Source organism: Sphingorhabdus sp. (assembly GCF_023910635.1).
Lineage (GTDB): Bacteria > Pseudomonadota > Alphaproteobacteria > Sphingomonadales > Sphingomonadaceae > Sphingorhabdus_B.
In genome coordinates this window covers 1-57,671 of record NZ_JAAVVZ010000010.1, presented here as the reverse complement: position 1 = coordinate 57,671, position 57,671 = coordinate 1, and the positions used below count along the sequence as shown (strand labels likewise).

Below are 57,671 nucleotides of genomic sequence, written 5' to 3'. Positions count from 1 at the left end.
GTTGTCCCGGCACAAAGATACCGCGCTGGCATCCATAACCTTCAGATTATCTGCCAAGACCCGATCATAACTTAATGTTTCGTAACGTTTTGCTGTTGCCACCTTCTTCGGATCGGCATCGTATACGCCATCGACCGAGGTGCCTTTGAACAGCGCGTCGCATTTCATTTCGGCGGCACGTAACGCAGCGCCGCTATCGGTTGTAAAAAATGGTGCGCCAACGCCGGCCGCGAAAATGACGATGCGCCCCTTCTCCAGATGCCGTTCCGCACGGCGGCGAATGACCGGCTCGCATACCTTGTCCATTTCAATCGCCGACTGCACGCGCGTGGGAACGCCAAGCTGTTCCAACGCATTTTGCATGGCCAAAGCGTTCATGACCGTTGCCAGCATGCCCATATAGTCGGCTTGCGCGCGGTCCATGCCTTTGGCAGCACCGGCCATACCCCGGAAGATATTGCCGCCGCCGATAACGAGGCACAGTTGCAAGCCCGTATCCTGCGCCGCCTTCACTTCTTCAGCCACGCGTGCAACGGTATCTGGGTCAATGCCATAGGCCTGATCCCCCATCAGCACTTCGCCTGAAAGTTTCAGCAATATGCGGCGATAGCCGTGCGCGCTCATATAGTCCCTCGTCCCGATACAATAATGGCGCCCAGCTATAGGAGCCGCGCGCCACATCGCCAAGGCTTTATCCCCGCCAGACGACGGGGAAGCCAAGAATATTTATGCGCCGACCGCAGCGGCCACTTCAGCCGCAAAGTCGGACACTTCCTTTTCGATGCCTTCACCAAGCTGGAAGCGGGCATAGTCCTTCAACAGTATGGGTTTGCCGGCTTCTTTAGCAGCGGCGGCAACAACGTCGGAAATGGGTGTCTTGCCGTCCATGACAAATGGCTGGCTCAACAACGCATTTTCCTTGGCAAACTTCTTTACAGCGCCTTCAACCATCTTTTCGACGATATCGGCAGGCTTGCCGCTTTCGGATGCCTTTTCACGGGCAATGCCACGCTCACGCTCAAGCGTTTCGGCGTCAAGACCGGTTTCGTCCAGCGACAGCGGGAATGCAGCGGCGATATGCATCGCCAATTGCTTACCAAGGCCATCCAGCGTCGTCGCGTCAGCTTCGCTCTCAAGCGCCACCAGAACGCCGATTCCGCCCATGCCAGGCGCCGCAGCGTTGTGGACATAAGAAACAACACGGCCATTGCTGACCGAAAGCGACTTAACGCGACGGATAACCTGGTTTTCACCGATGGTTGCGATGTTGTTGGTCAAACGTTCCTGAACGGTTTCGCCGTCGCCATAAGGCGCAGCCAAAACGGCCTCTGCTTCGTTGGCTGCCAGGCCAAGGGCAACTTGGCTAACGGCGGCAACGAATTCCTGGAACTGTTCGTTCTTTGCAACGAAGTCGGTCTGGCTGTTAACTTCGATTGCCGTACCCTTGGTGCCGTCTACAGCAACGCCGACAAGACCTTCGGCTGCGGTGCGGCTGGATTTCTTGGCAGCGGTTGCAAGGCCCTTGGCGCGCAGCAAGTCAACGGCGGCTTCGATATCACCCTTGGTTTCTTCAAGCGCCTTTTTGGCGTCCATCATGCCAGCACCGGAAAGCTCACGCAGTTCCTTGACGGCTGAAGCAGTAATTGCAGACATAAATTTGTCCTTTCGAATGTGGTTTGCGAGAGGCCAATCGACCTCATTAAAGTTCGTCATCCCTACAAAAGCGGGGATCCAACACCTGCGTTTACGATATATGCAAACGTCAGGGGTTGGGCCCCCGCATACGCGGGGGTGACGACAAATTGATTACGCTTCTGCGGCAGGCGCTTCGGCTGGAGCAACTTCAGCAACAGGCGCAGCTTCTTCGGCAACGGGCGCGGCTTCTTCTGCTACAGGCGCGGCTTCTTCGGCTACTGGCGCGGCTTCTTCAACCAACGCTGGTTCAGCCGCTGGCTCAACTTCCGCACCAAGGTCAATGCCCTTGGCAACCTTAGCGTTTACATTGCCCTTGGTTGCCGCAGTGGCAACGGCGTCGCAATACAAACGAATGGCGCGTGCGGCGTCATCATTTGCAGGGACGGGGAATGCAATGCCGTCAGGCGATACGTTTGAATCGAGGATCGCGATCACTGGAATACCCAAAACATTGGCTTCCTTGATGGCGAGCTCTTCCTTGTTGGCGTCAATGACGAACATGACGTCAGGAATGCCACCCATGTCGCGGATGCCGCCAAGGCTCATTTCAAGCTTGTCGCGCTCGCGGGTCATTTGAAGGATTTCCTTCTTAGTGAAACCGTGCGTGTCGCCCGAAAGCTGCTCTTCAAGCGTCTTAAGCTTCTTGATCGAGTTCGAAATGGTCTTCCAGTTGGTGAGCATGCCGCCCAACCAACGATGGTTGACGAAATGCTGACCCGATGCGCGGGCTGCATCGGCGATTGGGCCTTGTGCCTGACGCTTCGTGCCAACGAACAAAACCTTGCCGCCAGACGAAACGCTTTGAGCGACAAAATCTAACGCACGTGCGAACAATGGCACAGACTGCGATAAATCGAGAATGTGGATGCCGTTGCGCGCGCCGAAGATATACGGCTTCATACGCGGGTTCCAACGGTGTGTTTGGTGGCCGAAATGGGCCCCAGCTTCAAGCAAATGCTGCATGGTAACGACAGGTGCCGCCATGGTACTTCTCCTTCCGGTTGAGCCTCTGGGAAACTAGAACGTCACTATTGCCTGAAAGGCATAGATCAGCACCGGTATGTGCGTTTCCCATGTGGAATGAGCGGGCCGTTATAGTTGCGGCAGGGATTCGTCAAGCACCAATGCTTTTCTCGCGATGCAAAACCCACGGCAGATGCATTAACAGGCGGTTCAGGACCATCTGCATAAAGCGATGGGATGGACGGGAAAGCCACATGAAGATGCAATTAACCGTCATCGCTGCATTTCTGCTGGGGGTAATGCCCAAAGGGGGATGGCGGCGAAATTGTCGTATGCGCAGCGCAACCCGAACATGACCGCTACCCTATTCCCAAACCACTACGCGAAGAGGAGGAAAAAGACGCGGCGGGCGGAAGCTGGACCTCTGCGGTCGAAAGCCTCGACAATTATGCCCGCGCAATATTGCCCAAAAGCTGTTCCGTGAACGGCAGCAATGGTTTCACCGGATGCCTACAACAGGCGCTGCAAACCTGGCACACGGAACGCCGTGGAGCCGCCATCAAACCTTAAACTTCGACTATTGGCACCTTTTGCCTTTTCCAAAGTTATCCACACTTCATCCCCCATTTTATCCAGCGTTGTTCCACTTCACTCATGCCGCTTGACAAACAAGAACAAATAGTGAACAAGAGCGGAAATACGGTGTGAAACCGAATCAACACTGCGCCCGATTTGGGGCGGGGATCACAAAGGATTATTGCCATGACTATCATCGCTTCGCTTCTCTTCCTCACTGCGCTGGGTGCATCCATTGGCGTAATCATGTTGACAATTCGCAACGCCATGCCGCGCATCCAAGAAGTTATTGATATGGAATTTGCGCCAGCGATGCAGCGGGAACGCCGGATCATTTTGGGCGATATGCGGCGCTTGGCGCCTGCTACAATCATTGCCTTTCCGGCTACGCCCCGCCCGCAAAACGGAGGCCGTTTGGCGGCTTAACAACAGTTGGGGGAGCAAATTCCCACTTAGGGTCAGGACCTATTAAATCCGCATAGCTATCAAAATGGACCTAGGTGTTGCGCGGTCCGGCGTTATGGCGCTTCAATAATAAGGAATGTGTCGCCGTCGCGCGGTGATACAAAAAAGGGCGGGTGCTTTCGCCCCGCCCTTTTTACCAATTTCTTGGCGTGTGCCTTAGTTGACAGCGTCCTTGAGCGCCTTGCCAGCTTTGAACTTTGGCTGAGTCGATGCCTTGATGGTCATTGGCTCACCGGTGCGTGGGTTACGTCCGGTCGATGCCTTGCGCTTTGCAACGCCAAAAGTGCCGAAACCAACGAGACGCACTTCGCCGCCGCTTTTCAGTGCGCCAGTGATCGCTTCGAATGTTGCTTCAACAGCTTTGCCAGCATCGGCCTTGGTCAAACCGCTAGCGTCGGCAACTGCACTGACGAGATCTTGCTTGTTCATTTGGGAACCCCCCTTTTAAAAATTATGTGACACTCACTTATTGCTAAATTGAGTCGCGGCTTGGGCCGGTTCGCGGATAATGAGCAGATTGTTGACACTGTCAAAGGAAATATCGGCCTAAAACCGTCATTTTTTGTGAAAAACTGCGCGTCCTGCCTATTAAATACGATTAAAGGCAGAACGCACGGGCTTAATGCGTCACCGCAGCCCCATTTTCCCCACCGATTCCCGCTGGCAAAGCCGCAGCCAGATCATCGGCCTCGGTCCACTCAACAGGTACCAATGGCGCCACAAGCGCACGCGCCAGAACTTGGTCAACATGGCTTACAGGAATGATTTCCAGACCATTTTTTATATTTGCCGGGATATCTGCGAGGTCCTTTTCATTCTCTTGCGGGATCAGAACTGTTTTGATCCCCCCGCGCAATGCCGCCAGCAATTTTTCCTTTAAGCCGCCGATAGGGAGTACCCGGCCGCGCAAGGTTACTTCGCCGGTCATCGCCACATCGCGGTGCACCGCAATACCCGTTAGCGTCGACACGATGCAGGTGACCATGCCGATACCGGCGGAGGGGCCATCCTTTGGTACTGCGCCTTCGGGAAGGTGAATGTGCACATCCTTGCGCGCAAAAAGGCTTGGCTTGATGCCATAGCTCGGCGCACGCGCCTTCACATAGCTCAAGGCAGCCTGAATGGATTCGCTCATGACCTCGCCAAGCTTACCCGTGGTTTTGATCTGCCCCTTACCGGGCACCGTAACCGCTTCGATCGTTAGCAATTCGCCGCCAACTTCTGTCCAGGCGAGGCCCGTAACGGCGCCGATCTGGTTTTCTTCCTCGCCCATGTCATGGCGATATTTGCGGACACCTGAAAAGTCCGCCAGATTTTCCGGCGTGATGACAATGCTTTTGTCTTTGCCTTCCAAGATGCGGCGCAGCGCCTTACGCGCAAGCTTTGCAATTTCGCGCTCCAGAGTCCGCACGCCTGCTTCACGTGTGTAGTAACGAATGACGTCACGCATGGCGTCGTCGCTGATGGAAAACTCATCATGCTTCAAGCCATGGGCTTCGATTTGCTTTTCGATCAAATGCCGCTTGGCGATCTCAAGCTTTTCGTCTTCGGTATAGCCTTCGAGACGGATGATTTCCATCCGGTCCAACAAGGCGCGCGGTAAGTTTAAGCTGTTTGCAGTCGTCACAAACATGACGTCCGACAAATCAAGATCAACTTCCAGATAATGGTCGTTGAACTTGTTGTTCTGTTCCGGGTCAAGCACTTCCAGCAAGGCCGACGCGGGGTCGCCGCGGAAATCCTGTCCAAGCTTGTCGATTTCGTCGAGCAGGAATAACGGGTTCATTGTCCCCGCCTTTTTCAGGTTTGCCGCGACCTTGCCGGGCATTGAACCGATATAGGTCCGACGATGACCGCGAATTTCCGCTTCATCGCGCACGCCGCCCAAGGATTGGCGGATGAATTCACGGCCCGTCGCCTTGGCAATCGATTTACCAAGCGAGGTCTTGCCAACGCCGGGAGGGCCGACGAGGCACAATATTGGCCCCTTCAGCTTGTTCGTGCGGGCTTGCACCGCAAGATATTCAATGATCCGGTCCTTCACCTTTTCCAGCGCGAAATGGTCGGCATCGAGCACGTCCTGCGCCTTAGCGATATCCCGCTTCAGCTTTGACTTCTTGCCCCATGGAATGCCGAGTAACGTATCAAGATAATTACGGATCACGGTCGCCTCTGCTGACATGGGCGCCATGCCGCGCAGCTTTTTCAATTCCGCATTGGCTTTCGCCTTTGCTTCCTTGGACAGCTTCATCGTGTCGATCTTGGATTGAAGCTCGGCAGTCTCGTCGCCGCCTTCGCCATCTTCGTTGCCAAGCTCGCGCTGAATGGCCTTCATCTGCTCATTCAAATAATATTCGCGCTGGGTCTTCTCCATCTGGCGCTTCACGCGGCCACGAATTTTCTTCTCCACCTGCAAAACGCCAAGCTCGCCCTCCATGAAGGCAAAGGCCATCTCCAAGCGGCGCAACGGGTTGGCCTCGACCAACAAGGACTGCTTATCCGACACTTTCAATTGTATGTTCGCCGCCACCGCATCTGCAAGCGCAGATGGTGTTTTAATCTCAGTCAGTTGCACCGCCGTTTCGGCAGGCATTTTCTTATTCAGCTTCGAATAACTCTCAAATTGCTCGGTAACCGACCGCATTAACGCAGTGGCCTGAGGCCCTTCGGCGTTCTTTTCGGTGATCAGGCTAATATTGGCTTCGACATAATCGTTACCGCGCTCCAGCACGTCGCGCAATTCAGCGCGCTGCTTGCCCTCGACCAGCACGCGCACGGTGCCATCGGGCAGTTTCAACAACTGCATGATCGTCGCAGTTACGCCGATATTATACAGATCATCCTTGTCAGGATCATCCTCGGCAGGGTCAAGCTGGGCCACCAGAAAAATTTCTTTGTTGGCGGCCATCGCCTTTTCAAGTGCAACCACCGATTTGTCGCGTCCGACAAACAACGGCACAATCATGCCGGGAAAAACAACGATATCGCGCAACGGCAATAATGGAAGGTTCAGATCCATAGATACTCCAATTGGCGATCACCCAAAATGGTGCCTCGCCGGTTCTCCCCCAATATGAGCGCTTTGCACGCGCTTTCAATGCATGTGCTTCGGTGGTGCGCATTTAATTGGGGAAAAGCCGTATTGGGATACGGCACCAAAGCCGTTCTGTTTATCAGTTCACGGCTTAAAACGGTAATTTGAACCCGGGCGGCAGTGGCAGGCCGCTGGACATTTTGCTCATTTCGGCGTTGCTGGCGGCATCCGCTTTTTCGCGGGCATCGTTGAGGGCTGCTGTGATCAGGTCTTCCAACATGCCCTTGTCCGCGGGCACGATCAGGCTGTCATCCAGCGCCACGTTCAAAATGCGGCCTTTTGCGGTCGCGCGGACCTTAACAAGACCGCCGCCGGAGACGCCCTCAACTTGAATGATGTCAAGCGTCGCCTGCGCTTGCTCCATCTGCTGTTGGATGTTTTGGGCGGCCTCTTGCGCGGCCTTGATCATCTCTTCCATGCTTTTCATGCGCTCTTGCTCCATTTCATGCCATTTTCGTCGCTGTCGAGCAGCTCCGCCTCTGGAAACGCGGCGAAAGCGGCTTTGACCAAAGGTGACTCCAATATAATATGTTTATCCGCTTCGGCTGCTGCTTGCTCTTGCTCCAGCAAGCTTGGCGGCGCTTCGCCGGCGCGCTCTTGTAGTTCCCAGCGGGTCCCGGTGACCTTGGCCAAGGCATCGCGCAATTCGGCCATAAAGGTCGGCGCAACGGGCCCGGCCAACTGGTACGCCAGCAAAGGCGGCGCATAATCCACGAGGCGGACCACATCGCGCATGGTCATCTCAAGGCTGACAAAACCATCCCGCGATAATCTTTCCAGCAGTGCATGGAAATCCGCTGGCATCAATGTCTGCACATTTGCCGTTGGCGGCACATCGCGCGCGGTGGACGCGGAAGCCGACGGTGTAGCCGTGAACGCCCCTTCGCCAATCATCTTGGCCAGCTCCCCGGGATCAGGCAGCGTCGCTGCATGAACCACACGCAGCAGTGCCATATCCGCCGCATCAAGGGGAACAGAAGCGCGGGCGACCTCTTCTTGGCCCTTCAGCAACAACTGCCATAAGCGGTGCAAAACGGGGAAGGATAAACGGTCGGCATGATCTTCGACCACGGCCGCAGCCTCGGCATCCAAAGCTTTATCACGCGGCGCGCCAACCTTTGCGAGCGTGAGCCGATGGACCTCGGACAAAAGCCCGGCAAACATCGCCAGCGGTTCAACGCCCAAAACATACTGGTTCTTCGCCTCCGCCAGCATCGCCTGCGCGTCGCCTATCAGGATAAGCCCGAACAGACGGCGAATTGCGCCACGGTCGGAAAGCCCCAACATGTCGCGAACCTGCGCGGCGGTTACCTTTCCGTCGCCCTCCATATCGGCATGGGCAATGGCTTGATCGAGGATCGAGAGGCCATCGCGCACCGAGCCTTCTGCCGCTTGCGCGATGAGGGTCAGTGCCTCCGCCTCGGCCGCAACGGCTTCCTTGGCCGAGATTTCCGCAAAGTGCGCCGAAAGTTTCTCGGTCGAAATCCGCTTCAAATCAAAACGCTGGCACCGCGACAATACGGTGATCGGAACCTTGTTCACCTCAGTCGTGGCAAACAGGAACTTCACATGGCCCGGCGGCTCTTCAAGCGTCTTCAACAAGGCATTGAACGCGTTTTTCGACAGCATGTGCACTTCGTCGATGATGTAAATTTTATAGCGCGCGGATACGGCGGAATAACGCACCGCCTCAATAATCTCACGCACATCGTCAACGCCGGTGTGGCTTGCGGCATCCATTTCGATGACGTCAATATGCCGCCCTTCGGCAATCGCTACGCAAGGCTCGCACACACCGCACGGGTCGATAGTTGGGCCACCCTGCCCGTCGGTTCCAATGCAGTTCAGCGCCTTAGCAATCAGCCGCGCGGTAGAGGTTTTCCCCACCCCGCGCACGCCAGTCATCAAAAATGCATGCGCCAGCCGGTCCCGCTTAATGGCGTTGCCAAGCGTCTGCACCATGGCATCCTGCCCGATCAGCTCTGCAAAAGTCTGTGGCCGGTATTTGCGTGCCAAAACGCGGTAGGCAGCGCCGCCGGTCGGGACCGGCGCGGTGGACGGTTTAACCGCTGGTGACTGGCCGGCTAGTGGCAAATCCAGCCCCAGTCCCAATGCGTCATCGGGCATATCGGGGTCGCGTGATGCGAAATCTGGGCTGTCGGAGTCGGGCATTATCATCATATTAGAAGCATCACCGACCTTTGTCGAAGTCTTCTCCACCGAAACACGGGGAAAAGTAGGAGCCGAATGACCCGCAGCGAATTCGTTGTGGCTGCTTCCGTCAGGATCTGACCAGGTTGGCGAGTGCCACGTCCATCCGACTCCCACGCCGCATATGGCCGCGACCTTATCGAATTGCAAGACCGGCTGTGGGTTTTGGCAAGTGCCGCAATTAACTGGGCCAGAAAGGCGCTTTTACATGGAAGTTTGCCAAAGACTTTATGCGCAAAATGGCGGAGTTAACTAATCTTTCAGCCTCCATTCAATTTTCCGATGCTATTTCTATCCAATCGGGTAAATCGCAACAAAATCTCAGGACATAAAATTGGCACGTAAATTTCTTTATATCGTCGCAGCGCTTATCGTTCTCGTCATTGCGGGTGGCTTTGTCATTCGTATCTATGAAAGCGAGCTGACGGAGCTTGCCTTTGTCCCGACGGGCAAGTTTGAACAGCAACCGGCCTTTGAACCCAGCAAATATGCAGGCAACGACATGTGGTTTGCGCGTCCCGGCAAAACGGGCAATCCTGCGGACTGGTTACCGACCGGCGCGGCGAAGCCCGAAATACCCGGTTCTGCCGCGATATTTTTTGTGCATCCCACATCCTATATCGGCAGGGATTATTGGAACGCGCCCTTAAATGACGCAGAATCACAGGACCGTGCGCGCATGTTCCTGCGCGGCCTTGCTTCGCCGCTCGCCAGTGCAGGCGAGATGTGGGCACCGCGTTACCGTCAGGCAGCGATTGGCGCATTTCTGACCACCAAGCCGGAGGGCCAGCAAGCGCTGGATGCCGCTTATCAAGATGTGCTCTTGGCCTTTGATGAATTTGCAGCGAAGGTCCAAAAAGACCGCCCGATCATATTGGCCGGGCATAGCCAAGGCGCGCTGCACCTTACAAATTTGCTTAAGGACCGCGTGGCGGGCAAGCCAATCGCGAAACGCATTGTCGCCGTATACGCCGTTGGATGGCCGATATCGATAACCGCTGATATGCCACAAATGGGCTTTCCTGCTTGCGCTGGTCCCGATGACACCGGCTGCATCATGGCGTGGCAAAGCTTTGCCGAGCCTGCCGAATATGACCGGATCGTCAAAGTCTATAACGCCACAACCGGATTTGACGGCACGCCGCGCAAGGACACGCCGATGCTATGTACCAACCCGTTAAATGGCGGTGCGGAGCCTACTGCGTTGATGGAGGCGAATTTGGGCACATTAAAGCCCAATGATAAGTTAGAAACCGGCGAAATGATTGTTGGTGCCGTGCCGGCACGATGCGATGGCAAGGGGTTTCTGCTGATTGGCGATCCGCCAGAGATTGGACCCTATGTCCTGCCCGGCAACAATTACCATGTATATGATTTCCCTTTATTCTGGGCCAATGTGCGGGCGGATGCGACATGGCGCTTGCAGAAATATCTGCAGAAATGATTTTTGAATCGGTTGCCAGCTTCCGCGATCAACTGCCAGACGGCGGCGTTTTAATCGGGCTTGATGTCGGCAGCAAAACCATTGGCACGGCATTTTGTGATGCCGGCTGGACCTTCGCCTCGCCCGCTGACCTCATCAAACGCGCCAAGTTTACGCAGGATAAATTCGAATTAAAGGCCGCTATCGCGACGCGGCCAACGCGCGGCATTGTGATCGGCTTGCCGTTGAATATGGATGGCAGCGAAAGCCCGCGAAGCCAGTCCAGCCGCGCCTTTGCGAAAAATATCGCAGATCTGGGCCTTCCAATTTTGCTGCGTGACGAACGTTGGTCGACCCAAGCCGTTGAACGCGACATGATCGCCGCCGACATGAGCCGCGCCAAACGCGCAGAAAAAATCGACAGCGGCGCAGCAGCGTTCATCCTGCAAGGCGCGATTGATGCGCTGACGCGTGGGTGATGCGTATACGAAACGACGCCCTACTCCCGTCACCCTCGAAACAATCCCGTCACCCTAGAAGCAATGCCGTCACCCTGAACTTGTTTCAGGGTCCATTTATCCATTCTAGGGTCAGGACCTATTAAATCCACCTTCGCGGTTTGAGGCCATACTGTTCAGTGCAAGGCGGCAAAGCGCAGGGCTTAGTGGTTCTAAGTCCAAGCTTGCCAACGCGGCAATGGACAGTATGGGTCAAATCCTCCGGACGCCAAAATGGCTTCGATATCTTTGCCATTTTGACGCCGCGATGGTGGATTTAAGTGGTCCTGACCCTAAGATAGACAGCCACACAGGCATGACGAACGCGTTGCAAAATATTTCAGGAAGAACCTATGCCCAAATTACAGGATAAATCGGCCCTTATCACGGGCGGCGCGCGCGGTATCGGGGCCGCAATCGTGCGATGCTTTGCGGCGGAGGGTGCGCAAATTGTTATCGCCGACATTGACGCCGAAAATGGGACTGAGCTTGCAGCCGAAATCGGCGGCGTATTTATCAAACTCGATGTCTCGTCGGAGAAAGATTGGGAGAGCCTCGCCGCAGAACATCCCCAAATGGATATTGTGGTCAACAATGCCGGCATAACAGGTTTCGAAGAAAACCCCGGCCCGCACGACCCTGAACACGCAACGTTGGGCGAGTGGCGCCGAGTGCACGCTGTCAATCTGGACGGGACATTCTTGGGGTGCCGTTATGCGATTGGGGCAATGCGTCAAAAGCGCGCAGGGTCGATCATCAACATGTCGTCGCGCTCCGGCCTTGTCGGTATACCGGGCGCGGCGGCGTACGCCTCGTCCAAGGCCGCAATCCGCAATCACACAAAATCGGTCGCTTTATACTGCGCTGGCCAAGGACTGAAAATCCGTTGCAACTCGATCCACCCCGCCGCGATCCTCACGCCGATGTGGGAGGCGATGATCGGCAACGGCCCCGACCGCGACGCCCGTATGGCGGCGATGGTGGCAGATACGCCGCTCAAACGTTTCGGCACAGTCGACGAAGTCGCCGCCATCGCCCTTTTGCTAGCGTCAGACGATGCAAGCTATATGACCGGCAGCGAAATACATTTGGACGGCGGATTGCTAGCAGGAAGCGCGGCTTCGCCAGGGGGTTGATTATCCCGAGCGATATAACCGCAAAACTATTTTCCCAAAACCTTCAAACGCGCGAAGAAGAATTGGGGCAATCGCGCATCATTGTATTTAAATATTTAATTACAGAAATTTAATCCACATCCTCAACTGCAACCGCTTCACCTGTTACCCGCTGGGCCAATGCGGCGGCGATGAAATTGTCTAGGTCGCCGTCGAGCACGTCGCCGGGTGTAGGCGACGTGACGCCAGTGCGCAGGTCTTTGACCATTTGATAGGGTTGAAGCACGTAGGAGCGGATCTGGTGGCCCCAACCGATTTCGGTCTTGGCCGCATATTCGCCGCTCGCGACCTCTTCGCGCTTGCGCAGTTCGGCTTCGTATAGTCGTGCCTTCAACATGCCCATCGCGGTTGCGCGGTTTTTGTGCTGGCTGCGGTCGTTCTGGCTGGCAACGACGATGCCCGATGGTTTGTGCGTGATACGAACGGCTGAGTCCGTCGTGTTAACGTGCTGCCCGCCTGCGCCGGACGCGCGGTAAGTATCGATCTTTAAATCGCCTTCGTTGATTTCAATGTCGATATTGTCGTCGATGACCGGATACACCCAGACGCTTGAAAAGCTCGTATGCCGCTTTGCCGCGCTGTCATAAGGTGAAATACGGACCAAACGGTGGACGCCGCTTTCGGTCTTGGCATAGCCATAGGCATTTTCGCCTTTCACCAGCAGGGTGGCGGATTTGATGCCTGCCTGATCACCTGCCTGATAATCGACCATTTCGACCTTATACCCGCGTTGTTCGGCCCAGCGATAATACATGCGCTGAAGCATTTCGGCCCAATCCTGGCTCTCGGTGCCACCCGCGCCCGCATGAATTTCAATGAAGGTGTCGTTGCTGTCTGCTTCGCCCGACAGCAATGCAGAGACCTTGTCGCGGTCGGCACGGTCTGCCAATGCTTTCAATGCGGCGGCGCCTTCATCGCCCAACTCGGCGTCGCCTTCCATCTCGGCAAGCTCGATTAACTCAACCGTGCCCGCCTTATCGGCGTCGATTTCGCGCACAGTCCCAATGGCCGCATCCAACCGGCGGCGTTCGCGCATAACTTCTTCGGCGGCCTTGGGATTATCCCACAAGGTCGGGTCCTCAACCTTGGCATTCAGTTCATCCAAGCGACGTAAAGCGCGATCCCAGTCAAGCGACATCTTGACGAGGTTGAGGGCGGCATCAATGCGGGCAACATAGCCTTCTGCGTCGGCGCGCATAAGAAACTCCAAGGGAATGAATAGGTCAGCCGCGGCCTTTAGCTGATTGGACGCTCAAGTCAAAGGCAGCGATGACCAGAGTTATCCGCCGCAGCACAAAATCTATTAGGGTCAGGACCACTTAAATCCACCTTCGCGGTTTGAGGCCATACTGTTCAGTGCCAGGCGGTAAGCGCAGGACTTAGTGGTTCTAAGTCTAGCTTTGCCAACGTGGCAATGGACAATATGGGTCAAATCCGAAGGACGTCAAAATGGCTTCGATCTCGAAACAAAATGACCTTGCAGGCAGAATGACTGCCTGCGGCGGACATTTTCCTTCGATATCTTTGCCATTTTGACGCCGCGAAGGTGGATTTAAGTGGTCCTGACCCCAGGGTCCTGACCTAATAAATTCCGCCCTCTTGCTGGATAAACTCCTGGTCGCGCTTTGTCCCGACGCTTGCGCTTGGGGCGTTGGCCGCGCCGGCAGCACCATCAGACTGCGTTTCAGTTGCTTTCTTTGGCTTGTCGCCCCGCGCGGCGAGTTCTTCCTGACGGATAGAGCGCTTTGGCTCCGTTTCGGCCTTGAACGCCTCCCATATCACCGCGCTTAGCGGGTCATCACTCGGCCAGGCTCCATAGACGCGCTTGCCACTCCTGCGATCCACGCGGACAAGCCGCGTTCCGGCCGGCGCGATGAACGGTGTCTTAGGCATATCGGCCATCGCTGTGCGTGCGAACTGTTTGAAAATGGGCGCAGCAAGTGAGCTTCCCTGCGCATAGCCACCCATGTTGCGCGGTTGGTCAAAGCCCAAATAGAGACCAGCTACTAAATTGGGTGATCCGCCGATGAACCAGACATTTGTCGGGCCAGTGGTTGTTCCGGTTTTGCCGAACAATGGTCGGTCGAGCTCGCGCAATGTAACGGCGGTGCCGCGTTGTACCACGCCTTCCAACATATGCACGACTTGATACGCCGTGATGGGGTCCATGACTTGCTTGCCCGCAGGTGTGAAGCGCGGCATTGGCCTGCCATTCCAATCGGGCGCGCGGCAACCCGTGCAGGGTTTCCACTTGGCCGGCCAAATAACCTTGCCTTTGCGATTTTGCGCAAAATCAATGAATGTCGGCTTTAATTCACGTCCGTGATTGACCAGCATCGAATAGGCGTTGACCATCTTCAACACTGTCGTGTCGCCTGCACCTAACGCGTAGGAAAGATAATCAGGATAATCGCCAATCGACATGTCACGTAAGGTGTCGGTCACATTGTCCATGCCCGATTCAGCGGCCGCTCGGACCGTCATCAGGTTGCGTGATTGTTCGAGGCCCCACCGCATGGTTTGCGGCCCTGCCCCGCCACCTGTGAAATTGCGAAAGCATTTTTGGCCTAAGTTCGCACCTTGCCAGACGCAATAGGGACCATCGACGATAATCGACGTCGGCGTCATTCCATTGTCGAGCGCGGTTGCGTAGACAAAGGGTTTAATGGTTGATCCGGGCTGCCGCTGTGCCTGTGTTGCGCGATTGAAGCTGGAAATACGATTGTCAAAGCCGCCTTGCACCGCGAGCACACGTCCGTTGAAAGGGTCTTGGACGACCATGCCGCCGCCGACCTCTGGCACGCTGCGGACGACAAAGCTGTTCGTGCCATTGGGCGCAACAGCGATCACGTCACCTGCCTTCATCGCGGCGGGGCCACCATCGAGGCGCGCGGTCGAACCATCCGCAAATCCAACGCGCCCTTTGCCAAGCGCAACGCCAGCACGCCAATTCGCATAATCAATGCCAATATTGGTCGATGCAAAGCGGGATGGCCATTTGTCATCGGTGACGTCAATTGTGCCCAAATTGGCTTTCCACGCCTTGCCAGCATTGTAGCGCAGCAAGCCGTCACGCAACGCCTTGGTCGCTGCAAGTTGATGTTGGGGGTGCATTGATGACCGGACCCAAAGTCCGCCTGAATATACGCTGTAGGGGCCCGCTTCGTCGGTTTCGCCAAATTTTTCTATAAGCTGGCGACGCACTTCTTCTGCAAAATAACCGCCAATATTTTTATAGCCGGTGCCACGTTGCGTCACAAGGCCAAGCGGTTGGGCACGAGCGGTCGCAAGCTGCGTATCGGTGATCCATCCGTTTGCGCGCATTTCGCCCAGCACCCAATTACGCCGGGACATGGCAAGGTCAGCATTTTTGGCACGCCCATAACGTTCCGGCGCCTTTGGCAAGATGGCCAGAAAGGCCATCTCATGCAGTAAAAGCTGATCAACGCTTTTTCCGAAATAGGCTTGCGCTGCAGCCTCGACGCCGAATGATTGGCGCCCAAGCGCGATTTCATTGAGATAGAGCGACAAAATCTGAGGCTTGGTCAGCGCGCTTTCAATGCGCTTGGCCAAGATCGCCTCCTTGACCTTGCGGGTGTAACTATATTCGTTGGTCAACAGCAGGTTTTTCGCAACCTGTTGTGTGATGGTCGATGCGCCACGCGACCGCTTGTCGCTAAAAATATTGTCGAAAATGGCTGACGCGATACCGGGATAGTCAATCCCGCCATGGCTGAAAAAGGTTTTGTCTTCGGCCGCGAGATAGGCATGTACCAATGTTTTCGGGAAATCCGCATATTCCAATTGAACGCGACGTTCCCGGGCGTAACTGTGGAACGGCTCTCCGTTGACATCGCGCACCACCGTTGGCAGCGGCGATTCATATTCGATCAGCGCCTCTGCATCGGGAAGATTGCGGGCGAACAGCGCCCAGAATATCAAAAGTAGAACGAACAGCGCACCCACGGCGTAAGTGGCCAAACGAAAACGCTTGCTTTGCCAATATCCCTGCCAGCGGGTCACAAAACTTTCGGCGTCACGTTTCAGCCGGTAACTGATCGTTGTCGGCACTTCGGCAGGTGGGGGCTGGATATCCATTGCGGGCCCTATCTAGCCGATTTGCCGGACAGGTCCAGAATGTAAATCAGCAAATGGACGCGAATTTGGCCATACGCCCATTTAACGTGGTTCAATCCGCCGTGCGAAATGGACTTGAACGGCTTGGGACAACGTCCGCGCGACCTTGCGCTGTCCTTTGGCCGACGACAGGAAGCGTACATCCGCTGCATTGCTTAGATACCCTATTTCAAACAAAACAGAGGGCGTGTCTGGAGCCTTTAGAACAATGAATGCCGCGAAACGATGCGAGTTGCTGCGGACCCGCATATTTGGTGTCGCCTCTCGCAACAGCAGCTTTGCAAATTCGGCGGAGACATTCATTGTTTCACGCTGCATTAGGTCAATAAGGATCGACGACACATTAGCATCAGCCCCACCCAAATTTACGCCGTTGATGATGTTCGCCCTGTTTTCACGCGCCGCAAGTCGCTGTGTTTCCCGATCTGAGGCGACCTCGGACAAAGTGTAAACCGTGCCGCCAGAAGCTTGCGGGTTTTCCGCGCTGTCAGCATGAATAGAGATAAACAGATCGGCATTCATCTTGCGTGCCAATTGATAACGATCCTGTAACACGATAAATCTGTCCGTATCCCGCGTTAACGCGACCCGCACCCGACCACCTTTAAGTATCTCGTCACGCGCCAGCTTAGCAATTGTGAGCGTCACGTCCTTTTCGCGCTGCCCACTATGCGGGCTGATTGCGCCGGGGTCATGTCCGCCATGCCCCGCGTCAATGACCACAAGCGGCAGGCTGGCATCGGAAGGACCGCTTATAGTGGGCAGTCCTTCTCCGATGTTCTTCCGAATGGGTGCCGTAACTTCATAACGACGCTTCGGCGGTTTATTACGAAATGCGGTCGGCGGCGCGATTTGCGGCTTGCCAGGGGCGAGCCCGGCGATGACTGCTCCAGCATCTGCCGATGCCCTGTGCATGCTCGCGCCCATTTGGGGCAAGCCCCATATAGGCAGGGCCACAAAGAAAAAAGCCAAGATCATGGATCGCTTATGTGTCTTAGCCCTGTTATTCGTCCAGAATTATATTTGGTCCAATGCCAAATCAGCCTACAGATTTGTCATAATGTTCACCAACAGACGGCAAACCATTGTTTGCAAACACCCGTCCCGGCCAATCAACATTATAAATATAACGGTCTATGAGCCGTTATGGCAAGTCAGGCCGTGAACGCAGAAATATCACCTTCACGGCCTAAATCGCGGGATTCTCTTGCCGACAACATGCGGGAGTGCTAGCGATTAACTACAGGGAGTTCTCACGAATGCCCCAATAGTCCGCCGTTCGGTGTTTACGCTCGGCAATTTAACAGGTTGACGCTACATGAGGCATGATATTTCCACCAACGCCGCCCGGTCAGGGCATGGCGCATGGGTTGGAAATCAAGCGCGCGCGATACACGCCCGCCATGCACAAGCAGCAGACGCATTTTTAACATTCCCACCATATCGCTTTGCCGACAGGAACGCTTTGCGTCCGGCTCGGCAACGTACCAACAATGAAGCGAGCGGCCTTCGGCTAACAATCGGCTGCCGTGCTCGCTGGAGTAAATTACATGACAACGCGTATGCTTATCGACGCGCGTCACCGGGAAGAAACCCGGGTCGCAGTCGTAACAGGAAACCAAATTGAGGAATTCGATTTTGAGTCGGCCGAGCACAAGCAGCTCAAAGGCAATATCTACCTCGCAAAAGTAACCAGGGTCGAACCATCGCTTCAGGCGGCTTTCGTCGATTATGGCGGCAACCGCCACGGATTTTTGGCGTTTGCCGAAATTCACCCCGATTATTACCAGATCCCGCGGGAAGACCGCGACCGGTTGCTGGCCGAAGAAGCTGAGGCTGCTGCTGAAGAGGCCGCACTGCGCGAGCAGGAAGAAGAAGAAAGCGACGAGCCTTCGGATATCATGCAAGGTTCGTCGGAACGTGAAGACGACGTCACTGACCTTATCGAAGTCGATAGCGATGATAGCATCGACACCATCGACATGACGGAGGGTGAAGAACCCGACCTTGGCGGCAATGGCGACGATTCGGACGAGAACGAACGTGGCGACCAGCAAGGCGATAACGGTCGCAACAACCGTCGCCGTCGTGGACGGGGTGGCCGAAGTGGCGAAGGCCGCGCGCCAAAGGCAAGCGACGAAGTCCGCGCAAAGCGCATGAACTTGCGCCGCCGGTACAAGATCCAGGACGTCATTCATCGTCGTCAGGTTTTGCTCGTTCAAGTCGTTAAGGAAGAACGCGGCAACAAGGGTGCGGCGCTCACGACGTATCTTAGCCTTGCAGGCCGTTATTGCGTCTTGATGCCAAACACGTCGCATGGCGGTGGCATCAGCCGTAAAATCCACAGCGCAGCCGACCGTAAACGTTTGAAGACCATTATTTCCGATCTTACGTTGCCATCAACAATGGGCTGTATCATCCGGACCGCCGGGCTTGCCCGGACAAAGCCTGAAATCAAGCGTGATTTTGATTATCTGGCGCGGCTGTGGGACGAAATACGTGAGCGTACGCTGCGCGGTGCGGCGCCCATGCTGATCCACACCGACAGCGACCTTATCAAACGTGCCATCCGCGATATCTACAATAAAGATATTGATGAGGTGTTCGTTGAAGGGCCCGACGGGTATAAGGCTGCCAAAGACTTTATGAAGCTGCTAATGCCAAGCCACGCAAAGCGTGTGCAGCATTATGCCGACCCAGTTCCCTTGTTCCAGCGTTATCATGTCGAAGATCAGTTGAACGCGATGTATCAACCGGTGGTCCAGTTAAAATCCGGCGGCTATATTGTTATCAACCCGACCGAAGCATTGGTCTCGATCGACATTAACTCAGGCCGTTCGACCAAAGAACATGGTATTGAACAAACCGCGCTCTCAACCAATTTGGAAGCTGCGCGCGAGATTGCCCGTCAGTTGCGCTTGCGCGATATGGCCGGCCTTGTCGTCATCGACTTCATCGATATGGAGCATCATTCGAACGCCCGCAAGGTCGAGCGTGCAATGAAAGAAGCGTTGAAGCATGATCGCGCCCGCATTCAGGTCGGTCGTATTTCCAGCTTTGGACTGATGGAAATGAGCCGTCAGCGTCTGCGCACTGGCGTGCTGGAGGCATCGACCCGCGAATGTCCGCATTGTGAAGGCACTGGCCTTGTCCGCACCGCGTCGTCGGCCGCATTGTCCGCACTGCGCCTTATCGAAGACGAAGCGGCAAAGGGTCAAGGCAACCAGATCGTGTTGCAAGCAAGCCAAGAGGCGACCATCTATTGCCTCAACAACAAGCGTGCTGAATTGGCGGCGATCGAAGATCGCTATCATGTCCGCGTGCTGATAGTGCCCAATGGGGAGACCGAAGGCGCAAAGCTTGCTGTTTCCAGTTCTGGCCCGCGTCCAGAGCGTCCGGTCGAACTACCGCCGATTATAGATCTCGACGATGATGACATTGAAGACGACATCGAAGATTTCGACGACGAAGTTGAAGAAGCTGAGGAAACCGCTCGTGAGCCACGTCGTGCCCGAGAAGAGAGTCCACGCGAAGAAGGCGAAGGCGGCGAAGGTCGTAAACGCAAGCGTCGCCGTGGTCGCCGAGGTGGCAAGGGTCGCGACCGTGATGGCCGTCCTGACGTGGAGAATGCGGTTGCGGGCGAAAATGAAGGTGCTGCGGAACGTTCCGAAGGCAATGACATCGCGCAAGCCCCCGAAGCTGATGCAGAAGCCAAGCCAAAAGCACGTCGCGGACGTCGTGTTGGCAGAGGTCGTGACCGTCAGGAAACGGGCGTTGATGCACGTGTTGAAACGTCAGCACCTGCCGAAGCCGAAGCGTCTGCGGTCCCAGAAGTTGTGCAGGACGCCGATGCCAAGCCAAAGCGCCGTAGCCGCGCCAAGGCCGATGCCGTCAAGGTTGAAGCTACAGCCGACGCGCCAGCCATAAAGGCTCCTGTAGCGGCTGAGGAAGTCGTTGCTGCAAAGGTAAAGGCCCCAGCCAAGCCACGCGCGAAGGTAAAGGCAACGCCGCCTGCTGCGGAAACCTTAGCGGAAGAAGCAGTCGAGGCACCCAAGGCCAAAGCCAAGGCCCCACGCAAGAAAGCCGCCGCAAAAGATGCAGCAAAAGATGTAGCATCAACCCAAGCGGACGATGCGCCTGATGACGGCACGCCCCGCACTGGTTGGTGGCAACGCACCTTTGGTTAAGAAGCTATCTGGTTAAAACAACATAGCCCCGCTGGTCGATGACTGGCGGGGCTTCGTTTTGTCTCATTTCTTCATTGCGCGTTCATACAGTTCGGGCCATTCATCAGATATGGGTAATTTCACGTTTCGTGCCGTCCGGACAGCATTCATCCTGTTCCTTGCAGTTCTAGTATCTGTGCGCCCCGCCATGGCGCAGTCTATTTTGCGCGATGCAGAGACCGAGGCTTTTCTCGATGAGATTTCCGCGCCTTTGATTGAGGCAGCGGGGCTTGACCCCAAAAATGTCGACATCATCCTGATCAACGACAAATCCATCAACGCCTTTGTTGCCGGCGGCCAGGCGGTGTATCTCCATAGCGGCTTGATCGATGCCGCAACTACCGCAAATGAAGTCCAAGGCGTGATCGCGCATGAGCTTGGCCATGTCGTTGGCGGGCATGCTGTGCGGTTTAACGAAGGCCTCTCTGTAGCGAGCGGTATCAGCATCGCCAGCCTCATTCTGGCGGCAGCGGCCATCGCCGCAGGTGCAGGCGAAGCAGGCATGGGCATTTTGTCGGCGGGGCAACAGGCCGCGATGGGCAAATTCTTGGCCTATAGCCGCGGACAAGAGGGCACAGCCGATGCGTCGGGTGCACAATATCTGTCCACAGCAGGGATATCAGGCCGCGGTTCGATCAACTTTTTCAAAAAGCTGCAAAATTTTGAATTCCGCCTCGGTATCCCGCAAGAGGACAGCTACGGCCGCACGCACCCATTATCCGGTGAGCGTATTTCGGTGCTGGAGGACACATATTCAGCCGACCCTGCGTGGAACGCGCCGCTAAACCCCAAATGGGAAAGTGATTTCAAACGCGTTAAAGCAAAATTGACCGGCTATCTCGCCGACCCCACAGCCACGATGCGTGATTATCCTGAGTCCGACACATCGGTGCCCGCCCGCTATGCGCGGGCTTATGCTTGGCACAAGTCCGCTTATCCACAAAAGGCGCTGGATGAATCATCCGCGCTTGTCGCCTCAGCACCCGAAGACCCCTATTTCCTCGAACTACATGGGCAGATATTGCTGGAATCTGGACGTCCTGCCGATGCGATTGCGCCGTTGCGCAAAGCGGTAAACCTGACCGGCAACCAACCATTAATCGCCGCAATATTCGGACATGCATTGATCGCAACGGAAGATAAAACGCAGCTTGATGAAGCTGCGCAGGTGTTGAAAGCCGCAGTGGCCAAAGACAACCAAAACCCGTTTGCATGGTATCAACTTGGCGTCGTCTATGCACAAAAAGGGGATACGGCGCGCGCCGCACTCGCCAGCGCGGAACGCTATATGATGGAGGGCGCGCCGCAATTTGCTTTGTCCAATGCGCAGACCGCAATGGCTGGGTTGCCGGAATACTCACCCGATTGGATCCGTGCGCAGGATATCAATATGGTGGCCGAAGCAAAGCTTGCGCAGTTAAAGAAAAGCCGCCGCTAGGGTCAGGACCACCTAAATTGCTGGCACAATCTATGCGGCGCGGCTAATCAGCGTCCATGAACGAACACGCGCCAACTCGCCGGATTATCATCGCAACCGTTGTTATGGGATTAGCCATCTTGCTTGCTTTGGCGGCCTATATTTTCTGGCCAAGCGCCGTAACGGTTCGCCCTTCTGATGCTACACCTGTCGCCCAAGACGCAGCTAAATCTGCCGAAGATGCTGTTGCTGCTGCTGGCATGTCGCCCGCTGACCGCAAGGCGACCGAGGCATTGGTGAGGGCCTATATCCTTGAAAATCCGGAAATCATCACCGACGCCGTCGCCATTTTGCAGCAGCGCGAAGTCACAGAACGTTTATCCGCAGTGGGAAGTGACATCGCCAAGCCCTTCCCCGGAGCCGAGGCCGGAAACCCCAAGGGCGACGTAACGATCGTCGAATTTACCGACTATAATTGCGGTTTCTGCCGCGCAAGCGTGCCCGATGTCCAACGCCTGTTAAAAAGCGATGGCAATATCCGCTTGGTCTATCGCGAATTGCCGATCCTCAGCCAATCCAGCCGGGACGCTGCCTTATGGGCGCTTGCGGCCGCGCGCCAAGGCAAGCACAAGGCGTTTCATGATGCATTGTTCGCAGGTGGCCGCGCTGATGAAGCAAATATAGCTGCCGCGGCGCGCAAGGCAGGGCTTGATATGGCCGCGGCCCGCGCCTTCGCCGCCTCACCGCAAGCAAGCCAGGAGATCGAACGCAACTTGGCGCTTATGCAGCAAATCGGATTCAACGGCACGCCCACATTCATTATCGGTGACCAGATATTGGAGGGTGCCTTGGGCTATGATGCCCTAAAACGCGCGGTTGAAAAGGCCCGGCAAAAGGGCTGATTAGGGTCAGGACCACTTAAATCCACCTTCGCGGTTTGAGGCCATTTTGACGCCGCGAAGGTGGATTTAAGTGGTCCTGACCTTAGCCTTTCTTACCTTGCGCAATCACATACCATTCTACTGATCCCTTGCGGCTTGCTGGCGGCTTTGCGTGTTTGACCGTATTAAAGTTCGTTTTAAGAATGCTCAGCATCGCTGGATCGGTGCCGCCTGCAAACACCTTCGCAACAAAATCACCACCAGGCATCAGGACCTTGACCGCAAAATCCACCGCTGCCTCAACCAGGCCCATGGTGCGCAAATGGTCGGTCTGTTTATGCCCGACCGTGTTGGCCGCCATGTCGGACAAGATCAGGTCCGGCGCACTTCCAAGTTCGGCGATCAACCGGTCTGGCGCGCTATCATGCATGAAGTCCATCTCAAGCAGGATAACGCCCTCAATCGGGTCAACTGGCAATAGATCAATGCCGACAATTGCCGCCTTTGGTTGCTGGCGGCGCACCACTTGGGCCCATCCGCCGGGTGCGACGCCCAAATCGACGACCGCCTTTTTGCCGCGCAAAATATGAAATTTTTCGTCGAGCTCAACCAGCTTATAGGCCGCACGGCTGCGATAGCCTTCGCCATGCGCGCGCTTCACATAAGGGTCATTCAACTGCCGCTCAAGCCAACGGGTCGACCCGGCCGTCCGCCGCTTTGCGGTCTTGACTTTCTGCTTGCCAGCCAGCGTCCGACCCGAATCCTTACCACCGAAAAGATTATCTGCCATATCTCAATTCTGCCGATTGCGGCGCTTTGCGTCGCTGGCCATCAGCGCACGCAATATACCTTCGCGAATGCCGCGATCTGCCACACCCAGCCGTTCGCCAGGCCATATGTCGAAAATGGACTCCAATATCGCACAACCGGCCACCACCAAATCGGCCCGATCATGGCCAATGGTCGGAAACTCTGCGCGTCCGGCAATGTTGCGATGTGCCAGCTCGCGGCTGATATCGCGCATGGCAGACGTCTGGAGATGCAAACCGTCTACGGCCCGCCGGTCATAGCTGTTAAGCTTCAAATAGACGCTGGCGAGCGTAGTGACAGTCCCTGATGTCCCCAACAGGCGGCGGTTGCCACCTTCTTCGGGCAAGCGGGCTGCAAAGTCGGCAAAGCTGACCCTGACTTTGTCGCGCATGGATTGGTAGCTTGCCCTTAATTGTTCAGGACTATCGCCCACACTGCGTTCGCTTTCGGTAAGCGAGACGACGCCCCAAGGCACGCTCACCCAATCGAGAATTTCAGGAATCACATTGCTTGTCGACACAAGCACCAGTTCGGTTGACCCACCGCCAATATCAAAAATCAGCGCTGGTCCGTCGCCATCTTCCAAAAGAGCGTAGCAGCCCATCACCGCCAGCCGCGCTTCTTCCTTTGGACTGATGATGTCGAGGTGGATGCCGGTTTCTCGCTTCACCCGTTCGATAAACTGAACCCCGTTCTCCGCTTGACGGCAGGCCTCTGTCGCAACAGAGCGGGCAAGCACCACGTTGCGTTTTTTCAGCTTTTCCGCACAAACGGTTAGCGCTTCAACCGCACGGTCCATGGCCTCCTCGCTCATGCGACCAGTGGCGGTCATCCCCTCGCCCAGTCTGACAACACGCGAAAACGCGTCCACGACCGTAAAATCGTCGCCACCTGCCCGCGCGATCAGCAACCGGCAATTGTTGGTGCCAAGGTCAAGCGCCGCATAGGCTGTGCGTTCAAGCCAATTTCGGCGCAACGCAACCTTGTCACCCTGCGGCCCGCCGTTGCTGGCCGAAGTCGAAATCTTCGGGGTGTCGGGACGCGCTGCGCCATGGGCCGAAGCCTGCTGCAGCGTTGCAGCCTTGGGTGCCGCATTTTTGTGACGGGACGGTTTCTTACGTTTTCGTCCGCGTCCTTTTTGCGGCGATGGCGCGACATTTTCGCCCATGGCCGATAACTCACTTCTTATTTTCTATCCGGGCGGATGTGCCGCCGGTACCTGAAAACAATGCTACGCGCACAGAGACAAAGATTCAAGATTTTTGAACGCCCCCCGCAACCGCCCGATTCAGCGGGTTGACCGGACATGACCACGGGCATATACGCCCACCCCCTGCTCCCCGGTCGTCTAACGGTAAGACTACGGACTCTGACTCCGTCTATTGAGGTTCGAATCCTTACCGGGGAACCACGTTAAAGCATTTATATATGCGTGTTAGCGTGCGGCTCCCGCTTAGCGACACCGGAGGAAAAGGGAATCACAGCGTCAGGCGCGTTATTCCAGCCCACACAGGTACCTACCGTTCGACCGCTAGAAGCCCCTTGTCAGTCGGTGTAATAATATTACATCGGTCGTTGGGGGGGCATTGTGGGAAGCGGACTTTATGCGCGCAGAAGCTGTAAACGCTACAGGTAACAGTAAATTTCTGGGCTGGATCGAACGGGGCGACCACAACATCACCGTAATTCATGAGCCTACAGCAATCTTCATTTGCCGAGCACGCGGGTAAGGTCTGCCAGATACACATCAAGATGGTGGCCAGGCGGGCTTACCAGTTTGCCTATCGCCCGATTGAAGGGACTGGCAATGGTCACTTCCTCCACAAACTGCGCGCGTGTTCCGGCGGCGGCGGGTGCGAGAGTGACGCGCCACGTCCCTTCGAAACCGCGTGACGATATATAGCCAATAGCGAACAGCTCGCCCGGCCGGCTATCAAGTCGCCTAAAGCTAATTGTGCTGCCGTCATGGGCAAATTCGGTCCATCTGGAACTATCGGCGCTGACCTCGACCTTGCCGATGTCGCTGCGCCAATCGGCCTGTGCGTTGATATCGCTGATTCGGGCATGCACCTCGGCAGGTGGGACGGGAAAGACAGCGTCGCGCTGCGCGCGTGTCGTGCCCGGAAGTGAAAGGCCCCAGCCATAGAGACCGCCTGCTGCCAAAGCGGCAGTCACTAACAGCGCAAGCAGCACCTTGCGAATCATGGCCGCGTTTCCAGCGGATCGTTTGGCGTACGCTCGGCAAAGTCGAATACCGCAGGCTGGCGGCGCAAGGGAGACACCCGTACGCCTTCCGCCTCGAGCAGTGAAGTCTGGTAGTCGGTTCCACCGGGATATTTTGGATTAAGAAAACCACCTTTCTTCAGTACCCGCCACCACGGGGTCAGTTCGGCGTCGGGCACGCCCATCTCGCGCAGCTCCTCGGCGGCACGGGCGCACATATTAAGAAAGATCGCGGTCGAAACCGGGCAAGCCACCGCGACGGCGTGGCGGCGGGCGATGGCCGTGCGCAGTTCATCCAGAGTCACCACCTCTCCTCTCCTTAGGCTGCGCACCATAGCGTTGATCTCGGTGGGCGAGGACACCACCATAGCGCCACCATTCGCCTCGCGGTGGCCGGGAGCACCTGGAGGGATGAAATGGACGATGTGCGGCTCGCGTCCGCTGCTAAGGTGGTCGAGGGCAGTCTTCCGCTTCGCCATGGGCATATTGTCTCCTTGTTTGACAATTAATTATCACGGCAAACAATGGGGCACAATAAGCTGACTTTGTTCACCTTTTGAACTGCCGCTGGCGTATCTTCGGCAGGCACAACAATGATGATGAGAGCGACCTGTCAGCTCCTCAAAAAACACTCGCCGTTCACTGCAGATTTACGGCAACAGGAATTACCTTGGCAGATGGAGAATCCGCCCGCAAAGGTAACCGTTATGCGCACGGCGGGATGATGGGATACTAAGCCGACTATTCGCTTCTCAACGCCTCAATCGGTGAGAGCCGCGACGCCCGGATGGCGGGATAGCCGCCGAAAACTAGGCCGATAATGGCGGAAAACGCGACCGCCATTATTGCCGTATCAAGGCCAATTGGCGCGGGGAATTCGGCGATGCGCTCGAAAATTGAGGCGGCCAATATCGCCAGCGACAGCCCAATTGCGCCGCCGATCACGCACAACACAGCCGCCTCCACCAGAAACTGGTTGCGAATATCGCTGCGCTTTGCGCCCAATGCCATGCGCAGCCCGATTTCACGCGTGCGTTCTGTGACACTGACCAGCATGATGTTCATGATACCAATCCCCCCGACCAACAACGAAATCGATGCAATGGCGACAAGCACGGCCTGAAATATCTGCGTTACTTCGCCCGTGGTTTCGGCAATTTCGGTTGTCGTGCGGACGGTAAACGGGTTGATCTTGCCTTTGGCGACGCGGTACCGGTCGCGCAACAAACGCTGTATTTCCTTTTGCCCCGAAAGCAGCGAATCTTCATCCTCAAACCCGACGAAGATCAACGTCACATCGTCGGGGCCCTGTGAAGCGGTGGTCAATAAACGTTGGCGCAACGTCGTTATCGGCACGACGATTTGGTCGTCATTATCATTACCCAAATTGCTGCCCTTGCTTTCGAGAAGACCGATGACCGTAAAGGGCACCCGGTTAACCCGAACAGTTTCGCCGACCGGACTTGTTTCGGGGAACAGCTTGTTCGCCACGGTTTCGCCGATAACGGCAACGCGCGCCGCCGAACCAATGTCGCTTTGCGTCAGAAACCGGCCTTCGGATGCCGTGATGTTGGACACGACGCCATATTGTGGGGTCGCGCCGGTCGCTTGCGTCGTTGCGCTGCGTCCCGGCGCAACAATCTGCACACTGTTGCGGATTTGTGGGGCCACCGTGCTGACGCCCGATACCTCGCGCAGGATGGCCTGACCATCCCGCTCGGTCAATCTGCCGCGATCACTTGGTCGTGGGGGGCCACTGCCGCTATCGGGTTGTGGCACCACGATCGCCATGTTCGACCCCAGGGTCGCAATTTGCTGCGACACCGAAACCTGCGCGCCGTTCCCGACTGCAACGGCCAATATGACCGAGAATACGCCAATCATCACGCCCAAGGTGGTCAAAATTGAACGCATCAAATTGGTGCGTAGCGCCGTCAGCGCAATCGCGACATTCACGCCCCAACCGGCAAGCGACCCGATCAAGTCCCTCATGCTGCGCTGGCCCGGCGTCGCGACTTAACCGCCGCGTCGTCAATCACCTGTCCGTCGCGAAAGACAATCCGACGCGCGGCATATTCGGCAATATCGGGTTCGTGCGTGACAACCACGACGGTAATGCCGTCATCATTCAATTTCTGGAAAATACCCATAATGTCCAAGGATGTTTGGGTATCCAATGCGCCCGTCGGCTCGTCGGCCAGCAGCATCAGCGGGTCTGTGACCAATGCCCGCGCGATGGCCACACGCTGTTGCTGCCCACCCGAAAGCTTCGCAGGCGTGTTTTGTAGGCGGTTGGCAAGGCCCATGGCCTCCAACCTGTCCTGCGCGCGCGCGCGCCGCTCGGCATAGCCAACCCCCGCATAGATCAGCGGCACCGCGACATTGTCGAGCGCGCTGGTCCGCGCGAGCAGATTGAACTGCTGAAACACGAAGCCGATCTTGCGGTTGCGTATTTCGGCCAGCGCGTCGCTATCCAGCGTTTTGGTGTCGATCCCGTCCAACAACAACGTGCCTGATGTCGGAATAACCCGTCGTCCTCTAAAGTTATTTCGGCGATGACGCACCCGTCACCGTAATTCTTGCGGCAAAAGCGAGAGAGCGCCTGAGATCAACGGGTTCGCACGGATGACGTCGCGGCGCCACGTTTATTTAGGGAATTATTCACCTGTCACCGCAATTCGAAATTAAGCCCCTCCCCTTTAGGCGAGGAGGGACCAGTCCCCCGGACTGGTCCGAGAGGCTCCACGGGGTTGGGGTGGGGTATATAGGTTTGCGCAACGCCGATGGACCCCACCCCCTTCCCCTCCCCTGAAGGGGAGGGGTGATTTAGGGAATTCCGGTGGCAGCAATTCCCAATTCCAGTGACAAATGCGTCATTCCCAAAATAGCTTTCACTTGCAATGTAGGATTTGCTCTGAGATTCTGTAAGCTACTCACGCATCTGTTGCGCGACCGGCTCTTTGAACGTGTTGAACCCCAGCCCAGCTTTCGTACCCCGTAAGCCAACCTCGCAAAGTCGAGGTAAGTTTACAGAAATACCGCGTTTTGCGTATATGTTTGTAAACTTAGAACTCCGGTGACAGGTGCGTCATCCCCGAAATAATCTTGCTGCGTTGCATATTACGAAATTAAGCCCCTCCCCTTCAGGCGTGGTGCGAGGTTAAGCCCCTCCCCTTTAGGGGAGGGGTTGGGGTGGGGTATATAGGTTTACGCAACGCCGATGGACCCCACCCCCTTCCCCTCCCCTGAAGGGGAGGGGTGATTTAGGGAATTGCGGTGGCAGCAATTCCCAATTCCATCAAAAAACACCGTCGCACCAGCGCAGGCTGCTGCCCATGACGTGTGTATGGCTAGATCGACAGGCGAGATAGGCCCCAGCCTGCGCTGGGGCGACGGGCGGTGGTTGCAAATCCTCCCCAGAATAAGGAGGGGGACCATGCGAAGCATGGGGGAGGGGCACGCTCTGGTTATCCTGACCTTCTGGCGCGGTGATACCCTGAACGTGCCCCTCCACCGTCTGCGACGGTCCCCCTCCCCCGGTGGGGGAGGAATTAATACAGGCAGGCCCGATAGGCCCCAGCCTGCGCTGGGGCGACAATCGCTCCCTTGTAATGTAGGACTTTACCTGTCAGCGTCGCCCCCATCACATCGCGAACCGCCCAATGGCCGCAGGGGTATGCAATCGGCCCGTAATGCATCTCCCACCCGCGCTTGATACCATATGCGTTTAGGTGAGACCTTTGTGTGACTTTTCAACTTCAATGATCAACCATATTTTGCCTTCATTGGGAAACCATGCCCAAAAAGAAGGCAGGCTTTTGACGATAAAAGAAATGACCCTATTGTAAATTGCTCCATTGCCGTCAAAGAACGCCCTGAATCATGGAGTGAATAATGGCATTTTCGACTGTTACGGTTTTGACCACGCATCATTGGAACGAGGGACTGTTTACCTTTTCGGTGTCACGGCCCGCCTCATTTCGCTTTGTCAGCGGTCAATTTGTCATGCTTGGCCTCATGGTCAATGATAAGCCGTTGATGCGTGCTTATTCCATGGCCTCGCCATTTTGGGATGAATCGCTTGAATTTTTAAGCATCATTGTTCCAGATGGTCCGCTGACCAGCCTATTGTGCAAAATCCAACCCGGCGACGAAATCCTGTTGGGTGCAAAGCCAACGGGTACGCTGACGCTGGACGCGTTGTTGCCGGGCAAGCGGCTGCATTTGATTGGAACCGGAACGGGCCTTGCCCCATGGATGTCGATCATTCGCGATCCCGAAGTATATGAGCGTTATGAAAAAATAACCGTGCAGCACACCGTGCGGCAGGTTGAGGATCTGGCCTATCGGGAGATACTGGAATCGCAACTGGCGGATGACCCTCTGGTTGCGGCCGAGGCAAAGTTGCAGCTCATTTATGACGCGTCAGTTACCAAATGTCCGGCGTGGACGGGCGAAAATCGCCGCATCACGAAGAGAATTGAAATCGGGGATTATCCGCTCGACCCGGAATTTGACCGAGTCATGCTGTGTGGCAGCATGGCCATGATTAAGGAGACAGGGGCGTTGCTGGAAAGCCTTGGTTTCATCGAAGGCGCGCAATCGCACCCCGGCAGTTATGTGCTGGAACGCGCCTTTGTTGGTTGACGCTTGGCAGGGGTGCTTACGTAACCGCCGCTTCAGCTAAGGGCAGTTCAATTGTGAAACGCGCGCCGTTGCGGCTCGATCTCGCGCGGATGACGCCGCCCAAATCGGACACGATGCCGTAACTGATCGATAGGCCAAGACCCGTTCCGTCTTTCGGAGCCTTTGTGGTGTAGAACGGATCAAATATTTTTCGAAGGACACCGGAAGGAATTCCTGCGCCATTATCCTCTACGGTGATGACTGCAAGCTGGTTGCGGCGTGTGACTGTGATTTTAATCCTGCCTTCGGCAGCACTGCTGGTTCCATAGCGTGTCCTGATCGCGTCATTCGCGTTGAGAAGCAGGTTCAGCAACACTTGCTCCAACAATACCGGCAGTGCTTGCACATGGACTGGCCCGCCCTTTTCGGCGACCTCAACTTGCGTGCCGTCGAGTTCAAACTGGGGGGCCACCATCACAACGACCGCATCAACAGTTGCCTTAACATTTATGGGGTAAGGCGATTCTTTGGGTATGCGTCCAAATATCCGCATTTGCAGCAAAATCGCCGATGCCCGCTCCACCTGTGCCAATATGTTTTCAAGCTTCGGCAGAAAACGCTCGGCCTCCGTTCGGCCGCGCACCGCATTTTCGCGCAAATTGGACGCCGCCATTTTGATGAAATTCAATGGTTGGTTCAATTCATGCGCCGTGCCCGAAATCATCCGTCCCAGGCTTGCCATTTTATCGGTCTGCAAAAGCTGCTCTGCAGCAGCCTTGCGTTCGGATATGTCCACGATAACTCCAACCGCTTCAAGCGCGTCTGAATGTGGATTTGCATCGACAGACAGGGTATCATAAATCCAGACATAATGACCGTCCTTGTGCCGCAACCGATATTCCGTACGTACGACTTGGCCGGCCTCAAGTCCAGCAAACACCTCGGCGCACCTTGGATAGTCCTCCGGATGGATCGCATGGCTCAACCAGCCAGGCTCCATTGCATCCGTGGACGTGTACCCTAGAATTTTTTCCAGCGACCCGCTGATATATCCAAATGATACTTTCCCGCCATCCACATCGTCCAGCGCGTAAAATATGACGGGCGCATGCTGTGCAATGCTGTCTAAGCGACGCTGATAGCTGGCGAGCGCACCACGCTCTCGACCGAATGTCGTACCAGCAGAAGCAATCGTCCCTGAAATGTCGTTCACTTCCTGGATGACCAGACCAACCATGGGCGCTTGCGGCACACCAGCAGCGGCAAGATCAGCAGCGGATTGCGAGAGCCGACCCAGCGTCTGCGACATTTTTTTGCTGAGCACAGAGGCGATGAGGGTTATCAAAAATACAAAATATATCAGGGCAGTTAACTGCTGCAGTTGCGCGCTGCGCGCTTTGGAAACGGCAGGTGCCAATGGGGCCACGGCAAACACTTGCCATTCAGGTAGCTCGGCCACCATAGCTGACCGCGCGATATGGGCATTGCGCCAATCCTGCATAAAGGAACTGCCATATCCGGTGCCACTTAAAAGAACAGGCGATTGCAAAGAGGTCACACGTTGCACCTGCGACAGCGATTTGACCTGCTTGCTCAGCGCATCTGTGACTTGCGTTAGTGGAAATGTCCCCTGCAGTGGACTGACCAGAAAAATACCATAGTCCGATTGCTCCCGGCGCGTGGCCACCAGCTTGTACAATAAATTGTTACGCAATTGGGCAACAATAATCCCGGCCTTGCCATCGGCGCTGAATGGCACAATTATTGCGAATTGCGGGCTCTGCTTTGTCCGTTGCGGCGACAATGTTACAAGGCGCACACCGTATCTGGCCAATATGGTGCTTTGGCTTGAACTCTTCGCAACCAAGCGCATCTTTTCGCCGCTCGATTCGGCAGACCATTGAATTTTGCGGCCATTACCAATGATCGTGATGTGATCGAATTCGGGCGAAAGCTCATCCAACAATGCCTGCTCCGGCACGCGCCCCTTATAAAATTGTTCTTCCGCATGCATCCGCAGAATCAGACTGCGCGACTGCACCCAGCTATTCAGCGCAACACCGCTGACCAGCAGCCGGTTATCGAGGGTCCGGCCAACATTTTGGCGCGCCGCCTGTTCGCGGTCGGGGGCCTCGAGTGCCAAGTAAAAAGCTGCAGGGATCAAAATAATGGCCATTAGCAGGGTGATAACTGCGCCTTCCGTCTTCACCCTTGGCCAATTTACAAATTTCCGCATCGGATTAATTGCGATGAGAGCTACGTAAATAAGTTCGCCGATAACAACATTTAATATGCCATTTGCGGCCTGTTTAAGCGCCTCCAGCCAGAGCGAGAGCTCGTCCATCTTGATCACGCCGCCGTAGGTCAGAAAAAGCAATGGCGCACCAAGAACGACCCAGAAAATCACATCGCTTCGAACCGGTGCGTTTCGCCGACCAACGACCGCGATGAAAATGGCCTCGAAGGTCCAGACGAGCCATGCCCAGGGATGATTCCACAGAAATAGGGTCCAAAGGCTCGAAATGGATATAGCCAGCACCAACGATTGCGGCGCAAGTACGCGTATAAATGCAAAGACAATCGCGTTACCAAACACGAATTGCATGCCCCAGCCGAGCTGCAACTCAAGGGTATTACAAAGAAAACCAGTCAGCCCTAGCAGAATAACCGCAAGCAACTCGTGCCGACGCATTTGTGGCAACGCCAGCTTCTTGAGCGCCAATTTCACGGACGTGACAGCGCAACACGGATGGCCGCAATAAGCGCATCGGTATCGGCTGGCTTCAGGAACACAGGTACATCCGCAATGTCGGATCCTAATTGTGTACTTGCGTCACCCGTCAGGATTATAAACGCGACATGGCGTCCGGCAGGAAGCGCAGCGCGCAAGTTCCGTATCATGCTTGCGCCATCAACCTGCGCCATACGCAGATCGGTAATAACGACGCCGATCTCCGGCGTGTTTAAGACGAGTTCGTGCGCTTCGACGGGGTCAGCCGATGTGAAGGCTTTAAATCCGGCAAACTCGAGAAACTCCTGATACTCAGGGAGAACATCCTGTTCATCATCAATTAAAAGGATATGTGACCCAGGCATCTTAGGAGATGTTCCTTCACTGTCACTCGTTAAGTCCATGCGTTGACCTGTAAGGAGTTTCTAATTTAATTTACTGTCATATAACCGACTTGATACGACTTTACACTACAAACCTTTTACCCCCGTGACTGCCATGCCTAATGAGCGATCGGGGTAATGAACCATTGCTCACGGCAATGTCTGAGTCCGCGGCCTAGACGGCACTCAACAAAAAATGGTGTCGCATGCGTGCTATTGGGGCGCGTGCTCATCTGCATTACCCGCAGTCACACCGAACTGCCAAATGATGATATTTTCATAAGTCTGGTCAGGATGCAACGCGACCGACGCAAAGGAAGCTTGGTTAGGTGCATCTGGAAACATCTGCGGTTCCAAGGCGATGGCGTCGCCCATATGATAGCGTTTGCCAGCCTTACCTGCGGTAGAACCATCGAAAAAATTGCCGGCGTAGAATTGCAAGCCAGGTTGATTAGACAGCAACCGCATTGTCCGTCCCGAATGTGGATCTTTCAATACAGCGTGCAAGCGAGGCGCACGCGCCACCACCTCATCAATGACCCAATTATGGTCGTAACCGCGCCCATGCCGTAATTGTTCATCGGAAACATCGCGGACATGCGCACGGATTGTTTTAGCTATGCGGAAATCGAACGCGGTGCCCGCCACATGGCGGCGCTCGCCGGTCGGGATGAGGGTGGCATCGACTGGCAAATAATGCGCAGCATTGATAGTTAACAGATGGTCCATGGCGTCGTGGGGCGCACCTTCGCCGGCTAAATTCCAATACGCATGGTTAGACAGGTTGACGATAGTTGGTGCATCCGTCGTCGCTTGGTATCGCACCGACAGAGCGTTGTCCGCATGCAGTTGGTAGGTTGCAGTTACGGATAAGTTTCCGGGATAGCCTTGGTCACCATCGGGACTGACATGCGAAAGCGTCACGGACATCGCCTTTTCATCGCAGGCGGTAACGGTCCAGTTGACCTTGTCAAACCCCAGTTCGCCACCATGCAGGGAGTTGGCGGCATCATTGGCAGGAACCAGATATTCTTTGCCCTCCAACGTAAAGCGTGCGCCTGCAATGCGGTTGGCGACGCGCCCTACGGTTGAACCGAAATATTGCGGCTGAGCCACATATGCGTCCAGCCTATCATACCCAGTCGTAACATCGGCAAATCGCCCTTGCGCATCGGGCACGTAGACCGAATGTATCGCGGCACCATAGCCGATGATACGCACCCGCATGCCGTTTGCGTTGGTGAGGGTAATCGCTTCAACCGCTTCTCCGTTGGGCAGCGTCCCGAAAAATTCTCTGCTCAGCTTCGCGCGCGTCAAAACGCATTCCTTTTCATCCAGGCGCCTTTATGCGCCGCGAAAGCCCCTGATTTTGTAAGGCACGCCACGTCTTTGGCTATTTGAAACCCGTTAGACGGCCTAGCCCGGTGCATCGCTGTTGTCGTAGCGCATTTCAAGGTAACGCCCACGCACTGCCAGCTTATCCAGCTCCCCGCGTGAGATTTGCCCGGTCATGGTTTCAATCTCGCGATCAATAGTTTTCAACCCGTCAACAAGCTGCTGCGCAGGCGTTTTCCCTGCATGTTCTTTATGTTTCAGGCTGTCCGGGATTTTCTTATAGCCGTTAATAAGTTCGGGCAGATGTTCACCCACCAGCTTGCGCACTTCGCGCGCCGCCGGGTCGTTTTCATCCAATGTCTGCAATTGCGGCGCAAGCTGGTCCAGCCGCAAGCCGATATCCTGCATCAACGTGACTGCTGGCGCTGGCAGAGCCGGACGTTGCGCCTCCAACCAGATTTCGGTTTTTCCAGCCAAAGTCGCGAGATCAGTGACACGAAGGCTTTCGGTCGTAGGCATGGGCATTTCGGGGTAGCGCATCAACACATAGGCCGCCGCCGCGCCAACTATGCCGGTGATCATAACGCCCCAAAAGCCGATGCCGTCGATAATCGCGCCAACTATGCCCGCGCCGATCAACACCACCCCTACCGCGACCACAGCCTTACTCAGCTTGCCCCAAAAATGCGCACTGCGCAGCGCCTGTGACTTGGAGCCAATCGGTTTCATCCGCACATTGCGCAACGACCGCGCAGCCGCGTTCAGGGTCTCGTTTGAGTTGGATGCTGGGCTATTCACTGGCTTCCCTAAACTTTGTCATTCCCGCGAAAGCGGGAATCCATGGCCGGAGATATAAATGTGTACAACGCTGGTCGCTCAATGCCGCAAGTTCCGGCCATAAATTCCCGCTTTCGCGGGAATGATGAAGATATGTTGGTCAACACTTACCCCTCCAACGCCGCGAGCAAACCGCTGTCCTGGGTAGCCTTCACCGCCTGCGCCTGACCTTCGGCGCGGGCGATATAGCCCTTGGACTTTTCGACCTCTTTCTCAAGCGCGTCCGACGTCTGCTTCATGCTGTCGAGCGCCTTCAGCTTAAAGGTGTCGATGGCATCCATCGTATCGTAAATATTCTGAAACGCGCGGCTTAACGTTTCCAGCGGAATAGTCGCACCCGCAGCTTGTTCATGAATACGCGCGGTATTGTCGCGTAGCAATTTGCCAGTGCTGTCGATGATATTCGCCGTTGTGGTGTTCAACGATGTGATTTGGTCCAATACCAGTTTCTGGTTCGTCATTGCCTGCGCCACCGTGACCGCCGTACGCAGCGCGCCCACGGTGGTTGTCGATGCGCGGTCAACGCCCTTTACCAACTCGACATTGTTCTTTTTCACCAGATCAAGCGCAAGATAGCCCTGCACCGTCACGGCCATTTGCGTTAGCAAGTCCTGCGTCCGCTGGCGCACATAGAATAACGCACTTTCCTTAATCGCGCGTGACTTGGCTGGGTCGGACAATTCCAACTCCGCAGATTTTTCCTCAAGCTTGGCATCAAGCTGCTTTGACATGACGATCATCTGCTCAAGCTTGCCCATGGCAACCCACAGATTTTGACGTTCTACATCAATGGCGGCATTGTCCATCAATAGCTCGTCCTTGCCGTTGCCAAGCCGCCCGAGGATCGAGCTGATATGCGTTTGCGAACTTTGATAGCTGTCGAAATAATTGCGTAATTTACTGCCAAAGGGGATGATTCCAAACAGCTTCTGCTTGGTCATCAGATTGCCCTTTTTGGAAGGGTCTAAATCTTCAACAACGCGGCGCAATTCGGCCAAATCCGCCCCAACGCCAGACTCGGCGTCCATGCGGCGGATGGGTTTATCAAGAAAGCGGTTCGACTGCGCCGATGCCTCCATGATTTCCTTGCGGCCCATATTGGTAAGCTGGTCAACCCGCTTGCCGAATTCAGGGCTGTTAACGTCCTGCGCAATCAGGTCAGCGACATAGGCCTCAACCCGCTGTGCCAGCTTGCTTTGCTGCTCATCGGTTACCGGGACCAGCCCCATCGCCTGTTGCGGGGTCACGGTCGGCACAGGGTCCGGCGGTGTAAGCTTCAGATCTTGCACGGTCTGGGTTGCGGTTTCAGTCGACATGGCCAAAAATCCCTCTGTCATTGGATATGACATCAAATGGAACGAGTGCGCGACCATTTCAAGCACTTCCGTCCCTAGCTGTATTATTTTTCTAATACAGCTTCGTCTTGCCGCTTCAAGGCGGCTTCGATCAGCGGGGATAATCCTTCGACAACCCGCGACACGCCCTTGGCATTGGGATGGATGTTATCCGGCAGCATTAAGGCCGAATCCGTCACTACGCCATCGAGGAAAAAAGGGTAAAGCGAAGCACCATATGTATTGGCCAGATCCGGGAAAATCCCGTTGAAAGAATTTACATAATCTGCACCTAGATTGGGCGCGGCCAACATGCCCGTCAGCACCACTGGAATGTCTCGGCGTTTCAACTCGTCCATCATCGCGCTCATGTTCGCTTTGGTTTCTGCAGGTTTGATGCCGCGCAACATATCATTGCCGCCAAGGCCAAGCACCACCAGGTCAGGCTTTCGGTCAAGATTATCGAGCACGAAGGCCAGCCGCGTTTTACCTGCTGCTGTGGTGTCCCCCGACACCCCGGCATTATGAACCCGCGCGTTAATGCCTCCCGCTTGCAACGCCGCCTGCAATACCGGAGCCAGCCCTTCCTTTGGCGCAAGGCGGTACCCGGCATAGAGGCTGTCGCCGAACGCAACGACCAATTGGTCATACTGCGCGACCTTAGCCGTTTCCTGAACGTCAGTCTTATTTTCGGCTACAGGATTTGACCCGCATCCCGACAACCCTTGGATTGTGACGCATAACGCCCCATATAGCCAAAAACTTCTCATAAGGATTTTCCTTGCACGCTCCTATCACTCACCAAACGGATATGGCAATCCGCGCGGCAAATGTCACCCTCAGCCTTGGCAGCAACGACGCATCCGTGTCGATTTTACGCGGCGTAGACCTTGAAGTGCCCTATGACAGCAGCGTCGCGTTGCTTGGGCCGTCAGGATCAGGCAAATCTTCTTTGATGGCGGTGCTGGCCGGGTTGGAGCAAGCCAGCGGTGGCACTGTGCTTGTCGATGGCCTGGATTTTACTAAGCTGGATGAAGACGAACTCGCGCGTGCGCGGCGTGGACGCATCGGCATTGTGTTGCAGGCGTTTCACCTGTTGCCGACCATGACCGCACTTGAGAATGTCGCTATCCCGTTGGAGCTGGCTGGTCTGAAGGACCCGTTTGGCCGCGCGCAAAGCGAGCTTGAAGCCGTCGGCCTTGGTCATCGGCTCACCCATTATCCATCCCAATTGTCCGGCGGCGAACAGCAACGTGTTGCCATCGCCCGCGCCATGGCCGCAGGGCCAAAGATCATCTTTGCCGATGAACCAACAGGCAATTTGGATGGGTCCACAGGCACGGCCATTATCGACCTCTTGTTCGACCGCCGCGCCGCATTGGGCGCGACTTTGTTAATTATCACCCACGACCCCGAACTTGCCCGCAAATGTGACCGGGTGATTTCCATGCAGGATGGCCACGTGGTGGAGAGCGCGGCTTGATTGGCGAACAACAGATCCTCCCCGTTTCGGGGAGGTGGCAGTGCGGAGCACTGACTGAGGGGGGCCTGCGCCCCGCGCTGAGCCAATTGCCCCCTCCACCCCGCTTCGCGCGGCCCCCCTCCTTGTTCCGAGGAGGATTTAGATGAGCCTCTCCCTCGCCGCCATTTGGCGCATTTCGCGCCGTGACCTGTCTGCGCGTATCCGCGGGCTCCGGTTGTTGGCGATTTGCCTATTCCTGGGCGTCGCGACGCTCGCGGCTATTGGCAGCTTGACCGCTGGCATAGCCGATGAACTATCACGGCGTGGTCAGACGATCCTTGGCGGCGATGTCGAAATCGGAATCGCGCAACGCGCCGCAACGCAGGCGGAAATGGCAGCCATGCGCAAAGCCGGCATAGTTTCCGAAACCATCCGTTTGCGGGCAATGGCCATAGGCGCACAAGTTGGCAGCGACAGCCTGCTTGCCGAGTTGAAAGCAGTCGACAATATCTACCCGCATTATGGCGCGTTGACCCTGCGCGATGGCGGCAATGTTAAGGCACCGGCCGAGGGCGAAATCTACATTGGGCAAACCTTGTCCGAACGGCTCGACATTCAAACAGGTGGAACCGTCCGCTTTGGGGAGGCGCGGTTTAAGGTCGCAGGTGTCATCGCCGAAGAACCCGACCGCTTGGGCGAGGGCTTCACGCTTGGTCCAGTAGCCATCATCAACATGAAATCTTTGCCAGATACGGGCCTAATCCAGCCGGGCAGCATGTATGAGGCAAAATACCGCATCAAACTATCCGCGAACGAAGACGCCCCCGCCGTAGCAAAGGCACTTGAGGCGCAGTTCCCGTCGGCGGGTTGGGACATTACGGATCGTTCCAACGGTGCACCCGGCACAAGGCGCTTCATTGAGCGTATGGGGCAGTTCCTGACGCTTGTCGGCCTTGCCGCCTTGGTTATTGCGGGCATTGGCGTCGGCAACGGCGTCAGCAGCTATCTGGCCAGCAAGCGCGCCAGCATTGCGACATTGAAGGTTACGGGCGCAGACAGTGGCACAATATTCCGCATCTATATGCTTCAAATCCTGACCGTTGCCGCAGGTGCGGTTATCGCCGGACTTGCGGTGGGTAGCGTTATGCCTATGGTCATTGGCTGGGTGGCTGGCGACATATTGCCGGTCGCACCGGGCTTTAACCTGCATCCCTTGCCGTTGCTCGTCAGCGCAATCTATGGCCTGTTGATCGCCATTGCCTTTGCCCTGCCGCCCTTGGCCCGTGCGCGCACGGTGCCCGCCGCTGGCCTATTCCGCGCGATTGTGGAAGGCAACGCCCGCATCGACCGGCGCAGCGCGGTGTGGGTGGTCTCGGCTATCCTCGCAATCATCGCGCTTGCGGTGGTGACGGCACGAGAGCCTTTGTTCTCGCTCGCCTTTATCGGCGCGGCCTTTGGCCTGCTGTTGCTGCTCACGGGCATTGCGTGGTTGCTGCGTTTCATCGCCTTACGCGTCCCGCGGCCAAAGGCTCCCTTGCCGCGCCTCGCGCTTGCCAACCTGCATCGCCCCGGTGCGCAGACGCAGGCATTGGTCGTGGCGCTTGGCCTTGGCCTTACCTTGTTCGTGACGCTCGCGGCCATTCAAACCAGCATCAACAATGAAATCAAAAACAGCGTCCCCGACCGCGCGCCAAGCTTCTTTGCATTGGATATCCCGCGTGAGGGCGCAGCGATATTCACGCAAATGGTGAAGGACGCCGACCCCAAAGCTACCATCAATATGATCCCCGCCTTGCGCGGCACTATCGTTGAATTTGGCGGCCAGCGTGTGGATCAATTGGAAGAACTGCCCGAAGGCGCATGGATCCTTAACGGAGATCGCGGACTGACCTACAGCAGCGTCCTGCCGAGGGGTAGTGAGATTGTCGCGGGCACATTTTGGCCAGCGGATTATGATGGTCCCGCCTTGGTCAGCCTTGAGGCAGAAGCCGCCGAAAGCTTGGGCGTTGGGGTGGGTGATACCCTGACCATCAGCTTGCTCGGCGTTGAGGTTCCCGCCAAGATCGCATCCTTACGCACCGTCAAATGGGATAATTTCGGCCTGAATTATGTGATGGTGTTTTCGCCGGGAAGCTTGGACGCCGCGCCACACAATATGGTTGCGACTTTGACCGTGTCGAAGCCCGCCGAGCGCATATTGGCAAAATCTATCCCGCCCGCATTCCCGTCCTCGTCGCTGATTGAGGTCGGCGAAGTGACGTCGCAGATCACAATATTGCTCACGCAAATGGCGCAGGCCATTGCCGCTGCGGCATCCATCGCCATCTTGGCCGGAATCGCCGTGCTCGTTGGCGCGATTGCCGCTGCCCGCCAGTCGCGCATTTACGACAGCGTCATCATGAAAATGCTGGGCAGCACAAGGCGGCAGATATTGGGCGCGCAGGCGTTAGAATATGGGATATTGGCGGTGCTGCTCGGGTTGGTATCGCTGCTGCTTGGCATGTCGGCGGCATATTATGTCGTGGTCGAAATATTCGATTTCAGCTTTACGCCGGATTATTCGATACTGGCGTTGACGCTCATTGGCGGCGCAGGTGTGACCTTTGTGCTGGGTATCGTCGGATCACTCCCGATCTTAGCGGCGCGGCCATCGGAAGCGCTGCGGAGCCTTTGAAATTTCACCTTAGTGCTGATCCTGTCGAAGCACGCCTGACGGATAAACGCCCTTCGACAGGCTCAGGGCTACGGTTCGACATTCTTCGACAAATGCTCAGCCTTTAATCTCCCCATCGACTTGCGATGGGGAGGTGGATTGACCGGGCGTCAGCACGGGCAAGACGGAGGGGCACTCAACGCTGCTGCCCCTCCGTCATCCGAAGCTATCGCTTCGGCTGCCACCTCCCCATCGCAAGTCGATGGGGAGACACGTTACGCATCTTTCGCCAAATGCGTGGCCAATGGCGCAGACAATATCAACTGCGCCATATGATAAATCAGCGTCGGCAACAGGACCATTCCCGCGATTGCGGGCGGGAATATCGTCGCAGCCAACGGCGCGCCAATGGCGATGCTTTTCTGCCCACCCGAAAACAGCATGGTAATCCGGTCGCCGCGCGGTAGCTTCATAGCCCCGCTTATGGCCCAAGCCCCGCCAAAGCCAACCAGCAGCATGACCGACAAAGCCAATGCCAACCACGCAAGCTCATCACCGCGCACGATGCTCCATATCCCCGCCACAACCGCGCCTGAAAACGCCACATAGACCGCGATGGCAATCGAGATGCGGTCCATCCAAGTCGCCACATCCTTGTTGCGGTCTACCCATGGTTTGCACCAACGCTGCGCCATCTGGCCGAGCGCAAAGGGCAGGAGCAGAATGAGCGTTATGCGGCCAATCGCTGCGCCTGAAATATCCGCCTCCCCCACATGCGCCAACACCGCCAGGAGCAAAGGTGACAACAGTACACCGATCAGATTGACCAAAGCTGCCGCGACAACCGATGCCGCCACATTGCCTTTGGCCAAGGCGCAATAGGCCGCAGCCGACTGCACAGTGGAAGGCAGGATGCCTGTAAACAGCAACCCCAAGGCAAGTGTCGGCGGTAAGATATTGTCGAAAACATGCGACAGAGCCAATCCGGTGGCCGACATCACGCCAAATACGAAAAAGAAAATCGCCCCCTGCAACCGCCAATTGCGCACGCCATTCATCACTTCGTGTCGGGGCAAGCGCACGCCGTTCAGGAAAAACAGCAGAAATATCGCCGCCAATGAAATCAATGACGCGACCTGCGCTGCTTGGCCCCGCACGGGAAGCAGGCTCGCCAACAATATCGTGGCGAGCAGGAGCATGACAAAGCGATCAGCGAAGATACGAGCGAACATCCAAGCGCTTTGACGCTTGCAATCGCGTATTGCAACACCAGCGATGTTGCGCTGCAGCGCATATTGCGTTAATGGCCCGCGAGAATCTGGTGGCATGTGGCCGCTATGAAGACCTTCCAAAAGGCCCATTTCCAAATGTCATTGCGTAACATCGCCATCATCGCGCACGTCGATCACGGCAAAACCACTCTTGTTGACCAACTGTTTCGGCAGTCGGGCACCTTCCGCGACAATCAGCGTATCGAAGAGCGCGCGATGGATTCGAACGATCTCGAAAAAGAACGCGGCATCACCATTCTTGCCAAGTGCACCTCGGTTGAGTGGGACGACCACAAGGGCGAAAAAACCCGCATCAACATCGTCGATACACCGGGCCATGCCGACTTTGGCGGCGAAGTTGAACGCATCTTGTCGATGGTTGACGGCGTCATCCTGTTGGTTGACTCATCCGAAGGCGCGATGCCCCAGACGAAGTTCGTAACGGGCAAGGCGCTGGCTTTGGGCCTTCGCCCCATCGTCGTCGTTAACAAGGTCGACCGTCCTGACGAACGTATTCAGGAAGTGTTGGACGAAGTATTCGATCTGTTCGTATCGCTCGATGCAACGGACGAGCAACTCGATTTCCCTGTGCTTTATGCCTCGGGTCGTAATGGCTATGCCTCAATTGACCCGAGCGCGCGTGAAGGCACGCTCACGCCGATGTTTGAAACCATCGTCAGCCATGTTCCAGAGCCAAAGGCAGATGTTGACGGCGAATTCAAAATGCTTGTCACCTTGCTTGACCGCGACAACTTCCTTGGCCGTATCCTGACCGGCCTCGTGCTGTCGGGTACCGTCAAGGTGAACCAACAGATCCACGCGTTGAACCCGGACGGCAAGATTGTCGAAACCGGCCGTGCATCCAAGATCATGTCGTTCCGAGGGCTGGAGCGCGTTCCTGTGGACGAAGCCAAGGCTGGCGACATTATCTCCATCGCCGGCATGACCACCGCGACCGTGGCAGACACGATTGCAGAGCCGACAGTGACCGAGCCATTGCAGGCGCAGCCAATCGATCCGCCAACATTGTCGATGCGTTTTTCGGTGAACGATAGCCCCATGGCTGGCCGTGAAGGCACGAAGGTTACGAGCCGCATGATCCGCGACCGCCTGATGCGCGAAGCCGAAAGCAACGTCGCCGTCCGTATCACTGAGGCCGAAGACAAGGACAGCTTTGAAGTCGCTGGTCGTGGCGAGCTTCAATTGGGCGTTCTTATCGAAACCATGCGCCGCGAAGGCTTTGAGCTTGGTATCAGCCGCCCACGCGTGCTGTTCCGCGAAGACGAACGGGGTCAGCGGACTGAGCCGTATGAAACCGTCGTCATCGACGTGGATGATGAATATTCGGGCACTGTCGTCGAAAAAATGGCTGTGCGTAAGGGCGACATGACCGATATGCGTCCATCGGGCGGCGGCAAGACCCGCATCACCTTCAGCGCGCCATCACGCGGTCTGATTGGTTATCATGGCGAATTCCTGTCCGACACGCGCGGTACGGGCATCATGAACCGCCTGTTTGAAAAATATGGCCCGCATCGTGGTCATATTGAAGGCCGCAAAAACGGCGTGCTGATTTCCAACGGCGCTGGCGAAGCAGTTGCTTACGCCCTTGGCCCATTGGAAGAGCGCGGTATCCTGATGGTCTCGCCAGGCGAAGCCTTGTATGAAGGCATGATCATCGGCGAAAATGCCAAGCCAGATGACCTCGAAGTAAACCCAATGAAGTCGAAGCAGCTGACGAACTTTCGTTCGACTGGCAAGGACGACGCCATCCGCCTCACACCGCCCAAGCGCCTGACGCTTGAGCAAGCCATTGCCTATATTGATGACGATGAAATGGTTGAGGTCACGCCGAAGAATATCCGCCTGCGCAAGCGTTTGTTGGACCCCAATGAGCGGAAAAAAGCATCGCGCGCCAAACAGGCGGCATAATGAAAAGGGCGTCGATTTCGGCGCCCTTTTTCTTTGGGCAACGGCCCTCGGTTATGGCCCTAAATGGCCTCCCCTGCCGCGACGCCGCTGGCCCACGCCCATTGAAAATTATAGCCGCCGAGCCAACCCGTGACGTCCACCGCCTCGCCTATACAATATAATCCTGGCATTTTCTTCGCCTCCATCGTCTTTTGCGACAGGCCATCGGTGCTGATCCCGCCCAATGTCACCTCTGCCTTGGCATAGCCCTCACTGCCATTGGGGACGAATGGCCAGTTGCCGAGTAGCGTCCCCGCACCCACCAATTTCCGGTCGTTTTGGTCGGCGAGGTTGCCGAGTAGCCCAATTTTGGCGGCGAGCGCTTCGGCCAAGCGCGCAGGCAAGACGCGGTCCAATGTTGACCGCAAAGTCGCACGTGGCCGTGCGCGTTTTTCGGATAATAATAATTCGGTGGCATCCAGTGATGGCAGAAAATCAATCTCGACTTGGTCGCCGGGGCGCCAATAGCTGCTGATTTGAAGCACTGCGGGGCCGCTGAGCCCCCGATGGGTGAACAATGCGGCCTCGCGGAATGCAGCTTTTCCATGCTTTGCAACCACTTCAGACGATACCCCCGACAATTCACGGAACAACACATCATCACCACCCAGCGTTAGCGGGACCAAGGCGGGTCGTGGCTCAACAATTTTCAATCCGAACTGTCGCGCAAGATCATAGGCAAAGGCGGTAGCACCCATTTTCGGAATGCTTGGGCCGCCGGTCGCAATCACCAATGCCGCGCCTTGCGCGTGCACATTGTTGTAGGTGACATGATAGTTGCTGCCATCATGGGTCACTTCACCCAAGGGTGCATCGAACACGAAATCGACCCGGCCACCAAAGCCCGCCGATTTGTCACATTCCGCCATCAGCATGGCGACAATCTGCCGCGCGGAACCGTCGCAGAATAATTGCCCCAGCGTCTTTTCATGGAAAGCGATATTGTGCGCGTTCACCAGATCGATAAAATCCTGCGGCGTATATCGGCCCAAAGCTGACTTCGCGAAATGCGGGTTGGCCGATAGATAGCGTTCTTGCGCGTGTGTGGTGGTCGCATTCACATTGGTGAAATTACATCGTCCGCCGCCGGAAATAAGGATTTTCTTGCCCGGTCCCGTGGCGTGATCAATCACCAGCACGCGCTTTGCGCGTTGCCCGGCGGTCAAAGCGCACATCAGACCTGCGCCACCGGCACCAAGGATAATCGCGTCATAATTGTTTGAATGTGCCATTTCGTTCCCCTGCACTGCCCGCGCTATATTGCCAAGTGCTATGCTTTGCGGCACAGCGCGCATCATGACTGAAGAAACGAAATCCGCGGGCCCCAACACCCCGCCCGATCACCTGTCGATTAACCCGATGAGCCCGCATTTCGACGGCGACTTGCTGTCGCGTGGTATTGGCATTCGCTTCAAAGGCGAAGTCCGCACCACCGTTGAGGAATATTGCATTTCCGAAGGCTGGATCAAGGTTCAGGCTGGAAAGGCACGCGACCGAAAAGGCAATCCGTTGCTGATCAAGCTCACCGGCCCGGTCGAAGCATGGTTTGAAGACCTTGGCGACGACGCGCCCGTGGCGAAGCTTTAGGACTTCGGAAAAGCCGAAATCAGCTTGGCCAGTTGGTCGTTGACAGGATCAAGCTGATCATCCGGGGTGTTGCCGAGCCGCACAATCGTGAGGCGGTGCTGCGGTGACACCACCACAAATTGTCCCAAATGTCCCAATGCGGCGAAGACATCCGATGGCGCCTTGCCGGGAAACAGCACTTGATCGCGACCTTCCTTGCGTGTCCGGTTCAACCATATATGCGCGCCATAGCTTGCATCGGTTTTGCTTGGCGTCTTCATAAAGCGCATCCAGCTTGTGGGCATCAATTGTGCGGAGCGCACCGAGCCATTGTTCCGCAAAAATTCGCCAAATTTTGCCCAATCACGCGCGGTGGCGTGGATAATGCTTCCGCCGAGCATTGTGCCGTTGCGGTCAAATTCAGGTAGGGCGCTTGTCATGCCCAAAGGTTCAAACAAACGGCCACGCGCATATTCCAACATCGCATCCCGGCGCACAACGGGATCTTTGCTGTCCGTCAACGACCGCGTCATTATGTCGGCAAGAATATGGCTGGTGGCCGTGCTATATTCGTACTTCTCGCCCGGAACGGCCTCCAAGGGACGCGTTTCAGCATAGCGTGCAACATCTTCGCGGCCATCGAGAAACAGCATGCGCGGCGTGTCCGCATCAAAAATCTCGACACTGCCTTCCGCCATTTCAGTATGGTCCAGACCCGACGACATATGAAGCAAATGGCGCAATGTTATCGCCGCACGACCATCGCGGGGCGCTTGCCATTCGGGCACGATTGCGGGTTCATCTAAGGCCAGCCGACCGTCCGCCACCATCATGCCAACCAAGACGCCAGTCACGCTTTTGGCCATGGACCAGCTGATAAGCCTGGAGTCCGGTCCATATCCCGGCGCGTAGCGTTCGGCGACAACACGCCCGCCATGCATAACGACCAACGCGCGAGTTTCACCAACCAGTGGATCTTCAAAAAAGGGGGCTATAGCAGCGGTAAGCTTTGCTTGGCTAATCACCGCGTCATCGACGGCCATGCTAAAGCCCGGTTCAGCAGGCTTTGCGGGTGGCTCAGCGGCGCATCCAGATAGGCTGAGCGCAGCGATGGCGCAAAAAGCGGTTGCGGCGAGGTGGATTTTGTTTCTAGGCATAGGATGCTTCGATTTACCAAATGGAGAGCTTATGGCAACCGCAACTTCGACCCAAAGACCAAAAGCGCCGCATCCGCGGTTTAAGACGTTGAAAATTGTCGGTGCCGTCATCGTTCTGTGTGCGGCGCTGTGGCTGTTATGGAACTGGAGCAGCATCAAGGGACAGGCGCAGGTTGGCGCAGCTTATGGTGCACATGTCACCTGCTCGTGCCGCTATATGCAAGGTCGCGATATGGCATCGTGTGAAACCGACAAGGAAAAAGGCATGGAGATGGTGCGCTTGAGCGACGATCCCGAAAACAAACGCGTCTATGCATCAGTGCCATTTCTGGCCGAGGCTGTGGCGGAACAGCGCGGTGCCTTTGGTTGTATCCAATTGAACGCGGCGGAAATCGAGGCGCTTTGAGCTAACGTTTCGCCGGAACAAGAATGAACGCCGAACATAGCAACTCGGTCGCGCCCCCAGCGAGGGCGACAAATGCCGGCGTGATGCCGAACCATAAAGCGACGGCGGCGATGATAATCAAAACCAGGCCAAGCATCAAAAACAGACGCATTCCATATACCGTCTGGAACACCAGATAGCGTGCCCCCACGGCCAAGAGGGCAATGGCGAAGAACCAATCACCATAAGTCCCGCTGACCAGATAGGCGATGGCAAGGCCAATGATGAGGAACGCGGTAGATTGCAGCGCGAGCATCTCCATGGGGTTCGGCGCGCGCGCCCGGCCGCGATAAAATACCCGCCGGGCAAGTAACAGCGACAAAGGATGGATTAACATGCCGCCGAAAAACAACGCGGCCATGCCGGAAAACAGGTCGACATATAAAGTGACCGCCCCTGCGATCACCCATACCAGCCCGGATACGAAAATACCGACCCCACCGTTGACATAAGCCCGGCGCATGTCGCGTTGTGCTTCCCTCAAATGCATCCTGAACATCCCTTTCAGTGAAGCGCATATTGTTAAGCGGCAGAGGCCATCTCCACCGCCAGTGTCTCTTCGATCCAGCCGCCGCCAAGCACGCGGTCGCCGTCATATAATGCGGCCGCCTGTCCCGGCGCAACGCCATATTCGGGCACGTCAAAACGAAGCCATTCGCCATCCAGACGCGCAGGCACAGGGCGGGACATAGACCGCACCTTTGCCATTACCGGCCGGTTGCCGATATCGGAAAGCCAGTTGGCATCAATGATACGCGCGGCTTGGACGGCAAGCGCCGCACGCGGCCCGACAATCACACGCTGCGTCGCGGCATCAAGGCGGATGACATATAAAGGCACAGCCTGCCCGCCAACCTCAAGCCCTTTACGCTGCCCAACGGTGTAATGGATGAGGCCCTTGTGCTGGCCCAGAATGCGGCCATCCAGATGGACAATGTCCCCGCCGACTTCGGCATCAGGCCGAATTTTTCTGACAACGCTGGCATAATCCCCATCGGGTACAAAACAGATGTCCTGACTATCGGGCTTCATCGCCACGATTAATCCCATTTCCTGCGCAATGGCCCGAACGTGCGGTTTAGGCATGCCGCCCAAGGGAAAGCGGAGATAATCCAATTGGTCTTGCGTGGTCGCAAACAGAAAATAGCTTTGGTCGCGTGCCGGGTCAGCGGCGCGGTGCAGTTCGGCTCCATTTGGCCCTTCGACGCGGCGGACATAATGGCCGGTACTAAGGCAATCTGCTCCCAATTCCCGCGCGAGGCGGAAAAGATCGGTGAATTTCACGCCCATATTGCATCGCACGCAAGGGATAGGCGTCCGGCCAGCCATATATTCATCGGCGAAATGGTCGATCACCGATTCGCGAAAGCGGCTTTCATGGTCAAAAACATAATGCGCAATGCCAAGCTTATCGGCGACGGCGCGTGCGTCGCGTATGTCCTGTCCGGCGCAGCATGCCCCTGCCCGTTTTACGGCGCTACCATGATCATAAAGTTGTAATGTGACGCCAATAGTTTCCGCGCCCGTGCGCGCCGCGAGCGCCGCCACAACCGAGGAATCAACGCCGCCCGACATGGCAACGACGATCCGCTTACCTGTAAGGTCGGGGCCAAGTTGGAAATCAGAATGATATATGTCATCGGTCATGGGATTGCCTCCCTAGAAGCTTCGTCGGCGAATTGCCAGTTTTCTGAAGGGTTTCCAAGGACCATTCCATTGTCGCTCCGGATCAAATGCTGAAGGGCGTTAATCTGTCTTAACAACGATTGAACGGCGCCTTTACCACCTGTTAGACTTTATGCGGGTAAGCCCGTCGCATGAAAATGAATTTTCCCCATCACGCGCTGCGTAAATATGCGCAGACGCCTGAGGACAAGGCCAAAGGCGTGCTCGACGCGGCGCGTGCGCGGCAGGCGAAAAGTCCGACCGTGCGTAGTTTGCGTCGTGCAGAACATGGCAACATTGCCGATGGCGACAATCTGGCCGCGCGCATTCACTGTTTCGCCGCAGAACCAGACACGGGAATAGCAGTACGGGGTTCTTTTTGGCAAAAAGCGGAGCAACAAAAATGAATGAACAACCTGTTTACCAATCCGCTTCATTCAATATCAAAAATCGAATGCTATTTCCTGCCAGAACAGGAAAAACATCAAACCTTGTCGGGCACGGAGCAGAAAAAAAGTCATGATTGAAAATCAAAAATTCCGTCCGTCGCAAGTCATTGGCCCCTTGGGTGAACCACTCACCCTCGACAGCCTGCCGCCTCCGGGCACGACCCGTTGGGTTGTCCGCCGCAAGGCGGAGGTCGTGGCTGCTGTCAATGGTGGGTTGTTGTCCATCAACGACGTTTGTGAACGCTATTACCTAACGCTTGAGGAATTCGCATCGTGGCAGCGTGCGGTCGACCGGTCGGGCATGCCCGGTCTGCGGGTAACCCGCATTCAACATTATCGTTGCCTATATGAACGGCAGCAAAAATACTGAACTGAAACGTCGCATGGGTAAAATCGGCCATTACTACGGCCATTTAACGCTGCCTTATGCGGTAAACTATTCTCCTTAGACATGCGTATAACGCCACGCAGTCGGCTCTGCGTGGTTCTTCTTGATGTTGTTTGTCGAAACTTAGGGTCAGGACCTATTGTTACGCATGGGTATTTGCGATATTCTATGCGCTATTAAAGCGTTTATCCTGTGGCGTTCTGCGGCTTGCGGACAGTGACTTATTGGGGTAATACAGCCATAATATGAACAAATTGGGGGCGTATGCTTTCCCCGCATTTATTATTTGGAACCCCGGTATGAATTACGAAACGACGATGAGCGCTACGCTAAATGGTGAGATTCTGCAGGACAACCGCGATCGGAACCAGCGTCGGGTCCGCATTGCAGCCATCATCGTGGCGATACTGATTATAGCGGGGGCCGCTTATTATTTCTTCGGTAGCGGCTCCACTGCGCCCGTTGATGCCGATAAGGCTGGCCAAGCGCAGACCGTGACCGTGGTAGCTCCGGGTCGCGATAGCGTGGTGCGCGCGATTAACGCGACCGGCACATTGGCCGCACGCCGCGAAATTCCCGTCGGCGTCGTTGGTGAAGGTGGACGCGTGCTACAGGTGTATGTCGATGCAGGCGACTGGGTGACACAAGGCGAAGTCTTAGTGAGCGTTGACCGTTCGGTACAAACGCAACAGGCCGCCGCGCTTGAGGCGCAGATCGGCGTCGCCCGCGCAGACCTGCAGCTTGCCCAAAACGAACTCGACCGTGCGATGCAGTTGGTTGAGCGTGGTTTTGTTTCCAAGGCAGATGTTGATCGCAAGACCGCCAATCGCGACGCCGCCCGCGCGCGGGTGAGTGTCGCCAACGCGCAACTGGCCGAAACCCGCGCCCGCAATGCGCGGCTTGATGTCCGTGCCCCTGTTTCGGGCTATGTGCTGGAACGCAATGTGGAGACCGGACAGACGGTGTCCGCAGGCAGCGGCATATTGTTCCGCATCGCCAAGGATGGCCAGTTGGAGCTTCAGGCAAAGCTGAGCGAAGATGATCTGGCGCAGATCGCCGTCGGCATTCCTGCTTCGGTGACGCCTGTTGGCGTTGATCGGGTGTTTGAAGGCAATATCTGGCAGATTTCGCCGATGATTGACCCGCAGAGCCGTCAGGGCATGGCGCGTGTTGCCTTGCCATTTGACAAGGCATTGCGCCCCGGTGGATTTGCGTCGGTAGAAATCAAATCGGGCGCAATGACGGCACCAGTTCTGCCTGAATCCGCCGTTCAAACCGGCCGCGAAGGCAGCTTTGTGTATATTGTCGGCAAGAATAACAAGGTGCAGCAGCGCCTGGTGAAGCTTGGCCCAGTGACCGCCAATGGCTTGATTATTGAAGAAGGCTTGGACGGCACCGAACGCGTCGTTCTTTACGCGGGCGGCTTCCTCAACCCGGACGAAACGATCAATCCCAAACTGTTGAAGAAACAGTAAGTCGTTGGGCCATTCGGGATATATATCATGAATTTAAATAACATTTCTGCATGGTCCATCCGCAATCCGGTGGTGCCGATCGTCTTGTTCCTCGCACTCACCCTTGCCGGAATCATGTCGTTCCGGAATATGGAAGTGCAGAATGAACCTGATATTGAATTCCCGGTTGTTGTTGTCTCGATTTCGCAACCCGGCGCTGCGCCAACCGAAATCACCACACAGATAACGCAAAAGGTCGAATCCGCGATCCGCAGTGTGCAGGGCGTTCGCAACATTGATGCCAGCTCAAGCGAAGGTAACACGACGGTCAGCGCCGAATTCGAAATTGGCGACGACATCAATGCCGCAGTCAGCGAAGTCAAAAACGCCGTCGACCAAATCCGCAGCGACCTGCCCGATGGCATATTGGAGCCGCAGATTTTCAAGGTTGCTACATCCAGCGAACCAATCGCCTATTTCGCGGTCGAAGCCAGCGACATGACGCTGGAGCAACTCAGTTGGTTCGTGGACGATAGCGTTGCACGCCGCTTGCTCGCTGTCGAAGGCATGGCCTCGGTCAGCCGCAATGGCGGCGTAAACCGTGAAATCCGCGTCGTCCTTGACCCTGCGAAAATGCAATCATTGGGCGTAAGCGCGAGCGCGATTAACGCGGTCCTGCGCCAACAAAATATCAACGCATCGGGTGGTCAGTCGCAAATTGCCGGATCACGCCAATCGGTCCGCGTGCTTGGCAACGCCACCGACGCCTTCGCGCTGAGCCAGACGCAGATTAGCCTTGGCGGCGGCCGCTCCATCAAATTGGCCGATGTCGCCGAAGTTACTGACGGCTTCAGCGAACAGAAAGCCATGGCCTTTGCGGGCGGCAAACAAGTCGTCACCTTCAGCATGTCGCGCGCCAAGGGCGCGTCCGACGTCACCGTCTTCGATGATGCGATGGTCAAAATCGCGGAAATCGAAAAAGAAAATCCCGGCATCAAATTCGTTACTTTGTTCAACAGCGTAGATTACACCAAGGGCCAGTATAAAAGCTCCATGGCCGCGATGATCGAAGGCGCGTTGCTTGCCATCGTCGTCGTTTTCCTGTTCCTGCGCGATTGGCGGGCAACGATTATTTCGGCGATTGCCATTCCGTTGTCGGCCATTCCAACTTTCTGGTTTTTGGACCTTTTGGGCTTCACGCTGAACACCATGTCGCTCTTGGCGCTTGGTCTTGTGGCCGGGGTATTGGTCGATGACGCCATTGTCGAGATTGAAAACATCGTCCGGCATATGCGGATGGGCAAATCGGCCTATCAGGCGTCGATTGATGCCGCCGACGAAATCGGCCTTGCGGTGGTTGCGACGACATTTTCGATTGTCGCGGTGTTCCTGCCCGTTGGCCTCATGCCCGGCGTTGCTGGACAATTCTTCAAGAATTTCGGTCTGACGGTGGTCGCTTCGGTTCTGATGAGCCTTGCCGTGGCGCGGATGATTACGCCAATGATCGCGGCCTATTTCCTGAAAGCCGACGGTATGGCCGAACATGGCGAGGCCGGCTGGATCAACAAATATATGAAAATTTTGCGCTGGTCGCTGGGTCACCGCCGTTGGATGATGGGCATTGGTGCGCTGGCGCTCGCGCTGACGGTCGTCTTGCTTGTCGTCCTGCCAAAGCAGTTCTTCCCCGATGGTAATACCGATTTCAGCCGTATTCGCATCGAAATGGTTCCCGGAACCACGTTGGAGCGCACGCGTGAGATCAGCAGCGAAGCCGCGGCAATCGTCGAGCGGCAGCCTGAAGTCAAAACGGCATTGCAAAGCGTGCGCGAAGGCGGCGCCAGCATTTTCATCACCTTGCATGAGGACCGGGCCCGGACCAGTCAGGAATTCGAAGAAGATCTAACGCCTTTGCTCACCAAAATCGCGGACGCACGTGTTACGTTTCTGGCTAACGGCCCGGACGGTGGTGGTGGTGGTTCTGGCCGCGACGTTTCGGTCATGTTGTCAGGATCAGACCCCAGTATACTTGACCGGACAGCGGCAACTTTGGTCGAGCAGATGAAGACGCTGCCCGAATTGCGTGCGCCGCGTATCTCCGCTGATTTGCAGCGTCCCGAATTGATCATAACGCCGCGCAACGACCTTGCGTCGCAGCTTGGCGTATCGACCGTGGCGCTCAGCCAGACAATCCGCGTTGCTACGCTGGGCGATATTGATCAGAATAGCGCAAAATTCTCACTGTCGGATCGTCAAATCCCGATCCGCGTCATGCTCGCCAAGGAATCGCGTCAGGACTTGGATGTCATCCGCAACCTGCCCGTGCCATTAGCGAGCGGCGGGTCTGTGCCCCTGTCCCGCGTGGCGGACATCAGCTTTGGCGCTGGCCCAACCTCAGTTCAACGTCGAAATCAGAATTTCCGTATCTTCATTGGCGCGGATTTTGCGCCCGGTATCGTTTCGTCGGAGGCGGACAAGAAAATTAACAAGCTTCCCATCATGGAAAATCTGCCCACCGGCGTGTCCCGCGCACCTTTCGGGTCTCAGGAATGGGAGGCGGAAATGCAAAAAGACTTCATGGTCGCCTTGGTGTCCGGAACATTGTTGGTTTTTGCGGTGCTGGTGCTTTTATACCATCGTTTCATGTCGCCTTTGGTCAACATGGGTTCGTTGTTGCTCGCACCATTGGGCGGCTTGCTGGCGCTTGCCTTGGTTGGCCAGCCAATATCTATGCCGGTGTTCATCGGCGTTTTGATGCTCTTTGGTATCGTCGCGAAAAACTCCATATTGTTGATCGATTTTGCGATTGAGGAAATGGCCCGCGGCGTGCCCAAATTCCAAGCGATTATGGAGGCTGGGCATAAACGCGCGCAGCCAATCGTTATGACCACCGTTGCCATGACCGCCGGCATGGTCCCCACCGCGCTTTCATTGGGCGGTGACGGCCAATGGCGCTCGCCCATGGGCACGGTCGTGATCGGCGGCTTGATCGTGTCGACCTTGCTGACCTTGCTGATCGTCCCTGCGGGTTTCAGCCTGGCCGACGGGTTTGAAAAGCGCGTTGGGCCATGGCTGCGCACGCGATTGCTGACCTATGATCCTGCAAAGCATAAAGAGAATGTTACAGAGCCAGCTAAGCCGACGGACAACGCCCCGAGCAAAGGCGACCTGGGCGGACTTCAGCCAGCCGAGTGAAATGGTGGCCGCGCCGCCACTTATCGTCGTCATCCTGAACGCGTTTCAGGATGACGATGGGTGGCGTTTTTTACACACTCCTTTAAGGTCGGCCGTGTGAAAGCTATAAACCAACTCGGCCTGTCGGAAAAAGCGCGCTATGCGGAGCGCGATGCCGAACTGCGCCAGATGCGGATTATCGCAACGGCCTTGTTGCTGTGTATGGCCGCTTTGTTCGTATTCGGCAGATATATGGAAACGCGTTACGACGGCTATTGGGGCTTTTTAAGGGCCTTTGCCGAGGCTGGGATGGTTGGTGGCCTGGCCGACTGGTTTGCCGTCACAGCGCTCTTCAGACACCCTTTAGGCATACCCATTCCGCACACCGCGATCATTCCGAATAACAAGGAACGGCTTGGCCGCACTTTGGCCAGTTTCCTGCGCACCAATTTCCTGACAACCAAGGTCGTGGCCCGCCGCGTGCAGCGCATGGATGTCGCAGGCGCAATGGGCAAGTTCCTAAGCGCGCCATCGGGCGGCGAAGGCCGGATGCGCATGGGGGCATCGCGCTTGATGGGGGATATCATCGCCGCGCTCGACGATGAACGATTGGGCGGCATCGCCAAGGGTGCCATTCGCAAGCAACTCGACAAACTCGACATCGCGCCTTTGCTGGGCCAGTTGCTGACCGCGATGATCCGCGAGAGGCGGCATATCCCTGTGCTCGACAGCATCATCAAATGGGCGTCGGCAACATTGGAGGCCAATGAACATCTGATCCGCGAAATGGTGGAGGAACGCGCCAATACGATCATGCGCTGGACCGGCCTTGATGACAAATTGGCCAATGCCATCGTCAACGGCCTCAACAAATTGCTCCACGACATGGCCGAGGACCCCGACCATCCTTTACGCGAAAAGGGCGAAGAGGGGCTCGCCAAGCTGGCCCATGACCTACGTCATGATAAAGAACTGCAAGCCAAGGTCGCGCATTGGAAGGGGCAATTGTTGGAAAACCCCGCAATGGGCAAATGGATCAACAGCCTGTGGGAGCAAGGTCGCGATGGCCTGTTAAAGGCGGCGCGTAACCCCGATGCCGCATTGGCCGGTAGCTTTGGCGATGCGCTCATCAAGCTTGGCGGCAATTTACAAGAAGACGCCCGGCTGAAACACCAAATCAACCGCTTCGCCCGCCGCGCCATTGTCGGCACGACCGAAAATTACGGCGATAACATCGTCCGTTTGGTGTCCGACACCGTCGCCCGCTGGGACGCATCCACCATCACCGACCGCGTCGAAAATGCCGTCGGCAGCGACTTGCAATTCATCCGCATCAACGGCACCTTAGTCGGCGGCCTGGCGGGGATTATCATCCACGCCATCGGCTTGTTGATTTAACCGCGCGGCAATTCCTCTATCATCCGCTCGGTGGCCTCTGCGGCCAAGCGGGCGGCGCGTTTTAGATTGGCCTGAAAATCGCCAGCGCTGTCGCCATTGGCATCATCGCTGGTCGCCTTAATCGCGGCCCATGGCACGTCCATACGCGCGGCGGCTTGTGCGACGGCGGCGGTTTCCATGTCGACGATATCGCCGTTGAGCGCCTGATGCAGCCTTTGGCCATGTTCAGCGCTTTCGACAAAACAATCGCTGGTGATGATGCGCACCTTGGGCAGGCCAGTGTCGGGCATGATGGCGGCACGGAAGGGTTCGGCATGCGCCTCCCCAATGGGCCAGGCCCCTGCCCGATAATGGACAAAGCCACCGGCGCGCGATGCGCCATAGTCGCCCTGCACGGCTTCGACGATCTGGAAGCAATGCCCGTCCCTGCCATTCAGCTTTCCAGCCGTGCCGACAACCAGCAGCAAGTCGGCACGATAATGTTCGACCAACATCATTGCCGCCATCGCTGCGTTCACTTTGCCAATGCCGCTGCAGGTAATTACGATGTTACGGCCTGCAAAAGGCACCTGCCGCACCATGAAGCCATGCAGCGCCTCGCTATTGGCGCTCTGGCCGGGAAATAACGCTGCTGCCTCGGCATCTACGCCGGTGATGATCCCAACAGTTTTGAACATACGCACTCAACCTCTTTATGCGGACACAAAAGAGCGTCTAACGCATAAATAGCGTAATTATGATGACAGTCATTGCCGGTTGGCAGAAAAACCAGGCGTTATGTGTAACAACCAGAGGGTCAGGCGGCCTTTCGTGCCCCGTCCGCATCGCGATCCAGAAACGCACGGATCTTCGCGATGCTCTCCTCAACATGGCTTAACAGGAACAAATGCCCGCCATTTTTGACCACGAACAATTCGCTGTTCGGAATGAGGAAATTCAAAAATTTGCCATTGGCCAGCGGAACAATCTGGTCATCATCACCCATCATGATGAGCGTTTCGGTTTTCATAAACGGCAGGAACGGCGCGCTCGTCCATCCCATCATCGCCATCAATTGATAGAAATATCCGGTTTTCGACGGCGGCGTAATGCGGCCAATATGCTCCGACTTGTTGCCCACCATACCGCCGTACAGCGTCTTGAAATGCTTCGCCATGAATTCGGGGTCGATATAGCGGCGCGGGTCGGCCATTTTGACGAGCGAAGCCGGGTTACCCGGGACCATCAACATGCCGGCGCTGGTCGCGACCAAGATAAGCTTGTTGGTGCGCGCAGTGTTCTGCAACGCAAATTGCTGCGCCATCGCTCCGCCCCAGCTTACGCCCATGACGTCGACAAGGGGCATGTCAAACCGGTCAAGCAACAATGCCGCAATCCGAGCCATCAGGATCGCATTATAAGGCACAACGGGGTCGGGCGACCCACCAATGCCGGGCATATCAAAGGTAATAAAGTCGCGATCATCGAGCAATTCCGCCATCGGCGCCATAGCCTCAATATTCGCGCCAATGCCGTTGAAGAACAATATCGGCAGCTTCGTCGTCGCCTTCGAAGCCCGCCAAACCGCCACCCGCAATGTCCG

47 protein-coding genes, 1 tRNA gene and 1 other RNA gene (1 of these 49 running past the window's edge) are annotated in these 57,671 nt (G+C 56.2%); 19 read left to right on the top strand and 30 right to left on the bottom strand.

Annotated features, from left to right (window positions below; genetic code table 11):
* From pyrH to rpsB, 3 genes are all read right to left on the bottom strand, one after another.
* Window positions 1-624: the 5' portion of a UMP kinase gene (gene pyrH / locus HEQ34_RS07870; protein WP_296199430.1), read on the bottom strand. 102 nt of this gene lie to the left of the window's left edge; 624 of the gene's 726 nt are visible here — the first part of the coding sequence; it begins with the start codon at window positions 622-624; the stop codon falls past the left edge of the window.
* A 102-nt stretch (window positions 625-726) separates the two neighbouring features.
* Entirely contained in the window at window positions 727-1,653 is a 927-nt protein-coding gene (tsf, locus tag HEQ34_RS07865) for a translation elongation factor Ts (RefSeq protein ID WP_296199428.1), read from the bottom strand.
* 153 nt (window positions 1,654-1,806) lie between these two features.
* Window positions 1,807-2,679: a 30S ribosomal protein S2 gene (rpsB, locus tag HEQ34_RS07860; protein ID WP_296199427.1), complete on the bottom strand. Its 873-nt coding sequence runs from the start codon at window positions 2,677-2,679 to the stop codon at window positions 1,807-1,809.
* A gap of 741 nt (window positions 2,680-3,420) precedes the next feature.
* On the opposite strand from rpsB, the gene HEQ34_RS07855 reads away from it, so the two are divergent.
* On the top strand, window positions 3,421-3,660 hold the full coding sequence (locus HEQ34_RS07855; RefSeq protein ID WP_296199425.1) for a hypothetical protein: 240 nt from the start codon (window positions 3,421-3,423) through the stop codon (window positions 3,658-3,660).
* Window positions 3,661-3,855: 195 nt separating this feature from the next.
* Here HEQ34_RS07855 and HEQ34_RS07850 read toward each other — a convergent pair whose 3' ends face one another.
* The 5 genes from HEQ34_RS07850 to ffs form a co-directional block, all read right to left on the bottom strand.
* Window positions 3,856-4,128: an HU family DNA-binding protein gene (locus tag HEQ34_RS07850; protein ID WP_295443736.1), complete on the bottom strand. Its 273-nt coding sequence runs from the start codon at window positions 4,126-4,128 to the stop codon at window positions 3,856-3,858.
* 190 nt (window positions 4,129-4,318) lie between these two features.
* Window positions 4,319-6,718, bottom strand: coding sequence for an endopeptidase La (lon, locus tag HEQ34_RS07845; RefSeq protein ID WP_296199422.1), 2,400 nt, complete (start codon window positions 6,716-6,718; stop codon window positions 4,319-4,321).
* A 166-nt stretch (window positions 6,719-6,884) separates the two neighbouring features.
* The gene (locus HEQ34_RS07840; protein WP_296199420.1) at window positions 6,885-7,220 is read right to left on the bottom strand and encodes a YbaB/EbfC family nucleoid-associated protein; all 336 of its coding nucleotides are present in this window, start codon (window positions 7,218-7,220) and stop codon (window positions 6,885-6,887) included.
* Window positions 7,217-8,965, bottom strand: a complete 1,749-nt coding sequence (locus HEQ34_RS07835) for a DNA polymerase III subunit gamma/tau (RefSeq protein ID WP_296199513.1) — start codon at window positions 8,963-8,965, stop codon at window positions 7,217-7,219. The genes HEQ34_RS07840 and HEQ34_RS07835 overlap by 4 nt, the downstream gene beginning before the upstream one ends.
* Window positions 8,966-9,026: 61 nt before the next feature.
* An RNA gene (ffs, locus tag HEQ34_RS07830) (signal recognition particle sRNA small type) lies at window positions 9,027-9,121 on the bottom strand.
* 217 nt (window positions 9,122-9,338) lie between these two features.
* On the opposite strand from ffs, the gene HEQ34_RS07825 reads away from it, so the two are divergent.
* From HEQ34_RS07825 to HEQ34_RS07815, 3 genes are all read left to right on the top strand, one after another.
* Entirely contained in the window at window positions 9,339-10,448 is a 1,110-nt protein-coding gene (locus HEQ34_RS07825) for a DUF3089 domain-containing protein (RefSeq protein ID WP_296199417.1), read from the top strand.
* A complete protein-coding gene (gene ruvX / locus HEQ34_RS07820) occupies window positions 10,445-10,906 on the top strand; it encodes a Holliday junction resolvase RuvX (protein WP_296199512.1) in 462 nt (153 codons plus the stop codon). Before HEQ34_RS07825 ends, ruvX begins: the two co-directional genes overlap by 4 nt.
* 371 nt (window positions 10,907-11,277) lie before the next feature.
* A complete protein-coding gene (locus HEQ34_RS07815; RefSeq protein WP_296199415.1) occupies window positions 11,278-12,060 on the top strand; it encodes an SDR family oxidoreductase in 783 nt (260 codons plus the stop codon).
* A gap of 109 nt (window positions 12,061-12,169) precedes the next feature.
* Here HEQ34_RS07815 and prfB read toward each other — a convergent pair whose 3' ends face one another.
* The 3 genes from prfB to HEQ34_RS07800 form a co-directional block, all read right to left on the bottom strand.
* Window positions 12,170-13,297 (bottom strand): peptide chain release factor 2, encoded by a 1,128-nt coding sequence (gene prfB / locus HEQ34_RS07810; protein WP_296199412.1) that lies wholly within the window; start codon window positions 13,295-13,297, stop codon window positions 12,170-12,172.
* A gap of 383 nt (window positions 13,298-13,680) precedes the next feature.
* Window positions 13,681-16,197 (bottom strand): transglycosylase domain-containing protein, encoded by a 2,517-nt coding sequence (locus HEQ34_RS07805; RefSeq protein WP_296199411.1) that lies wholly within the window; start codon window positions 16,195-16,197, stop codon window positions 13,681-13,683.
* An 81-nt stretch (window positions 16,198-16,278) separates the two neighbouring features.
* The gene (locus HEQ34_RS07800) at window positions 16,279-17,214 is read right to left on the bottom strand and encodes an N-acetylmuramoyl-L-alanine amidase (protein ID WP_366934850.1); all 936 of its coding nucleotides are present in this window, start codon (window positions 17,212-17,214) and stop codon (window positions 16,279-16,281) included.
* A gap of 572 nt (window positions 17,215-17,786) precedes the next feature.
* Between HEQ34_RS07800 and HEQ34_RS07795 the strand changes: the two genes are divergently transcribed.
* The 3 genes from HEQ34_RS07795 to HEQ34_RS07785 all read left to right on the top strand — a co-directional run bounded on the left by HEQ34_RS07795 (window position 17,787) and on the right by HEQ34_RS07785 (window position 22,781).
* Window positions 17,787-20,423 (top strand): Rne/Rng family ribonuclease, encoded by a 2,637-nt coding sequence (locus HEQ34_RS07795; protein WP_296199408.1) that lies wholly within the window; start codon window positions 17,787-17,789, stop codon window positions 20,421-20,423.
* A 109-nt stretch (window positions 20,424-20,532) separates the two neighbouring features.
* A complete protein-coding gene (locus HEQ34_RS07790; RefSeq protein ID WP_296199406.1) occupies window positions 20,533-21,900 on the top strand; it encodes a M48 family metalloprotease in 1,368 nt (455 codons plus the stop codon).
* A gap of 56 nt (window positions 21,901-21,956) precedes the next feature.
* Entirely contained in the window at window positions 21,957-22,781 is an 825-nt protein-coding gene (locus tag HEQ34_RS07785; RefSeq protein WP_296199404.1) for a DsbA family protein, read from the top strand.
* An 82-nt stretch (window positions 22,782-22,863) separates the two neighbouring features.
* Here HEQ34_RS07785 and HEQ34_RS07780 read toward each other — a convergent pair whose 3' ends face one another.
* Window positions 22,864-23,550, bottom strand: a complete 687-nt coding sequence (locus HEQ34_RS07780; protein ID WP_296199403.1) for an RlmE family RNA methyltransferase — start codon at window positions 23,548-23,550, stop codon at window positions 22,864-22,866.
* Window positions 23,551-23,553: 3 nt separating this feature from the next.
* Window positions 23,554-24,738: a Ppx/GppA phosphatase family protein gene (locus HEQ34_RS07775; protein WP_296199401.1), complete on the bottom strand. Its 1,185-nt coding sequence runs from the start codon at window positions 24,736-24,738 to the stop codon at window positions 23,554-23,556.
* A 169-nt stretch (window positions 24,739-24,907) separates the two neighbouring features.
* Between HEQ34_RS07775 and HEQ34_RS07770 the strand changes: the two genes are divergently transcribed.
* A tRNA-Gln gene (locus HEQ34_RS07770) sits at window positions 24,908-24,981 on the top strand.
* Between the two features lie 296 nt (window positions 24,982-25,277).
* On the opposite strand, the gene HEQ34_RS07765 is transcribed toward HEQ34_RS07770, so the two are convergent.
* The 4 genes from HEQ34_RS07765 to HEQ34_RS07750 form a co-directional block, all read right to left on the bottom strand.
* On the bottom strand, window positions 25,278-25,775 hold the full coding sequence (locus tag HEQ34_RS07765) for an SRPBCC family protein (RefSeq protein ID WP_296199399.1): 498 nt from the start codon (window positions 25,773-25,775) through the stop codon (window positions 25,278-25,280).
* On the bottom strand, window positions 25,772-26,278 hold the full coding sequence (locus tag HEQ34_RS07760; protein WP_296199397.1) for an MGMT family protein: 507 nt from the start codon (window positions 26,276-26,278) through the stop codon (window positions 25,772-25,774). The genes HEQ34_RS07765 and HEQ34_RS07760 overlap by 4 nt, the downstream gene beginning before the upstream one ends.
* Before the next feature lie 256 nt (window positions 26,279-26,534).
* The gene (locus tag HEQ34_RS07755) at window positions 26,535-27,785 is read right to left on the bottom strand and encodes an ABC transporter permease (protein ID WP_296199395.1); all 1,251 of its coding nucleotides are present in this window, start codon (window positions 27,783-27,785) and stop codon (window positions 26,535-26,537) included.
* Window positions 27,782-28,357: an ABC transporter ATP-binding protein gene (locus HEQ34_RS07750; protein ID WP_296199393.1), complete on the bottom strand. Its 576-nt coding sequence runs from the start codon at window positions 28,355-28,357 to the stop codon at window positions 27,782-27,784. The genes HEQ34_RS07755 and HEQ34_RS07750 overlap by 4 nt, the downstream gene beginning before the upstream one ends.
* A 1,330-nt stretch (window positions 28,358-29,687) precedes the next feature.
* Between HEQ34_RS07750 and HEQ34_RS07745 the strand changes: the two genes are divergently transcribed.
* Window positions 29,688-30,440 (top strand): ferredoxin--NADP reductase, encoded by a 753-nt coding sequence (locus HEQ34_RS07745; RefSeq protein WP_296199391.1) that lies wholly within the window; start codon window positions 29,688-29,690, stop codon window positions 30,438-30,440.
* A 16-nt stretch (window positions 30,441-30,456) separates the two neighbouring features.
* Here HEQ34_RS07745 and HEQ34_RS07740 read toward each other — a convergent pair whose 3' ends face one another.
* The 6 genes from HEQ34_RS07740 to HEQ34_RS07715 form a co-directional block, all read right to left on the bottom strand.
* Window positions 30,457-33,024, bottom strand: a complete 2,568-nt coding sequence (locus tag HEQ34_RS07740; RefSeq protein ID WP_296199389.1) for an ATP-binding protein — start codon at window positions 33,022-33,024, stop codon at window positions 30,457-30,459.
* Between the two features lie 119 nt (window positions 33,025-33,143).
* Complete coding sequence (locus HEQ34_RS07735) at window positions 33,144-33,515, bottom strand: response regulator (RefSeq protein ID WP_296199386.1); 372 nt, start codon at window positions 33,513-33,515, stop codon at window positions 33,144-33,146.
* A gap of 231 nt (window positions 33,516-33,746) precedes the next feature.
* Window positions 33,747-34,850, bottom strand: a complete 1,104-nt coding sequence (locus tag HEQ34_RS07730) for an aldose epimerase family protein (protein ID WP_296199384.1) — start codon at window positions 34,848-34,850, stop codon at window positions 33,747-33,749.
* 99 nt (window positions 34,851-34,949) lie between these two features.
* A complete protein-coding gene (locus HEQ34_RS07725) occupies window positions 34,950-35,666 on the bottom strand; it encodes a hypothetical protein (RefSeq protein WP_296199383.1) in 717 nt (238 codons plus the stop codon).
* Window positions 35,667-35,812: 146 nt separating this feature from the next.
* A complete protein-coding gene (locus HEQ34_RS07720; protein ID WP_296199381.1) occupies window positions 35,813-37,021 on the bottom strand; it encodes a toxic anion resistance protein in 1,209 nt (402 codons plus the stop codon).
* 83 nt (window positions 37,022-37,104) lie between these two features.
* Window positions 37,105-37,809 (bottom strand): arylesterase, encoded by a 705-nt coding sequence (locus tag HEQ34_RS07715; RefSeq protein WP_296199380.1) that lies wholly within the window; start codon window positions 37,807-37,809, stop codon window positions 37,105-37,107.
* A 41-nt stretch (window positions 37,810-37,850) separates the two neighbouring features.
* Between HEQ34_RS07715 and HEQ34_RS07710 the strand changes: the two genes are divergently transcribed.
* Both HEQ34_RS07710 and HEQ34_RS07705 read left to right on the top strand, forming a co-directional pair.
* Entirely contained in the window at window positions 37,851-38,522 is a 672-nt protein-coding gene (locus tag HEQ34_RS07710; protein WP_296199511.1) for an ATP-binding cassette domain-containing protein, read from the top strand.
* Between the two features lie 142 nt (window positions 38,523-38,664).
* A complete protein-coding gene (locus HEQ34_RS07705) occupies window positions 38,665-41,175 on the top strand; it encodes an FtsX-like permease family protein (protein ID WP_296199378.1) in 2,511 nt (836 codons plus the stop codon).
* A gap of 254 nt (window positions 41,176-41,429) precedes the next feature.
* On the opposite strand, the gene HEQ34_RS07700 is transcribed toward HEQ34_RS07705, so the two are convergent.
* Window positions 41,430-42,482, bottom strand: coding sequence for a bile acid:sodium symporter family protein (locus HEQ34_RS07700; RefSeq protein ID WP_296199376.1), 1,053 nt, complete (start codon window positions 42,480-42,482; stop codon window positions 41,430-41,432).
* Between the two features lie 39 nt (window positions 42,483-42,521).
* Here HEQ34_RS07700 and typA point away from each other — a divergent pair, with 39 nt between their 5' ends.
* Window positions 42,522-44,357 carry a translational GTPase TypA gene (typA, locus tag HEQ34_RS07695; protein WP_296199373.1) on the top strand — a complete coding sequence of 612 codons (1,836 nt, stop codon included), beginning with the start codon at window positions 42,522-42,524 and terminating at the stop codon, window positions 44,355-44,357.
* 59 nt (window positions 44,358-44,416) lie between these two features.
* Here typA and HEQ34_RS07690 read toward each other — a convergent pair whose 3' ends face one another.
* A complete protein-coding gene (locus tag HEQ34_RS07690; protein ID WP_296199371.1) occupies window positions 44,417-45,628 on the bottom strand; it encodes an NAD(P)/FAD-dependent oxidoreductase in 1,212 nt (403 codons plus the stop codon).
* A 64-nt stretch (window positions 45,629-45,692) separates the two neighbouring features.
* Here HEQ34_RS07690 and HEQ34_RS07685 point away from each other — a divergent pair, with 64 nt between their 5' ends.
* The gene (locus tag HEQ34_RS07685; protein ID WP_296199369.1) at window positions 45,693-45,983 is read left to right on the top strand and encodes a DUF3297 family protein; all 291 of its coding nucleotides are present in this window, start codon (window positions 45,693-45,695) and stop codon (window positions 45,981-45,983) included.
* On the opposite strand, the gene HEQ34_RS07680 is transcribed toward HEQ34_RS07685, so the two are convergent.
* The gene (locus HEQ34_RS07680; RefSeq protein ID WP_296199367.1) at window positions 45,980-47,119 is read right to left on the bottom strand and encodes a serine hydrolase; all 1,140 of its coding nucleotides are present in this window, start codon (window positions 47,117-47,119) and stop codon (window positions 45,980-45,982) included. The two genes, HEQ34_RS07685 and HEQ34_RS07680, sit on opposite strands and share 4 nt — an antisense overlap.
* Window positions 47,120-47,150: 31 nt before the next feature.
* On the opposite strand from HEQ34_RS07680, the gene HEQ34_RS07675 reads away from it, so the two are divergent.
* Entirely contained in the window at window positions 47,151-47,525 is a 375-nt protein-coding gene (locus tag HEQ34_RS07675) for a hypothetical protein (RefSeq protein WP_366934848.1), read from the top strand.
* A gap of 1 nt (window position 47,526) precedes the next feature.
* Here HEQ34_RS07675 and HEQ34_RS07670 read toward each other — a convergent pair whose 3' ends face one another.
* Entirely contained in the window at window positions 47,527-48,054 is a 528-nt protein-coding gene (locus HEQ34_RS07670; RefSeq protein ID WP_296199365.1) for a hypothetical protein, read from the bottom strand.
* 32 nt (window positions 48,055-48,086) lie between these two features.
* Window positions 48,087-49,211, bottom strand: coding sequence for a tRNA 2-thiouridine(34) synthase MnmA (gene mnmA, locus HEQ34_RS07665; protein ID WP_296199364.1), 1,125 nt, complete (start codon window positions 49,209-49,211; stop codon window positions 48,087-48,089).
* A gap of 170 nt (window positions 49,212-49,381) precedes the next feature.
* Here mnmA and HEQ34_RS07660 point away from each other — a divergent pair, with 170 nt between their 5' ends.
* From HEQ34_RS07660 to HEQ34_RS07640, 5 genes are all read left to right on the top strand, one after another.
* Window positions 49,382-49,636, top strand: a complete 255-nt coding sequence (locus HEQ34_RS07660; protein WP_296199363.1) for a hypothetical protein — start codon at window positions 49,382-49,384, stop codon at window positions 49,634-49,636.
* A 112-nt stretch (window positions 49,637-49,748) separates the two neighbouring features.
* Complete coding sequence (locus HEQ34_RS07655) at window positions 49,749-50,048, top strand: DUF1153 domain-containing protein (RefSeq protein ID WP_296199362.1); 300 nt, start codon at window positions 49,749-49,751, stop codon at window positions 50,046-50,048.
* Window positions 50,049-50,365: 317 nt separating this feature from the next.
* Window positions 50,366-51,541 (top strand): efflux RND transporter periplasmic adaptor subunit, encoded by a 1,176-nt coding sequence (locus HEQ34_RS07650; RefSeq protein WP_296199361.1) that lies wholly within the window; start codon window positions 50,366-50,368, stop codon window positions 51,539-51,541.
* Window positions 51,542-51,568: 27 nt separating this feature from the next.
* Window positions 51,569-54,712, top strand: coding sequence for an efflux RND transporter permease subunit (locus HEQ34_RS07645; protein ID WP_296199360.1), 3,144 nt, complete (start codon window positions 51,569-51,571; stop codon window positions 54,710-54,712).
* A gap of 168 nt (window positions 54,713-54,880) precedes the next feature.
* Window positions 54,881-56,089: a DUF445 domain-containing protein gene (locus tag HEQ34_RS07640; RefSeq protein ID WP_296199509.1), complete on the top strand. Its 1,209-nt coding sequence runs from the start codon at window positions 54,881-54,883 to the stop codon at window positions 56,087-56,089.
* Here the strand turns inward: HEQ34_RS07640 and HEQ34_RS07635 are convergent.
* Together HEQ34_RS07635 and HEQ34_RS07630 are read right to left on the bottom strand one after the other, a co-directional pair.
* Window positions 56,086-56,766, bottom strand: a complete 681-nt coding sequence (locus HEQ34_RS07635; RefSeq protein ID WP_296199507.1) for a 5'-methylthioadenosine/S-adenosylhomocysteine nucleosidase — start codon at window positions 56,764-56,766, stop codon at window positions 56,086-56,088. The genes HEQ34_RS07640 and HEQ34_RS07635 overlap by 4 nt on opposite strands.
* A gap of 119 nt (window positions 56,767-56,885) precedes the next feature.
* Window positions 56,886-57,671, bottom strand: a 786-nt coding sequence (locus HEQ34_RS07630) for an alpha/beta fold hydrolase (RefSeq protein ID WP_296199359.1), incomplete at its 5' end; no start/stop codon positions are given.

Bases quoted from the DNA above. Each gene is read 5' to 3' on its own strand.
- HEQ34_RS07700 (WP_296199376.1), bottom strand. From the start codon at position 42,482: ATGCCACCAGATTCTCGCGGGCCATTAACGCAATATGCGCTGCAGCGC.
- HEQ34_RS07755 (WP_296199395.1), bottom strand. From the start codon at position 27,785: ATGAGGGACTTGATCGGGTCGCTTGCCGGTTGGGGCGTGAATGTCGCG.
- HEQ34_RS07785 (WP_296199404.1), top strand. From the start codon at position 21,957: ATGAACGAACACGCGCCAACTCGCCGGATTATCATCGCAACCGTTGTT.
- HEQ34_RS07850 (WP_295443736.1), bottom strand. From the start codon at position 4,128: ATGAACAAGCAAGATCTCGTCAGTGCAGTTGCCGACGCTAGCGGTTTG.
- lon (WP_296199422.1), bottom strand. From the start codon at position 6,718: ATGGATCTGAACCTTCCATTATTGCCGTTGCGCGATATCGTTGTTTTT.
- HEQ34_RS07745 (WP_296199391.1), top strand. From the start codon at position 29,688: ATGGCATTTTCGACTGTTACGGTTTTGACCACGCATCATTGGAACGAG.
- HEQ34_RS07715 (WP_296199380.1), bottom strand. From the start codon at position 37,809: ATGAGAAGTTTTTGGCTATATGGGGCGTTATGCGTCACAATCCAAGGG.
- HEQ34_RS07670 (WP_296199365.1), bottom strand. From the start codon at position 48,054: ATGCATTTGAGGGAAGCACAACGCGACATGCGCCGGGCTTATGTCAAC.
- HEQ34_RS07660 (WP_296199363.1), top strand. From the start codon at position 49,382: ATGAAAATGAATTTTCCCCATCACGCGCTGCGTAAATATGCGCAGACG.
- HEQ34_RS07690 (WP_296199371.1), bottom strand. From the start codon at position 45,628: ATGGCACATTCAAACAATTATGACGCGATTATCCTTGGTGCCGGTGGC.
- ruvX (WP_296199512.1), top strand. From the start codon at position 10,445: ATGATTTTTGAATCGGTTGCCAGCTTCCGCGATCAACTGCCAGACGGC.
- HEQ34_RS07800 (WP_366934850.1), bottom strand. From the start codon at position 17,214: ATGATCTTGGCTTTTTTCTTTGTGGCCCTGCCTATATGGGGCTTGCCC.
- HEQ34_RS07740 (WP_296199389.1), bottom strand. From the start codon at position 33,024: ATGCAATTCGTGTTTGGTAACGCGATTGTCTTTGCATTTATACGCGTA.
- HEQ34_RS07840 (WP_296199420.1), bottom strand. From the start codon at position 7,220: ATGAAAAGCATGGAAGAGATGATCAAGGCCGCGCAAGAGGCCGCCCAA.
- HEQ34_RS07775 (WP_296199401.1), bottom strand. From the start codon at position 24,738: ATGGGCGAAAATGTCGCGCCATCGCCGCAAAAAGGACGCGGACGAAAA.
- typA (WP_296199373.1), top strand. From the start codon at position 42,522: ATGTCATTGCGTAACATCGCCATCATCGCGCACGTCGATCACGGCAAA.
- HEQ34_RS07635 (WP_296199507.1), bottom strand. From the start codon at position 56,766: ATGTTCAAAACTGTTGGGATCATCACCGGCGTAGATGCCGAGGCAGCA.
- HEQ34_RS07760 (WP_296199397.1), bottom strand. From the start codon at position 26,278: ATGCCCATGGCGAAGCGGAAGACTGCCCTCGACCACCTTAGCAGCGGA.
- tsf (WP_296199428.1), bottom strand. From the start codon at position 1,653: ATGTCTGCAATTACTGCTTCAGCCGTCAAGGAACTGCGTGAGCTTTCC.
- HEQ34_RS07780 (WP_296199403.1), bottom strand. From the start codon at position 23,550: ATGGCAGATAATCTTTTCGGTGGTAAGGATTCGGGTCGGACGCTGGCT.
- HEQ34_RS07855 (WP_296199425.1), top strand. From the start codon at position 3,421: ATGACTATCATCGCTTCGCTTCTCTTCCTCACTGCGCTGGGTGCATCC.
- HEQ34_RS07645 (WP_296199360.1), top strand. From the start codon at position 51,569: ATGAATTTAAATAACATTTCTGCATGGTCCATCCGCAATCCGGTGGTG.
- HEQ34_RS07735 (WP_296199386.1), bottom strand. From the start codon at position 33,515: ATGCCTGGGTCACATATCCTTTTAATTGATGATGAACAGGATGTTCTC.
- HEQ34_RS07710 (WP_296199511.1), top strand. From the start codon at position 37,851: ATGGCAATCCGCGCGGCAAATGTCACCCTCAGCCTTGGCAGCAACGAC.
- HEQ34_RS07720 (WP_296199381.1), bottom strand. From the start codon at position 37,021: ATGTCGACTGAAACCGCAACCCAGACCGTGCAAGATCTGAAGCTTACA.
- prfB (WP_296199412.1), bottom strand. From the start codon at position 13,297: ATGCGCGCCGACGCAGAAGGCTATGTTGCCCGCATTGATGCCGCCCTC.
- rpsB (WP_296199427.1), bottom strand. From the start codon at position 2,679: ATGGCGGCACCTGTCGTTACCATGCAGCATTTGCTTGAAGCTGGGGCC.
- mnmA (WP_296199364.1), bottom strand. From the start codon at position 49,211: ATGACCGATGACATATATCATTCTGATTTCCAACTTGGCCCCGACCTT.
- HEQ34_RS07680 (WP_296199367.1), bottom strand. From the start codon at position 47,119: ATGCCTAGAAACAAAATCCACCTCGCCGCAACCGCTTTTTGCGCCATC.
- HEQ34_RS07795 (WP_296199408.1), top strand. From the start codon at position 17,787: ATGACAACGCGTATGCTTATCGACGCGCGTCACCGGGAAGAAACCCGG.
- HEQ34_RS07805 (WP_296199411.1), bottom strand. From the start codon at position 16,197: ATGGATATCCAGCCCCCACCTGCCGAAGTGCCGACAACGATCAGTTAC.
- HEQ34_RS07765 (WP_296199399.1), bottom strand. From the start codon at position 25,775: ATGATTCGCAAGGTGCTGCTTGCGCTGTTAGTGACTGCCGCTTTGGCA.
- HEQ34_RS07790 (WP_296199406.1), top strand. From the start codon at position 20,533: ATGGGTAATTTCACGTTTCGTGCCGTCCGGACAGCATTCATCCTGTTC.
- HEQ34_RS07655 (WP_296199362.1), top strand. From the start codon at position 49,749: ATGATTGAAAATCAAAAATTCCGTCCGTCGCAAGTCATTGGCCCCTTG.
- HEQ34_RS07835 (WP_296199513.1), bottom strand. From the start codon at position 8,965: ATGCCCGACTCCGACAGCCCAGATTTCGCATCACGCGACCCCGATATG.
- HEQ34_RS07815 (WP_296199415.1), top strand. From the start codon at position 11,278: ATGCCCAAATTACAGGATAAATCGGCCCTTATCACGGGCGGCGCGCGC.
- HEQ34_RS07685 (WP_296199369.1), top strand. From the start codon at position 45,693: ATGACTGAAGAAACGAAATCCGCGGGCCCCAACACCCCGCCCGATCAC.
- HEQ34_RS07705 (WP_296199378.1), top strand. From the start codon at position 38,665: ATGAGCCTCTCCCTCGCCGCCATTTGGCGCATTTCGCGCCGTGACCTG.
- HEQ34_RS07675 (WP_366934848.1), top strand. From the start codon at position 47,151: ATGGCAACCGCAACTTCGACCCAAAGACCAAAAGCGCCGCATCCGCGG.
- HEQ34_RS07640 (WP_296199509.1), top strand. From the start codon at position 54,881: ATGCGGATTATCGCAACGGCCTTGTTGCTGTGTATGGCCGCTTTGTTC.
- HEQ34_RS07650 (WP_296199361.1), top strand. From the start codon at position 50,366: ATGAATTACGAAACGACGATGAGCGCTACGCTAAATGGTGAGATTCTG.